Raw genomic sequence first — 54,941 nt, 5'->3', positions numbered from 1 at the left:
AGCTGGTAGAGCGCAACCTTGCCAAGGTTGAGGTCACGAGTTCGAACCTCGTGTGTCGCTCCAAATTTTGTAATGTTGATTGGCATCGACATTAAGATGGTGTTTACGAATCGTAACGGCATCGCAATAAAGAATTGCGTGCCCTGGTGGTGGAATTGGTAGACACAAGGGATTTAAAATCCCTCGGCGTTCGCGCTGTGCCGGTTCAAGTCCGGCCCGGGGCACCATCTATAAAGTCTAAACATTGTTTAGCAAATGCGACACTAGCTCAGCTGGTAGAGCGCAACCTTGCCAAGGTTGAGGTCACGAGTTCGAACCTCGTGTGTCGCTCCAAATTGAAAAAGGCTCACTGGAAACGGTGAGCCTTTTTTGCATCTGGGAGATCTTAAAGTTATTTAGCCATTAGGTCACGAGTTGACCTCGTGTCCTAGCCGGCCGCGTCGCTCCAAATTGAAAAGCCCGAACATTACTGTTCGGGCTTTTCACATTCTGATGTTTGGAATCCGCGCACTGTTGGAGATTCCCTATGAACTCGTTCCTCGCTCTAGGGAATGACGGGTTATTGGGAGTTCACACCGTCATCCTCGGTCGTGAGGAACGAACGAGCCGGGGATCTCTTCAAATGGATGGTGACCCTTTCTAAGCCTCGTATTTATAGTCCTAAAATTAAAAACTATTGATAGTGTATTAAAAATTATGTTACCTTCCCGCCCAATCTCGGAATGGACAACGATTGCTTCTGGGGGATACGCGCAGTGACCATTCAGGCTGATTGTGACACTGCGTAGGGTAGGTATCAGTTAGTTCTTTAACTGATAGACGGGATACTTATGGCGCTAGATGCCATGTTAATGGGAAACCCAACATTGAACTCACTTAACACAACACTGCGAATCAGCTTTTCACATCCAATTGGGCCGGTACTCCACCTTTGCCCGATCCTTCAAAACAGTAGCATTACTGAACCTTGATTTTACGCTAGTTAAATTTTGCTGTCTTTAGACGGCGTTTTGTCGTGTTTGTCATTTGACTTACGCGGGCGTACAGCTATACCTCACTTCTAACAATGTGCTGTTAGGAGGGAGTATGAATACATTCAAGGGAAATTTTATGACTACCGCCTTTGAAGTCGATACCAATACTATCGCACACTCGTTTTCAACTTCAGTTCCAGTTGTTGAAGGCACTTATGATCTTACTCCAGACGCTATTTTGCTTGAACAAGAGCAAAACGAATCGGCAGTTCGCTCTTACCCAAGACGTCTACCGATTGCAATAAAATGTGCATATGGCGCACTGGTTGAAGATACACGCGGACAAATCTTTCTGGATTGTTTAGCGGGCGCAGGTACACTTGCACTCGGCTACAACCATCCAGAAATCAATCAAGCCCTAAAAGCTCAGCTTGATTCTGGTCTGCCTTATCAAACGCTGGATATTACGACTCAAGCCAAAGAGACGTTTATTAACCGCGTTAAAGCATTTTTACCACAGGATTTTGCTGAGAATTCAGTGATTCAATTCTGTGGACCTTCTGGTGCCGATGCGGTTGAAGCCGCGATTAAATTAGCGAAGCAGACGACAGGTCGTAACACCATGTTTGCGTTCCGTGGTGCTTACCATGGTATGACTAACGGCACTATGGGCATGATGGGTAACTTGGGCACAAAAGCGCGTCGTAGCGGCTTGATGTCTGATGTTCACTTTATGCCGTTCCCATACAACCTGCGCTGCCCATTCGGTCTTGGCGGTGAGCAAGGTGCTCAGGCAAGCCTTCGATACATCGAACGTCTACTTGCTGACGATGAAGCGGGCATCATGAAGCCTGCTGCCATGATTGTTGAGCCTGTCCAAGGCGAGGGCGGTGTTATTCCTGCTCCGGCATCTTGGCTACGTGGTTTAAGACGCATCTGTGATGAGCATGGCATCCTTCTTATCTTTGATGAAATCCAGTGTGGTGTGGGTAAAACTGGTCATCGATTCGCATTTGAAGAGTCAGGTATCAACCCAGATATCCTATGTCTGTCGAAAGCGATTGGCGGTGGTTTACCAATGTCTTTGCTTGTATTCGATAAGAGCATTGATACTTGGAAAGCGGGTGAACACACCGGTACTTTCCGTGGTAACCAACTGGCGATGGTGTCGGGTGCAAAAGCACTAGAAATTATCGAGAGAGACAACCTGGTTGAACATGCCAATATCGCTGGTCAATATCTTCGTCACGGCCTAGAGAAGTTACAACAACGCGTTAACTGTATCGCTGAGGTTCGTGGCAAAGGCTTGATGCTTGGTGTTGAAATTCAAAACCCGAACGGTGAGAAAAACAGCTTTGGGGAACCCGTTGCTGACGGCGACCTAACCCTTAAAATCCAACGTGCAGCACTTGAACGTGGCCTAATGGTCGAAAAGGGCGGGCGTGAAGGCTCGGTTATTCGTTTCCTTCCTCCAATGATCATCTCTTTCGAACAGATTGATTTTGCACTACGCGTGATGGAAGAAGCGATTCTTGCAGCTGGTGGTAGCTATGTTGAAAGCGGCAGTGCCAACGGTGAATGGAAGAAACACTTCATTCATACCGGTGCAGGTGGCAGCGACGAGTTTGAAAAGGTTCTAAACCAAACCACGCAAGCAATGAAGTCTGTGTTCGAACAAGTGGACGCACCATACTCTGGACTAGAGCCTAAGCTACTAGAAGCTGCAATTAATGCAGTAGACCTTGATAACGTTCAAGGTTCATTAGTGGATGTGGTGGAAGACACCGCAGACCTAGTCGCAAAGAACTCCATCTTTGTCCAACACCCTGATTGCATTGCACACCTTCATACTCCTCCCTTGATGGCGTCTGTTGCTGCTGAATCAATGATTGCTGCACTAAACCAATCTATGGACTCGTGGGACCAAGCATCCGCTGCTACCTATGTTGAGCAGAAGGTGATTGACTGGATGTGTGGCAAGTATGAGTTAGGTTCAGAGAGTGATGGTATTTTCACCAGCGGTGGCACTCAAAGTAACCTAATGGGCCTGCTGCTAGCACGCGACTGGATCGCTGATAAAGTCGATAATCATTCAATTCAAAAACTTGGCCTACCAGAGTACGCGAAAAAATTACGTATTCTATGCTCTAAAAAGTCTCACTTCACTGTCCAAAAATCCGCTTCTTTGTTAGGATTGGGCGAAAATGCAGTACGCTGTGTTGATACTAACGATAACGGTACCATAAAAACGGAACTGCTTGAGCAAGCAATCGCTGAGCTGAAACAAGAAGGTTTGATTCCGTTTGCGGTTGTGGGCACGGCTGGAACGACCGATCACGGCGCAATTGACGATTTGGAATCAATTGCTCAGATCGCTCAGCAGCAAGAGTTGTGGTTCCATGTTGACAGTGCTTACGGTGGTGCTTTGATTCTGAGCAGTCATAAATCACGTCTGAAAGGGATTGAGAAAGCGGACTCGGTGAGTGTTGATTTCCACAAACTCTTCTATCAAACAATCAGTTGTGGTGCATTGCTGCTTAAAGATAAGCAAAACTTCAAGTTTTTACTGCATCATGCTGACTACTTGAACCGTGAGCATGATGAACTGCCAAATTTGGTTGATAAATCGATCGCGACGACCAAACGATTTGACGCACTAAAAGTCTTTATGACGATGCAGAGTGTAGGGCAGTCGCAATTAGGTGAAATGTATGATCACCTTTTGGCACAAACACTTCAGGTCTCCGACCTTATTCAAAACCACGAAGGTTTTGAGCTATTAGCTGAGCCAGCATTGTCGACAGTGCTGTTTAGAGCCGTTAATAGCCATGTCATGGATTTAGACACGTTTAATCAAACATTAAGATTAGAGGCATTAACTCGCGGTGTCGCTGTACTTGGTGAAACCATGGTTGATGGTAAGAGCGCGTTGAAATTTACCATTTTGAATCCGTGTTTAGACATGGCGGATTTCGAGTCTCTAATTGCAAAAATTCATAATCTAGCGGCTGAGCTAGCAGAACAACAAGGGTAATAAATATTATGGCAATTCTACAAATTGGTGCAGGTGGCGTAGGTTGGGTTGTTGCACACAAAGCAGCACAGAACAACGACGTACTGGGTGATATCACTATCGCATCTCGCACTATCGCGAAGTGTGAGAAGATCATCGAATCGATCAAGGGTAAAAACAACCTGAAAGATTCAACTAAGAAACTAGAAGCGCGCGCTGTAAACGCGGATGACGTTGATGCGCTTGTTGCTCTAATCAAAGAAGTTCAGCCTGACCTAGTAATCAACGCGGGTCCTCCATGGGTAAACATGGCGATCATGGAAGCGTGTTACCAAGCGAAAGTATCTTACCTAGATACGTCAGTAGCGGTTGACCTATGTTCTGAAGGTCAGCAGGTACCACAAGCTTATGATTGGCAGTGGGGTTACCGTGAGAAGTTTGCTGAAGCAGGCATCACGGGTATCCTTGGCGCTGGTTTCGATCCAGGTGTGGTTTCAGTATTTGCTGCTTACGCGGTTAAGCACCTGTTCGATGAAATTGACACGATTGACGTGATGGACGTTAACGCTGGCGACCACGGTAAGAAGTTTGCAACTAACTTCGATCCAGAAACGAACATGCTTGAGATTCAAGGCGATTCTTTCTACTGGGAAAACGAAGAGTGGAAACAGGTTCCATGTCACTCTCGTATGCTTGAGTTTGATTTCCCGAACTGTGGTTCTCATAAAGTTTACTCAATGGCGCACGATGAAGTTCGTTCAATGAAAGAGTTCATCCCAGCAAAACGTATTGAGTTCTGGATGGGCTTTGGTGACAAGTACCTAAACTACTTCAACTGCATGCGCGACATCGGTCTTCTTAGCCCAGATCCGCTAACGCTGCACGATGGTACTGTAGTTCAGCCTCTTCACGTTCTTAAAGCACTACTGCCTGATCCAACATCACTCGCACCGGGCTACACAGGTCTAACGTGTATCGGTACATGGGTACAAGGTAAGAAAGATGGTAAAGAGCGTAGCGTATTCATCTACAACAACGCTGACCATGAAGTGGCATACGAAGACGTAGAGCACCAAGCGATCTCTTACACTACGGGTGTTCCTGCAATCACAGCTGCACTTCAGTTCTTCCGTGGTGAGTGGGCAGACAAAGGTGTGTTCAACATGGAACAGCTAAACCCAGACCCGTTCCTAGAAACTATGCCGGGTATCGGTCTAGATTGGCATGTTCAAGAGCTTGAAGCAGGCCAAGGTCTTCCTGTGATTCATGAGCTGAAAAAATAAGAACTGATTTCTTGTTTTGATTGCTAACTAAAAGGGGACATGGATTGTTCCCTTTTCGATGATGATAGCCTTGAAGCTTTGGTATCATTTATTTTGATTTTGTAACTCACTGCGTTCGAACAGGACAAAATCAAAATAAATCACACCAAACTTGTTTAATTTACCCTTCCACCTATGGATGCGGCTTGAGTGTTTACAAAAATGACGTTTAAGAAAGAAGAACTAAAAACCCCATACTTCATGATCAGCGAAGATAAGTTGATCGCCAATCTGGAGAAAGCAAAACAGCTTAAAGAGATCTCTGGCGTTAAGTTGGTATTGGCATTGAAGTGTTTCTCTACTTGGGGTGTATTTGACATCATCAAACCTTATTTAGATGGCACGACAAGCTCTGGCCCGTTTGAAGTAAAATTAGGTCATGAAACCTTTGGCGGTGAAACTCATGCATACAGTGTTGGCTACAGCGAAGATGACGTCCGTGAAGTGTCGGACATTTGTGACAAAATGATCTTTAACTCACAAAGCCAACTTGCGGCTTATCGACATATTGTTGAAGGCAAGGCGTCGATTGGCCTTCGCTTAAATCCGGGCGTTAGCTACGCAGGTCAAGACTTGGCGAACCCTGCTCGTCAGTTCTCTCGTCTAGGCGTGCAAGCTGACCACATCAAACCAGAAATCTTTGAAGATATCGATGGTGTAATGTTCCACATGAACTGTGAAAATAAAGATGTGGATGCGTTTATTGGGCTGCTTGATTCAATCTCTGAGCAGTTTGGTGAATACCTCGATAAGTTAGACTGGGTGAGCATGGGCGGTGGTGTGTTCTTCACATGGCCAGGCTACGACATCGAAAAGCTAGGTTTGGCGTTAAAAGCCTTCTCGGAAAAGCACGGTGTTCAAATGTACTTAGAGCCGGGTGAAGCGATCATCACCAAGACGACGGATTTGGTCGTAACTGTGGTTGATATCGTCGAGAACGTGAAGAAGACAGCGATTGTTGATTCAGCAACTGAAGCGCACCGCTTAGATACGCTTATTTATGATGAGCCGGCGTCGATTCTGGAAGCGTCCGAAAATGGTGAACATGATTACGTGATTGGCTCCTGTTCTTGTCTAGCAGGCGATCAGTTCTGCGAAGCAAGCTTTGAACAGCCATTAGAGATCGGTCAGCGCCTTCATATTCTAGATAGTGCAGGCTACACAATGGTTAAGCTCAACTGGTTTAACGGTTTACGTATGCCTTCTGTCTACTGTGAACGTTCAAGTGGCGAAGTACAGAAGCTAAATGAATTCGATTATTCAGACTTTAAGCGCTCTCTATCGCAATGGTCGGTAAAGTAAATTGAAATGAAAAGAGCAACCGATGAGTTGCTCTTTTTGTATAAGGGTTAATTGGTGGTTTGGTTGAAGTCTTTCACCAATCGTAAAAGCATAATTCCGCTAGAATTTGCTGTAACCTCTTGCCCTTCAGTAAAATCAATGATTAAGCCGGAGTAGCCACTATTCAAGCCTTGTGCATCCGGTGTACTGGTCCAATACGGTACATTTATAGTGCTTGGAAAAAACGCTAAGTCGATGGCTGGTTTAGCACATTGATAATTGACAATAGACCCGAGTTCTTTGATGTTGGGTAGTCTGAAACCATCAACTCCAACGTTCTCATTCGTCAAAGCTGAAGTCCAATTGATAGCGCTTGTCGGAGAGCCGCTGCAAGTATTACTGTCTGTATTATATGTTTCGCCAACATTACACTTTTGCCATAGCAAGTTGGTTGAAACGTCCAAAATTGTTCCATCTTTACGATCAATAAATTGACCGGCTTCTTGTGATAGGGGTTGGTTTTCTACGCAATCTTGAGCAAAGCTAGAACTCGAAGCTATTAGCGAAAGGACAAACATGTATTTTAGTTTCATTATTCTACGCCTCCACTTACAGCGATGATCCCTTGATATGTACCCTTGTTACATAATTTTACTTGGCCTGTTTGAGTATCCATGCACCAAGCACTACCAGTACCAGCTACAGAGCTAGAATGCGTATAAATAGTGGTAGCTGAGTCACCTACATTTGCACCTTTCATATATGGGAAGTAGTTTTCGGTAGTAGGGGCTTCGGTCCCTACACTGTAGTTAACAATTGATCGAACCTCGACCGGAGATGGCAATCTCCATGTATTGATTCCGCAGACAGAAAAGCTGTTTAGGTTGGCTAAGTACCCTTCTGCGTCACAGCGTCGGTTACCGCTTGATACTGTCGAGTAAGCACACATCGATGATATAGGTCCATCTGCTAATAGCTCATCATTTTTATGACCTGGTGCGTTAGCATTTGATGTCGAGCTTGAGTCATACCAAGTATACCTATATGCAGAGCTTCGCCATGTTCCTGACTCGCTAGTCCAAGGATAAGCGTTATTATCTGGGTCATCAGCATAAGCCTCTAACCAAGTATCTATATCAGCTTGAGAAGGCAAATCGATAGGGTTCTGTTTGGCTTCTATATAAACCCCTGTGCGCTCATCACGAACACATGCCCAGTCTGCAGCATCGTTTGCAAGTATATTGCCACTATAGTCAAGCTTAGTGAACTTAAACCCATGTTCCCCATCGGAGTGATCATTTCCATCGGTTGTATCTAGCCCGTAATCAGCATCTTGGTTTGTGAATCCATCAGGTGCTGAGGCGAGAGTGTGATCTGAGCCATTTGAATAAGTAGCGAATCCAGTATCGTTAATTTGCTTATCGCCAGGGATATAGAACGATAGAGTATTGTTGGAACTATCAATTGTAGTGTTCCCACTGTTCATCATTGTATAGGTAACAGATTCTCCCCCTTCGCTTAAGCCATCTTGTACAGCGTCGACTTGCACTAGGTGACTTAATTCTTCAGCAGATATTGTCACGGTTAGAGTACTTAGATTACTCGTAAAATCATTTTCTGAAGCAATGCCGGTTTGTTCCAGTGTAACTGTTACGTCTTCGTAAGAATAATTGCTCAGATCTATGTAGCTTTGGGCATTATCTCCTTCCAGCACGGTTTTACTTGCATCTCGAAAACTGATGGTTGGTTCTGTATCACTGTCTGAGATTGTTACCGAAGCTTGAGCATTACCAATTTGATAGCTATCGCTTGAATCGGCTGAAATCGTATACGTTAAAATCTTATTACTTTCGTACAGGTTGTTATGGGTGATATCTAGTGGCAAAGATGCCTGTGTTATGCCTGCAGTGATTACAAAAGTTTGCGCCGACAGTGGCTCGTAATTCTTGAATGTGCCCGTTGAACGGGTCGTCAGATCGCTCGTGTTAAGGGATAGGGTCAAGTCGTTGGCTAGGGCACTTGTGAGAGTAACGGTAATGTACTCAGTGTTTGAACCTGAACTTGGTTCTGAAAAAGTTACTGAAGTTGGAATATCTATTTCTACGACTTGAGGTTCAGTCGGGTCGGTTGGGGTTGTCGAATCACCGCTATCTTCATGGCCACTTTGGCAGCCTGTAAAAAGTGAAGCTAGAAGAATGACAGAGACGGCATTGAGAGGCCAGCTCGGTTTGTATCTATCCATTTATGAACCTAAGTGACTAAGTTGATGAAAGTGACCGTATGGTAACAAAAAACACAACTAAGTAGTCCTGTTTCACTATCTAAAATTATGATTTAAGTAGAATTTATACATGAATTTTGTAAGTAACGTAAGAGTTGAAAGGGATTTATAGGGTGGGTTAAAGGGAAGGTGGGTTATGGCTTACTCCTCCGGCAATGTGTCACCGGAGGAGAAAGTGGATTAATTCTCAATCATAACGCGAGTATCTTCGCTTAGGGTCTCGAGTTCGTTAACGACATCTTGGATGGGTAATTCAAGTGGGAGTTTTACGGCAATTTTTGCGGTAAACAGACTTGAGCTCACACCACCACCACCGGCGATAAACACTCGATGACAATCCATATCAAGAATCGTAATACCTTGACCATCTAATACATGGGTGACCTCGTTGACGATACCCGCGCGATCGTTGGAATCCAAACGTAAGTGATGAACGGTATCTTGTACTTGAGTTGAATGGTCTGCATCAACGAACTGAACGGTTAGGTCGATATTGGCGCTGAAGGCTTCTTTTACCGTAGATTCATTGTTTGCCGGAAGCTCAATTTTGATCACACCAGCGACTTGGTCTTCAATAAAGTTAACTTTACTGATGAGCCATTTGCCTCCATTTTCATGGGTGACTGCCGCGAGTTGTTTGATGGTTGCAGGTGATGCCTTACCAATAAAGTTAACGATAAATGTACTATTCATATCAGCCCCCAAAGATTCAATTAAACGCATTTAATAAGCGTTTGAAATAACGAGATAATCTGTATTACTAACAGTGTAGAAGCTGGTGGTGAACAATATTTGACCTGTGTCAATTTTTGAAACTAAGCTGTAGCGCAAAACAAGTTAATGAAGAGTGGGGCACAAAAAAAGCGACTCGAGAGCCGCTTTTAGGAAAGAATGATATTTATTGATTGGTTTAGAACGTGACTTTGAAGTTCATACCAACAAATTGTGAATCGTACGGCGCGCCTGCGTCATAAGCAAACTTCGCGGCGTCTTGGTTATTCCACCAAGGGTTAGTGTTCAGGTTCACTTCTGCATCACCACCCCAAGCATCGCTCACCCAGTAGTGGATATGGCCAACAGGGTTCAAGAAGAACAGAGAAACATCACCCATGGTTTGTGAACCCATCACTTCACCACCAGACATTAGGATGTCTTGTTCAGCTTCTAGCATCATTTCACCGACAACCGCACCGAAGAATGGTGTGATGAATAAGTCTTGCCAAGACGGTACTTCAGCAAATGCTTCAACGCCGTATTCCCAGAAGAAGGTCGACATGGTCCAAGAATACACGAAAGATTCAAATTCGTTGTAACCCGCGTGGCGAGCTGCAGTGTAGTAAACACCGCCAAAGTAAGGGTGCATCACATAGTTTAGGAAGTGCTCATCTCGGTCCCATACAGGGCCTTCAGAGACATTGTCTTTCCACTTTTGACCAAGCTTACTCAAGTCGCGTTGGTCGTCATCCCATTTGGTGATGGATTCAGGAAGGAATGTCATCAAACCAACAGTCGCAACACTAAGACCCAGAATGGTATAAGTTTGACCCATTAGGTAATCCCAGTCTTTCTCTTCGCTTACCAAGAAGTGCTTTGGTTGTTGGATGGAGAAATCGTACTCTTCACTTGATTCGCTCAGTGCGTAATTGGTACTAGGCTTGTAAGTGTACAAGTTTTCGTTTACGCAGTACTCTTGAGTACAATCATCCGAATATGAAAGGTTGAATGGTTGGTCGAAATCGTATTGGCTTGCAACCGAGTTAGCTGACATTAGTATTGAAAATGCAGCAGTAACCTTTGCTAATAACGGGGATTTGGCCACAAGGGTCTCCATGAAAAATGATAAGTTGAGCGAAGTCACAATTATCTATTAATTGCCTGATTTTTGGAACTAATAATTGCGTGCTTTCTCAAAGATAATCTTAAATTTCACATCATTAATACTTGTGAAATGACTTAAACGCCTAAACATTGAAGATAGACCACTTTAAAAATAATGCAGCGTCTTAATATGACAGCAAGGGATAAAAATATGACCAAAATCGCAATGTTAAGTACAGGTGAAGAAGTTCTTCACGGAGACATTGTAGACACGAATGCCGCTTGGATGTCCGCTGAGTTCTATCAACATGGCTTTGCATTGGCAAAACGTTCCACTGTCGGTGACCAAATGGGTGCGCTGGTGGAAGAGCTTTTGATGTTGAGTTTTAACTACGATGTGGTCATCGTTAATGGTGGATTAGGGCCAACGACGGACGATATGAGTGCCGCTGCTGCAGCAAGTGCGGCTGATCAAAAACTGGTTCTTTTTCCTGATTGGCTGCAGCGTATGGAGAGTATGTTTGCAGCGCGTGGCGCTAAAATGCCAGACAGTAACCTGAAACAAGCTATGCTGCCTGAAAGCTCACAGATCGTCGATAACCCCGTCGGCACGGCTTGTGGTTTCAAACTTAAAATTAATGACGCGACCTTCTACTTCACTCCCGGTGTCCCGAGTGAGTTTAAAAAGATGGTGAAAGATCAAATTCTACCGGATCTATCGCGAAGCTACCCAGAAATCAGTGCTTTTGAATGTAGCAGGCTCTACACCTTCGGTCTCTCTGAATCCGGTATCTCAGATATTCTAGACCAGCTTAAGTTACCTGAAGGGTACGAATTAGGTTACCGTTCTTACTTACCCTTTATCGAAGTGAAGCTATTTGGGCCTAAATCGGGCCTTGAGGTTCGTGTAAAACTGCTTCAGATGGTTCATAAGCTGCTGGAAGGCAATGTCGTGAGTGTCGATGAACCAATGGTTGAGCATTTAGGTCATCTGTTGAGTGAAAAACACAAAACCTTATCTGTGTCAGAAGTCTCGACCAAGGGAGCTCTATCTGCTTGGTTACAGTCTGACGAAAACCTTGAAAACTGTTTTGGCCACTCTTGGGTAATGGCGGAGAGCAAAGGCAGCGAGATTGATAAAAGCGATCCTTTGGCTGCAACATTGGCCTTAGCTGGAGCGACAAGAGAGAAGTGTGCCACGGAGCTCGCTCTTGTGACTGGCAAACTTGAAGATAAGACCTTCAGTGTAGCGTTATCGACGCCAGCAGGTGAGTGGGGGCAAGTATTTGAGTTTCACCGCTCATACAATCGAGAAGACTCTAGAACGGTAATCAAAACGGTTGCTGCAGACATGTTGCGTAGACACTTAGAAAATAAACCTATGTTTGGTCAGTTCACTTCGCTTAAACGTTTGAAAGAGCTGTTTATTCCAGCGTCCATCATTAAGTAACGATGCAAGTTGACTCGCCAAGTTTGTACTAAAAAAGCGAGAAAAACGAAATAAAAAGGCCCAACATCTAAATATGTGTTGGGCCTTTAGTTTATCTAGCCTTCTATATAACCAAATAACGAGTCTGTGATTACAAACCGCTTGTCATATGTAGGCTGTAGAACAAACCACGGCCGATTAACTCTGACGCTAAGAACAATACCAATGCTAGGCCTAGATTTACTGGATTCACTTTTGCTTTGTTGAGCATAGGTAGAATCCAAATCAGTAAGGTTGCCATTAGCAATGCAACTTGAAGAATCACATAGCTGCCTAAACCATCAACCAACTCTGAAGCTTTCGCTACTGAAGTTTGGATGTCACCGATTAGGTTCAGTTTACCGACTGTCACAAGCAAGCTGATCGCGACCGCAATTACAGCCAGCATCGTAATGTTACGGTCAACCGTAAAACGACTGTCGTTTGCGAACACAATCACGAGCTGAGACAGCAGCAAGCCACCCACAACCATTGTCATGATGAAGCTCAATGGTGTGTAGATGTTGTCCCATGTAGGTACTGTGTTGATCATGTATACGTTGATCATCGCGTACATAAAGATAACACCCAGCACCATAGCGCCAACCATCAGTGCTTTTTGGATAGCTAGGCCACCTTTCTTGACCACTGACAGTAGCCATTGCAGGCCGCCAACGGCGAAGAATGCTGCACCGAAGAACACTTCGTTAGACAACCAAGCTGAACCTAGTTGGTTAAAGGCATTAAACGCGCGCAGTGGAGAGCCTAGGTGCGTTGTCGAGAACATAAAACCAAGACCCATTAATGCCCACAGAATGAACATTGGAACTTTGTAGCTGTTTAGTTTCTCTTCGTCATGACCTAGTACCAGTGCACGTGCACCAATCAGTAAGTAACCACCAACCGCAGTTTGCGCTAGCACCGTAAAGAAGATTAAAGACCACTCATGAAAAATCATCTTACACCTCCTTAGGGTTTGCTAGGTGACCACTGGTATCGCCAGTCGGCTTCGCATTTTTGTTCAGCTTAATCACGATGTTTGGCAAAGTTTCGGTTGAAGATGGCAGCGGCGCAACATCCGCACCAGATCCGTACTTCTCGCGAAGTGTATTGATTTCACCAAACTCCAATGCACGAAGTGGGCAAGACTCAACACAGATAGGTTGTTTGCCTTCAGAAACACGTTGGTAGCAGCCATCGCATTTGGTCATGTGACCTTTCTTAGCATTGTATTGTGGTGCACCGTAAGGACACGCATTGCTACAGTGCTGACAACCGATACACACACTTTCATCAACCACAACCAAACCGTCTTCATCGCGTTTATGCATTGCGCCTGAAGGGCACACTTTTACACATGCAGGGTTAGTACAGTGGTTACAAGCAATAGACAGGTAGTAAGAAAAGACATCTTTCTGAACCCAGGTATCGCCATCTTGAGTGAAGCCACCACCCGCGTATTCATAGACGCGGCGGTAGTTCGTTTTGATGTCGAGATCGTTATAATCTTTACAAGCAAGCTGACAGGTTTTACAACCCGTGCATTTACTTGAATCAATGTAAAAGCCGTATTGTTTCATTCCAACCTACCTTATGCTTTCTTTATCGCTTTGATTTGAACTAGGTTTGTATGCTGAGGGTTACCCTTAGCAAGTGGGCTCGGGCGCTGAGTAGTCAGCACGTTGATAGAGCCTGCATGGTCGATCTTCTGACCATCGGGTGCGTACCATGCACCTTCGCCTAGCGCGACAACTCGAGGAAGAATCCTTGGTGTCACTTTCGCTGGAATATGAACTTCACCACGGTCGTTAAAAATGCTGACCATGTCGCCGTTCTCAATACCGCGCTCTTTTGCATCGATTGGGTTGATCCACAACTCTTGTGGCGCAGCAGCTTTGATCTCTGCAACGTTGCCGTAAGTTGAGTGGGTACGAGCCTTGTAGTGGAAGCCTGTTAGCTGAAGTGGGTACTTCTCTGCTAGCGGATCGTTATGGCCTTCGAAAGAGTCCGCATAAATTGGAAGTGGGTGAATCACTTCGTCTTCTTTTAGTTTCCAAGTCTTAGCAATCTCAGCCAGTTGCTCTGAGTAGATCTCGATCTTGCCACTTGGTGTGGTCAGTGGGTTCGCTTCAGGGTCTTTACGGAAATCTTCGTAAGCGATGTAGTGGTGGTCGTAGCTACGCTTGTAGATACCCAGCTCTTTCATCTCTTCGAAGGTTGGCAGTGTTGGATCGTTCTTACGAGTTTCGGCGTAAAGGTGCTCAATCCATTGCTCCTGAGTACGGCCTTCCGTGAACTCTTTTTCTACGCCCATGCGCTTAGCAAGCTGTGTACACATCTCGTAGATAGATTTCGCTTCGAACTGAGGTTCAATCGCTTTCTGCGCGTAGATGAAGTAAGGCATGTTCGATGCTTTACCGTCCATACACCAGTCGTCTTGCTCTGATGTGGTTAAGTCAGGCAGGATGATGTCAGCGTATTTCGCCGAAGAGGTCATGTGGTTATCGATGACGACAATCATTTCACATGCGCTTTCATCTTGAAGAATCGCGTGCGTTTTGTTGATGTCTGAGTGTTGGTTGATGATGCAGTTACCTGCGTAGTTCCAGATCATCTTGATTGGGTTCTTAAGGCGCTCAGCTCCGCGAACACCGTCAGTGACGTCTGTCATCTCGTGGTGACGGTGAATCGCGTCTGTCCACATGAACATTGAAATTGATGTTTCAACTGGGTTTGGCACCGTCGGGAAGCGAACAAACGGAATGTTGATGTCACTTTCACGTGCACCTGTTGAACCGCCAGACACACCGACAGAACCTGTGAGTAGCGACAGCATTGCGATTGCACGACAAGCTAGCTCACCGTTCGCAGTACGTTGTAGACCCCAACCTTGGTGGATAGCACACGGTTTCGCTGTGCCCATTTCACGGCCAAGCTTAACGATTGTATCAACTGGAATGCCTGTGATCTTCGAAGCCCACTCTGGTGTCTTTTCTACGCCATCTTCGCCTAAACCTAGGATGTAAGATTTGTAGTCACTGTTTTTAGGCGCTGATGCCGGAAGGGTCTTCTCATCGTAACCGACACAGTATTTGTCTAGGAACGGTTGGTCGACAAGGTCTTCAGTGATCATCACGTGTGCAAGACCCGCTACCAATGCAGCATCCGTAGAAGGACGAATTGGGATCCACTGATCTTCACGACCACCGGCAGTATCGGTGTAACGTGGATCGATGATGATCGTTCTAGCGTTTGATTTGTTCTTGCTTTCTACGTAGTGGTGGATCAGACCGCCACCAGACATACGAGTCTCGGCAGGGTTGTTACCAAATTGGATGTTAAGCTTAGTGTTCTCTAAGTCAGAGAAAGAGTTGTTGTTTGCCCAACCACCGTAGGTGTAGCTCAAGCCTTTCGCGATTTGTGCTGTTGAGTAGTCACCGTAATGGTTTAGGTAACCACCACTTAGGTTCATTAGACGGGCAATCAGCGTCTGTGCTGGTGGCCAAGACTTAGTGACTGTACCACCAAGCGTTCCTGTACCGTAGTTTAGGTAGATGGTGTCGTTACCGTAGTCTTTGATAAGACGTTGCATGGTGCCCGCGACTTCATCAAAAGCCTCTTCCCAGCTAATACGTTTAAACTTGCCTTCACCACGTTTACCCACACGTTTCATCGGATACTTCAGGCGATCTGGGTTGTAAACTCGGCGACGCATAGAGCGACCACGTAGACATGCACGTACTTGGTGATGACCGTATTCGTCAGTACCTGTGTTGTCTGTTTCTACGTATTTGATTTCACCGTTTTGTACATGCATGCGTAACGGGCAGCGTGAGCCACAGTTTACTGTACATGCACTCCATACGATTTTCTCATCCACATTCTCAGCAACCGCAGCTGCTACTGGTTTGGATTTGAAAGGTAAAGCGATACCGCCTGCGAGTGCAGCTGCACTACCTACCGCCGAAGAAGCCTTAATGAAGCCTCTTCGAGTAAGATTCATTACCCCAGATTCTTTCTTATTCGTCATTCTAAGATGCCTATTGTTTTTGATGGCTAGTACTTTATAGGTACTTTGTCTTTTGTGTTTTTATTTCTAAATATTGATTGATTGGCATCAAATAAGGGCTAAATTTAAATATTATGAATCGAATGTATAAAATAGATCAAAGATTCTAATCGTCATATTTATATCATTGTCGTTAAACCAATTACGGCATAAATAAGAATGATTATTGATACGCATAAATTGCTAGGTTCATTATTTTATCAAGCAACAAATAAAGAACAGTTATTAGATATTGTTCAGGCATTAGTAGAAAGCCAAGTCCTATCAGAAGGTTGCTTACTGGCACTTCAAAACGAACAGGAAGATGCCCTAGCAGCAGAGTTTAGCCGTCTGTTTGAGGGGGTTGGAGACATGCCAGCTCCGCCGTGGGGCTCGGTTTACCTAGATAAAGACCGCGTTGTGTTTGGCGAGTCAACGGTAGCGTATCGACAGTTTTTAGAATTAAATCAAATTGAATTGGATACCGGTTTAAGGGAGCCAGAAGATCAATTTGGTTTAATGTTATTCGCTCACTCATATTTGTTAGAAAATAATAATGTAAATTCAGCTCGTGAATTGCTTGAGTGTCATTTATTAACTTGGTCTTCTACTTATTTGTACAAATTAAATTCAGCATCAGAGTTATCATTCTATAAGAAGTTATCAATCGATGTTATTAATTGGGTTAATTACCTAACATCTGAATATAATTTAAACGTTGCTACTAAAAAGTTATATATTGATTAATGTCTGAGCAAATAAATTCAAATAGACGTGGTTTCTTAACTCGACTCTCTAAACCAGTGAAAGCTGCGGTAAGCTATGAAGAGAAATCACAGCGCTTACAAGCCAGGCCACCACGAGCTGTCGACGAGGTGTTGTTCGAGCGCCTTTGTGACGGTTGTGGTTTGTGTGAGCAAGCATGCCCAAATAGTGTTATTGAGATACAAGAGGGCAGTGCAGAGCTCAATTTGGACTACAACAGCTGTTCAATGTGTAATAAGTGCTGTGAGGTGTGTCCAACCGGTGCGCTTCACCAAACGGTAACGCCTTACATTGATTTAAAACCTAACTTTGCTGATAGCTGCAATAACTACATGCAAATGAATTGTCATGCCTGCGAAACTGCGTGTTCAGCTGGCGCAATAAAGATTGAATCTGGTGAATTGCCAAGTGTTGTTCAAGATAAGTGCAATGGATGTGGAGAGTGCAGAAGTGCTTGCTACATTGGGTCGGTTACGTTGAGCCTCGTTCGTTAACAAAGGCCTTTGCTTGCTTTGTAGATATACGCAAGAAGCCTCGGTGACAAGTCGTTGAATAATGTTTAGTCAGTGATAGCTGCAGATAGAAAAAGGGTTCGCATTCCAAGAGGAGGCGAACCCTTTTTTAGTCTGTACTTTTTAAGCTTTCGAATTGCCGTGGTATTTACATGATTCGAAACAGATCGAACGAACTAAGCTCGCTTCTGCTTATTACGGTGAATCACGTTGCTCAATGACAACTCTGTTTTGGCTTTACAAATACAAGGCAAAATCTCGTTGCTTTGTGTGTAAGCCATAGCAAAACCAACGTACTCGACTTCACCTGAGTCCAACGTGCAGCGACAAGCGCCACAGTGACCATCTCGGCAGTTGTACTCAGGCTCAAGTCCTGCCTGCTCCATGGTCTCTAACAGAGTGTTAGATGGGTTAGATTCAATCGTGATGAGTTTGTTGATCTTCAGTGTTGGCATTACAGTTCGAAACCTTCGAAGTCATCTGCACTTACTTCGTTGTCGATTTGACCAACTAGGTAAGATGAAATTTCTGCTTCCTGTGGTGCTACTTGAACGTTATCAGAAGATAACCAAGCGTTGATCCACGGGATAGGGTTAGACGTTGCTTCTGGGTAAGCTGTACCTAGACCAACCGCCTGCATACGAATGTTCGTAATGTACTCAACGTATTGGCAAAGGATGTCTTTGTTTAGACCTATCATTGAGCCATCTTTGAATAGGTATTCTGCCCACTCTTTCTCTTGCTCTGCTGCATCTTTAAACAGGTCGAAACACTCTTGCTTACACTCTTCAGCGATCTGCATGAATGAGAAGTCATCTTGACCGTTACGTAGCAGGTTAATCATGTGCTGAGTACCTGTTAGGTGAAGCGCTTCATCACGAGCGATTAGCTTGATGATTTTCGCATTACCTTCCATTAGCTCACGTTCTGCAAACGCAAATGAACACGCAAAGCTTACGTAGAAACGGATAGCTTCAAGTGCGTTAACCGACATCAGACATAGGTACAGTTTCTTCTTCAGCTCATACAGAGAGATTTTAACCTCTTCGCCGTTGATGTTGTGCGTACCTTCACCGTAGCGGTGGTAGTCAGACGTTAGCTTGATTAGCTCATCGTAGTAGTGCGCGATGTCTTTAGCACGCGCCAAGATGTGCTCGTTCTCTACGATGTCGTCAAATACAACGCCTGGATCATTCACAATGTTACGGATGATGTGCGTGTAAGAGCGAGAGTGAATTGTCTCAGAGAAAGACCAAGTCTCAATCCAAGTTTCTACTTCTGGTAGTGATACTAGTGGAAGTAGAGCAACGTTCGGGCTACGGCCTTGAATTGAATCAAGAAGCGTTTGGTACTTCAGGTTTGAGATGAAGATGTGCTTCTCGTGCTCTGGTAGCTTGTTGTAGTCGATACGGTCGCTAGATACGTCAACTTCTTCTGGACGCCAGAAGAAAGACAGCTGCTTTTCGATAAGCTTTTCGAAGATTTCAAATTTCTGTTGGTCGTAACGCGCTACGTTTACAGATTGACCAAGGAACATAGGTTCTTTTAGTTGGTCATTTTTTGTTTGAGTAAAAGTACTGTAAGCCATGAATGCCTCAAATCCTTTCCAGACCTATATAACAGGCCTCGTTAATGCTTTAGACCCAGAGAAGAAGGCTTCTCTGGGTTCTTATGTTTGTTACTTATGCTTAGATCTTACAACCGCCGCCTGCACAATCGTCTTCTTGTGCCACAGCGCCTTGTTCATCTTTCGCACCATCACGAGTGTTATGGTAGTAAAGCGTCTTCACACCGTACTTGTACGCAGTCAGTAGGTCTTGAAGAAGTTTCTTCATTGGTACTTTACCGCTTTCGTACACGTTTGGATCATAGTTAGTGTTTGCTGAAATCGCTTGGTCTACAAACTTCTGCATGATACCTACTAGGTGTAGGTAACCGTCATTAGAACCGATGTTCCAAAGCAGTTCGTAGTTATCTTTTAGGTTTAGGAAGTCAGGCACAACCTGCTTCAAAATACCGTCTTTCGATGCTTTTACAGAAACAAAACCACGTGGTGGCTCAATACCGTTAGTCGCGTTTGAGATCTGAGAAGATGTCTCAGATGGCATTAGCGCCGTTAGTGTTGAGTTACGCAGACCGTGCTCAACGATTTCAGCACGTAGTGCATCCCAGTCGTAGTGCAGAGGTTCTTCACATACTAGATCAATGTCTTTCTTGTATGTGTCGATAGGCAGTAGGCCTTTCGCGTAGTTTGTCTCATGGAACGAAGGACACTTACCTTGTTCTTTCGCAAGCTCTACAGATGCTTTCAATAGGTGGTATTGAATCGCTTCGAATGTACGGTGAGTTAGACCGTTCGCGCTGCCGTCTGAGTACTTAACGCCGTTCTTAGCTAGGTAGTATGCGAAGTTAATTACACCCACACCTAGAGTACGACGGTTCATTGTTGACTTGTATGCAGCTGGAAGCGGGTAGTCTTGGTAATCAAGAAGTGCATCTAGAGCACGAACAACCAGGTCAGAAAGCTCTGCTAGGTCATCTAGGTCGTTGATTGCACCTAGGTTGAATGCAGACAGCGTACATAGCGCGATTTCACCTTCGTCATCTTCTACGTTTGCTAGCGGCTTCGTTGGAAGTGCGATTTCAAGACATAGGTTCGATTGGCGAACAGGTGCAACTTCTGAGTCAAACGGGCTGTGAGTGTTACAGTGGTCTACGTTCTGAATGTAGATACGGCCAGTAGACGCACGCTCTTGCATTAGTAGAGAGAACAGCTCAACAGCTTTTACTGTTTCACGCTTGATTGACGGATCGTTCTCGTACTTAACGTACAGCTCTTCAAAACGCTCTTGGTTTTCGAAGAACGCGTCGTATAGGCCAGGTACGTCAGATGGTGAAAATAGGCTGATGTTGCCGCCTTGAACTAGGCGAGAGTACATAAGCTTGTTCAGCTGTACGCCGTAATCCATGTGACGAACACGGTTCTCTTCAACACCACGGTTGTTTTTCAGTACAAGTAGAGACTGAACTTCACCGTGCCATAGTGGGTAGAATACGGTTGCTGCACCACCACGCACACCACCTTGAGAACAACATTTCACTGCTGTTTGAAAGTATTTGTAGAATGGGATACAACCCGTGTGGAATGCTTCACCACCACGAATCTCAGAACCAAGCGCACGGATACGACCAGCGTTGATACCGATACCAGCACGTTGAGATACGTAACGTACGATTGAGCTCGCCGTTGCGTTGATAGAATCTAGGCTGTCACCACACTCAATCAGTACACAAGAGCTGAATTGACGTGTAGGCGTACGTACACCAGACATGATCGGTGTAGGCAGAGAAATCTTAAATGTCGACGCAGCATCGTAGAAGCGCTTGATGTAATCAAGACGCGTGTCTTTTGGATACTTAGCGAATAGACAAGCAGCAACCAAGATGTATAGGAACTGTGCACTTTCGTAGATCTCTTTCGTTACACGGTTCTGCACGAAGTATTTACCTTCAAGCTGCTTAACCGCTGCGTATGAGAAATCAAGGTCACGTTTGTGATCGATGTACTGATCCAGCTCAGCGAATTCCGCTTGAGAGTAGTCTTCCAGTAGATGACTGTCGTACTTACCCATATCAACCAGTTTTGCAACGTGGTTATAAAGTGCTGGTGGCTCGTATTGACCGTACGCTTTTTTACGTAGGTGGAATACGGCTAGACGCGCAGCAAGATATTGGTAATCCGGCGTCTCTTCTGAGATCAGATCCGCAGCTGACTTGATGATAGTCTCATGGATGTCAGTTGTGGTGATGCCATCGTAAAACTGAATGTGAGCTTTCAATTCTACTTGTGATACTGAAACATTGTGCAAACCTTCGGCTGCCCATGTGATCACTCGGTGGATCTTTTCTAGATCAATCGTTTCTTTGCGACCGTTACGCTTAGTAACAGTAAGTTGTTGGTTCATTCTGCTTAATTTCCCTAACAAAACTGATTAAAGCCGTGTTTTTGTCTATTTCTGTGTAATTTTTGTAAATTACATGTCGGCTTTGTGATCTTGGTCTACCCATATATTGTAGTTCAAACACAACATATAGGGGTCATTTGTTTGTTGGGTTACAAGATAGTGCGAGGCAGGAGATTTTTCAAGGTAAAGAAATGGGAGTTCTTGTGGATAACTATGTAAATGAAAAAAAACTGTAAGTGACCACTAACTGATGAGGTTAGCTATCACTTGATTGTAGAAAATTAGCCTTTTGCTTATGGTTTAATTTTGTGCGCTCATAAAAAAAAATTCCTTGATCTTTGGTCAAAACAGGAGGCGGATTTTCAAAGGTCAAAATTGAATCTGAATGGTCAAAATGGAATCGTGAGCACGAAATTTAGACTGAAAAAAGTCGCAAAGTTATGGTAATTGCAACCTTTTTCATTAGTCTAAATTAAATTATTTTTTGTGGGGTTATCGACGCGTTTTAGGCGAAATTCTTCGTGTGAACAATGTAGTTAACATCTACGTTACTTCCTAAACGGTAAGTGTCCGTTAACGGGTTGTAATGTAAGCCTGTAATGCCTAATTCTTGCAGAGGTGTGTTGTCGATCATTTTGATGAGTTCGGCAGGGCGAATGAACTTTTCGTGCTCGTGTGTGCCCTCTGGAACGATTTTCAATAGCTTCTCAGCACCAACAATCGCGAACAAGTACGACTTAAAATTACGGTTTAGCGTTGAGAAGAACACATGCCCGTTAGGTTTTACTAACTTTGAGCAAGCCGTAATCACAGATTGTGGGTCTGGTACGTGCTCTAGCATCTCCATACACGTCACGACATCGTAAGTTTGTGGGTTTTGTTCAGCGTGATCTTCAATCGTGCTCTGAATGTACTCAAGCTTAGTGCCTGTCTCTAAGGCGTGCAAGCGAGCGACTTCTAGCGGCTCTTTACCCATATCCAAACCTGTCACCACAGCACCTTCTTTTGCCATGCTTTCAGCAAGAATGCCGCCACCACAACCGACATCAAGAACCTTCTTGCCAAACAGGCCTTCAGTTTTCTCTAGCACGTAGTTAAGACGTAAAGGGTTAATTTGGTGGAGAGGTTTAAACTCGCCCTCTAAATCCCACCAGCGTGACGCCATGTCTTCGAATTTTTTGATTTCTGCTGGGTCGACGTTCTGTGATTTGGTCATAATCGGCATTTCCAAGTTAAATAATGCATCCATGAAGTTGTGAGCATTATAACTTGGCTTTTGTCTCTGACCAGAAGATCTACAATTTTGCGAATTTGTTGGATGTAAAATAACCATCTTTCAGCAAGATATGATGATGACGTGCAATTTCTCATCAATTGATTGGCTACAAGGCTCACAAGATGATAAAAGGATAGGGAAAGTGATGCCTCACAAGGTAAATTTGTGTTATATTTTTCGGTCTTATACGTATTCAAAAATACGATCTGACTATAGAGGGAAAATGGCTCTATGAGCGATCTAGCGAAAGAGATCACGCCCGTAAATATTGAAGATGAGCTTAGAGGTTCATACCTAGACTACGCGATGTCCGTCATCGTTGGTCGTGCCCTTCCTGATGTGCGTGATGGCCTAAAGCCAGTACACCGCCGCGTTCTATTCGCGATGAATGTACTAGGTAATGATTGGAACAAACCATATAAAAAATCTGCTCGTGTAGTAGGTGATGTAATCGGTAAATATCACCCGCACGGTGATAGCGCTGTATACGACACTATTGTTCGTATGGCTCAGCCGTTCTCACTGCGTTACATGCTAGTTGATGGCCAAGGTAACTTTGGTTCTATCGATGGCGACTCCGCGGCTGCAATGCGTTATACCGAAGTTCGTATGGCGAAAATTGCCCACGAGCTTTTGGCTGACCTTGATAAAGAAACGGTGGACTACGTACCAAACTACGACGGTACAGAACAGATCCCAGCGGTTCTACCAACGAAAATTCCTAACCTATTGGTAAACGGTGCTTCTGGTATCGCGGTAGGTATGGCGACCAACATCCCACCTCATAACCTAGGTGAAGTTGTTGATGGCTGTTTGGCTTACATCAATAATGAAGAGATCACGATTGATGAGCTAATGGACTACATTCCTGGTCCTGATTTCCCAACAGCAGCGCTGATCAGCGGTCGTAAAGGCATTGTCGATGCTTATAAGACAGGTCGCGGCAAGATTTACATGCGTTCAAAAGCGGATATCGAAGTAGAGAAGAATGGCAAAGAGACCATTATCGTTACTGAGATCCCTTACCAAGTAAACAAAGCACGTCTGATCGAGAAGATTGCTGAACTGGTTAAAGATAAGAAAGTAGAAGGCATCAGTGCACTGCGTGACGAGTCTGATAAAGACGGTATGCGTATTGTTATTGAATGTAAGCGTGATGCAGTCGGCGAAGTGGTTCTAAACAACCTTTACGCACAAACTCAACTGCAAACGACTTTCGGTATCAACATGGTTGCCCTAAACAACGGCCAGCCACAGTTGTTCAACCTGAAAGACATGCTTAAGTGCTTCGTAGACCACCGCCGTGAGGTTGTGACTCGTCGTACTATCTACGAACTAAGAAAAGCACGTGATCGTGCACACATCTTAGAAGCGTTATCTCTGGCTCTAGCGAACATTGATGAAGTTATTGAACTTATCAAGAACGCTCCAACGCCAGCAGAAGCAAAAGTTGGCCTAGTTTCACGTGGTTGGGACTTAGGTAATGTTGCTTCAATGCTTGAGCGCGCAGGCACTGATGCGGCTCGTCCAGATTGGTTAGAAGACCAATACGGCATCCGTGACGGTCAGTACTTCCTAACGGAAACTCAAGCGCAAGCAATCCTAGAACTTCGTCTACACCGTCTAACCGGTCTAGAGCACGAGAAGATTCTAGACGAATACAAAGCACTTCTTGATGAGATCGCTGAGCTAATGCACATCCTTGCAAGCACTGAGCGCCTAATGGAAGTGATCCGTGAAGAATTAGAAGCAGTTCGCGATATCTACGGTGACGCACGTCGCACTGAGATCACCGCAGCTAGCCACGATATCGACATGGAAGAGCTGATTGCTCAAGAAGACGTAGTGGTGACGCTGTCACACGAAGGTTACGTTAAGTACCAAATCCTAAGCGACTACGAAGCACAGCGTCGTGGTGGTAAAGGTAAGAGCGCAACCAAGATGAAAGATGAGGATTACATTGAGCGTCTGCTTGTTGCTAATACTCACGATAACATCCTATGTTTCTCTACTCGTGGTAAGACGTACCGTCTGAAAGTTTACCAACTACCATTAGCAAGTCGTACTGCTCGTGGTAAGCCAATCGTGAACATTCTTCCTCTAGAAGAAGGTGAGCGAATTACAGCGATTCTACCTGTTTCTGAGTTCTCTGAAGATAAGTTCATCTTCATGGCGACTGGCGACGGTACTGTTAAGAAGACATCTCTGGATCAGTTCGCAAACGTACGTGCTAACGGCCTAATCGCGGTTAACCTACGTGACGACGATTCATTGATTGGCGTAGACATCACAAACGGCGATAGCGACATCATGCTGTTCTCGAAGTCGGGCAAAGTTGTTCGCTTCAACGAAGATAAGGTTCGCCCAATGGGTCGTACTGCTTCTGGTGTTCGCGGTATGAAGCTTCCAGAAGATGACCAAGTTGTATCTCTGATTGTTCCTTCTAATGAAGGCGACATTCTAACAGTGACTCAAAACGGTTACGGTAAGCGTACTGAGCTTGCAGAGTACCCAACTAAGGGTCGTGCAACGCAAGGTGTAGTATCTATCAAAGTCTCTGAACGTAATGGCCCAGTTGTTGGCGCTGTTCAAGTTGAAGAAGGCGATGAGATGATGATGATCACCGATGCAGGTACACTAGTACGTACTCGCGTAGCGGAAGTAAGCCAAGTTGGCCGAAATACGCAGGGTGTGACGCTAATCCGTACTGCTGAAGACGAGAATGTTGTTGGTCTACAGCGCATCGACGAAGTTGAAGAAGCTGAAATCGTTGACGGTGAAGTTGCAGAAGGCGAAGCGCCAGAAGCAAGCACTGAACAGCCAGCTGCTGATACTTCTTCTGACGAGACAGACGCAGAATAAAATCTATCGTTAAATATGATTTTATGAATAAAAACCGAGCCTTAGCGCTCGGTTTTTTTATATTCTAAATTCAGTACCAAAGTCAGGTAGGTTCGTAAACTCGATCAAAGTATATTTTTGAAGAAAGGGGTAAAGTAAGGTTTCACTCTAGGAGATATGCATGGAAAACTGGTTGTTGATCTCGATCCTAATCACAAGTCTCTTTGTCGTTTCGATGATCTTTATGAGTAGTCGCAGCACAAAGACACGTCGCCTTAATCTAAGCTTGGCAGTGTTCGCTGTTCTTGGGACTGGTGTTTTATGGTATCTGATGAAGCAAGATCTGCCACAGCCTGCGCCTTCTGAATCACAACCCGTTACCTTCGCCAATTATCAAAGTGAACTACAGAGCAAGCTAGAACAAGATCCAAACCAAGCAGAGTTGTGGTTTAAGCTTGGCAGTGTCTATCTTGAGCAAGGGGAGTTTGCGGCAGCTGTTACAAGCTATGACTACGCTATCCGACTAGAGAACACCCCGGTAGCACGCCTGTTTGCTGCAAAAGCAACGGCGTTATACTACGCGAATAATCAGTCGATGGGGGAAGAGGTTAACACACTTCTGAAACGATCGTTGGGGCTTGATCCTAACGATCGTACAGCCTTGATGCTCATTGCGAGCGATCACTTCATTAGCATGCGATATGAGCAAGCGATCGAGGTTTGGACTCAGCTGTTAGACTCTAACCAGCAAGGGCTTGATAGGGTTTCAATCATCCACTCGATCAATCAAGCTAAGCAGATGCTGTAATAAAATGCCTTATACTGATTAGCTTGCTAGGATCAACCTGCGATCTTGCTTAAAGCTCTGTTTTCCTATTAAGACGAATAAAGTTCAGAGCTTATTTACTTTGCTGCATCTCTACCAATCCACCAGCGTTGTGTAAATTGGTGAAGCCTTGCTTCTCTAGCCATTGATAGGCTTGACCTGAGCGATTTCCACTACGACAGTAAAGAACGATTTGAGTGTTCTTGTCGAGTTTCGCGAAATGCTGCTCTATCTCAGAGAGAGGATAGTTAATCGCATTGTCTAAATGACCATCTGCGAATTCTTGAGGCGTTCTTACATCAACGATCAAAGCGCCTTGTTCAATCCATTCCCATCCCGTTTCTGCACGCTCAGAGGCTTGAGCGATGCCACAGGTTAAACCTACACACAATGCGGTGATGACTAATTTTGTTTTCATCGGTTCTCCATTGGCTCTCAAGTGGTTGAATAAGATAAAAGAAAGCCACACATAGAGTGTGGCTTGATTTATTGACGACGTCTATTTCAGAGCGTTAAAAAGCAGCTTTTGATCATAGAGAGTATGGAAACTCTCGATTTGAACTGAAATCACCGCCTTTGGTAGTTATCGGCTAATAGTCGTAATTCGCTTCACGTTTCTCTGCGGCTTCATCCCATTTTGGAACGACAGTTTCTAAGAAGTGTTTCTTGTCGGCGTTCATTTTCTCCATATCCATTCCTAGCGCTTTCTGTGCAGCCGCTTTGGTTGAGATATCTGGGATCTCGATAGGATCAGTGATTCCTTTTTTCGCCAGCAGGCGAACCAACTTAGTACGTGCATCTGCGGCTTTATCAACCGCTGTGCCTAGCACTTCAAGTGCAACCTCAGGTGCGTGCATATGTACACCATGAGAGGCGATAGCGTAATCCCAACGCCATTGCGCATGACGAATGTCCTGTAGGATAGGCTGCATTTCATCTTCAGTCGCACCCGCATCCCAAGCTGCGCCAGCTTCAAAGTGCGCTGCCACAATTTGCTTCTCTGCGGTTAGCTTCATGTTAAGCACTTGAACTTTACGGCTAGAAACGATGTTTTGCATGGTCTCTTTGCTTTGTGTATGGCAGTTTGCACACGTGTCTTCAAAGCGGTCGAATGGGTTTCCGACTTTATGGTCGGTATATACCGTACCATCTTCCTTAGTCACTTTAGGCATGTGGCAGTCAACACAAACCACTTTGTTCTTTCCATGGATACCTTCACGCCATGTTTCATAGCCAGGGTGCTGTGCTTTCAACATTGGTGCCTTAGAAACTTTATGCGTCCAGTCTTTGAAGTTAAGTGCGTCGTAGTAACGCTCCATGTCACCCACAGTTGTGCCTTGATCCCATGGGAACTTAACGGCTTTGGTCGGGCCGGTGAAGTAGTATTCGACATGACATTGAGCACAAACCGAGGCTTGTTGATCCAAACGACTCTGCTCATCAAACTTTTTACCGATGGCGTCAAACGCGCGCTCAACATAAGGTCGAGTCACTTTAAGTGCAGGCTCGCCGTTTTTAAAGCCGTCGCTTTGCGTATCATGACAGTCCGAGCAACCAATTGGGTTGACGATCTCTTCACCAAGGCGCGCCCATTTGCCTTCGAAGTAGCCATCTTCACCGCGCTCTTCGATCACACGAGCCACATCTGGACTTTTACAGCTCCAACACGCCATTGGCATAGGACCTGATCCTCCATCCATTGGCGCGCCAGTACGTAGGGTTTGTCTCACATCATCGAGAGCGTAGAAGTGTCCTCTGGCCTTGTTGTAGTCTTTAGCAAAGCCATAACCTGCCCACATGATCACCATATTAGGGTCTTCATGCAGCGCATCTTCTATGTGTTCACTCTCAGAGGTCTGTTTCCATGAATGATATTGGTCGGGGTGGTTTTGCTCGAATTGATCATTACGAGGGTCGCCAATTGCTTTTTGTTCAGACGCAGCAAAGCTGGTAACACTTACAAACGAAGCGCTAACCATCAATAATGCTGTGACGGAATTACGTATCCAATGCTTTTTCACAGTGATATCTCCAATATACTGATTTTTATACCAAGCGTTGTGAGTTTGCTATTTCAAATTAAGAATTGGAGAATTCCTATTTATATTAATTCATAACTAAACACATTTTGTTACGTGTTGAGCCATTATTGTTTTAGATCAATTATCACTAGTGATATAAATCACGCTAACAAAAGTATACCTCAAAAGGGGTAGGTGGTGGTGTGGGAGCTTTCAGTTTTTAAGAATAATTATCATTAAGTAACAATGAGTTACGTCATTAACCATTTTTAAAATGTGGTGATTTTGCTCACATAATCACCAGTGAGAATTTTACTTAACCCATTAGAGGTATATCCTTATTTATAGAAAGCGTTGTGGCTTTTCCAAAATAAGAATTGATATCATTTAGACAGTAATACGACTGTTTATGGATACTTTTGTTTAATCGGTTATTTATTTAGTTGAGAGCTAAATAAGTCCGATATAAGGAAAGGATAAAATGGGCAATATAAAATTGGCCATAGTCATAATGCTTAAATCCCTTCTAGCATTCTGCCTCTATGGTTATTCTATCCATGCTGTTGCCGATTCTTCTGAAATAACATCAACGGAATCTACTAGGCATGAAGTCGAATTAATTCGAGATAAAGATTATAAATGTGTCCAATGCCATAAAAATGCCAAAGAGACATTATTTGGTTCGCATGGTACCGACGCACATAATATTGTTGGACGAGAAATTAACTGTACAGATTGTCACAGTAATATAAGTCCAGATCACCGAGAAGGTGCACCAGAGGTGATCAAATATCGATCCGCACAATCACAAAAAGGGACAAATAAAGTATTTTTGGATCCTCAAATGATCCTTAAGGCAAATAGTGGATGCATCGATTGTCATAAACCAGAATATTTACAAGAAGATAGCTGGACACACGATGTTCACGCTAAAAATCTGACTTGTTCTAATTGTCACGATGTTCACGCCAATAAGTCTAAGGTTTTGAGTCTAGATAAGAAACAGACCATCAAACTGTGCGTCGACTGCCACTCAGACTTTAACCAGAAGAAAGAGGAGGAGTGATCGATGAGTTGCTCTAGAAGAAACTTTTTAGCTGGTGCGGGTGCTGTGATTGTCACGACCGGGATAGCGGGTACGTCAGTCGTAACCAGCAGAAAAACCCTCGCGAATGTGCAAAACGACGGCAATAAACGCTACGGAATGATCCACGATGAAACAGCCTGTATCGGTTGTACCGCCTGTACTGAAGCGTGTCGTGAGGTGAATAAAGTCCCTGAAGGTGTCTCGCGCTTAGAGATCGTGCGTAGTGAGCCACAAGGTGAGTTTCCTGACGTTGACTACCGCTTTACTCGAAACTCCTGCCAACATTGCGACAACGCACCATGTGTCATGGTTTGCCCAACGGGTGCGGCTTATAAAGATGAAAAGACGGGCATTGTTGATGTACATAAAGAGAAGTGCGTTGGCTGTGGCTACTGTCTGCTGGCTTGTCCTTATCAAGTACGCTTTTTCAATCCAGAAGATGGCTCTGCGGATAAGTGTAATTTCTGCCGAGATACCAATTTAGCACAAGGGAAACTGCCGGCTTGCGTGGAATCTTGTCCGACAACAGCGCTGATATTTGGGGATCTCAATGATCCAAATAGCAAGATCAACCAAGTGCTTCAGTCCGAAGTGGTCTACCGAGATAAAGTGCATTTAGGTACTCAACCTAAGCTTTACAAAGTGCCACATCAGAAAGGGGAGATTTGATTATGAGTGCATGGGATACAGCTTTCCAATCTGGAACCGTGGTATGGGATTGGATCATCGCTATCTACCTGTTTTTAGCGGGTATGTCAGCAGGCGCAGTGATGATCTCCATCTATCTGAAAAGAAAAGTCATTGAGGGTGATGCCGCTAAAAATGGGGTACTAAAAGCGACCGCATTTCTGGCACCATTTGGCATTATTTCGGGACTGCTCATTCTGGTATTTCACCTAACTAAGCCACTCTCTTTCTGGAAGATTATGATCTTCTACAACCCAACGTCTGTGATGTCCATGGGTGTGATCCTATTCCAAGTCTACATGGTGATCTTGTTTGTGTGGATAGGGATAATCTTTAGAGATCAGATCACCGTGTTCTTGAACGATCAGGTATGGTTGAAAGGGCGTTTAGATTTCGTTGGAAAACTCATTGGTAAATTGGAACCTCTTGAAAATGCGACAGAAATCTTTTTGGCTTTGCTAGCTCTTTTGCTGGCGGCATATACAGGTTTCCTACTATCAGCGCTGAACACATTCCCAATGTTGAACAACCCAGTATTACCAATACTGTTCTTGTTCTCGAGCTTATCCTCGGGTGCTGCTGCTTGTATCTTGTTTGGGGTTCTGGTGTTTAGAGAGTCTCCTCAAGGTCCTAGCATCTCTTGGATTCATGGCTTCGAGCGTCCAGTGGCGATGTTTGAATTGTTCGTCCTCGTGACGTTCTTCACTGGTTTGATCTTCGCTGGTGGCCAAAGTGAGCAAGCTGCGTGGAATGCCATCGGCAGTGGGTTCTGGGCGAATTGGTTCTGGTATGGCGTGATTGGCATCGGCATGGTTTTACCTTTGCTGCTCAATGCGTTCACCCCGAAATCGGTTCGTCATACTGGAGTCTACATTTTCGCTGTGACTTGCTTGAGTTTGGCGGGCGTTTTAATGCTGCGTACTTTCGTACTTTATGCTGGTCAATTAACCTTGGCATAAATGACGGCTATGTATGTTCTATCCGGCCCCTTCGTTGGGGCCATATCGAGGTGATATGCTAGGTTCTCTAGGGCTGTTTAATCTCATTGGTGTCGCAATTCTCAGCAGTCTGGTGAGTATGGTTTACTTGGCTGGCAGGTATACTCAGTCAAAGCGCTATTCAGCCTTCATTGGCAGTGCGACTCAAACGGCTTCTTTGCTATCGATTGCTGCTGTGAGCATTCTCGCTGTGGCTTTCTATCAAGACGACTTTTCGATTCTCTACGTCGCCGAGCATTCGAACACCCAACTACCTAGTGCCTTTAAAATCGCCGCCGTCTGGGCAGGGCATGAAGGCTCGTTGCTGTTCTGGGTGCTTACCTTAAGCTGCTGGTCAGGGCTCATCGCCAGACAAAAACACTGCCGAGCAGACTATCACGATGCAGTCATTTGGGTAATGAACCTGCTTCTCATGGTGTTCGCTTGGTTTACCTTATTCGCATCCAATCCATTCGAACTTAATCCAATGTTTGTCACTGAAGGACGCGATCTCAACCCCATGCTACAAGATGTCGGGCTGATCTTTCACCCTCCATTGCTCTACCTAGGATATGTCGGATTTTCAGTGGTGTTGGCCTTTTCAGTGGCCGCATTAATGATTAAACCTATCGAGTTTAAATGGGTAGAGCACTGTCGGATCTGGTGTTTAGTGGCTTGGTGCTTTTTGACGGCAGGCATAGCGCTGGGTTCTTGGTGGGCTTATTACGAACTCGGCTGGGGTGGCTGGTGGTTTTGGGACCCGGTCGAAAATGCCAGTTTACTTCCTTGGTTAACTGCGACCGCTTTGCTTCATACTCTAGGCGTCGCTAAAGGCAAACAACAGCTATTAAAGTGGTCGTTTAGTTTGGCCTTTGTCACCTTCAGTTTGAGTATTTTGGGTACCTTTATCGTTCGCTCTGGTGTCTTAACCTCGGTGCATGCCTTTGCGGTAGACCCGACCAAAGGGATGTCGTTATTGCTCATCTTAATCTTGGTATTGTTGAGTTCTTTTTCCTTGCTAATTGTACAAGGGGAGCGTTTTGAATCTCAGGGGATTGTTGGCTTCAAGAGTAAAGGCTTTGTGGTTTTAATTGCGGTGCTCATGTTGGTACTCGCCATGTCAATTGTGCTCTTTGGTACCTTCTATCCAATGGTGTTTGAGCTGCTTGGGTTGGGGACTATCTCGGTAGGCGCGCCTTACTTTAATCTGTTGATTGCACCATTAGGGCTATTGGCTCTTGTGATGATGGGTATCGCACCACTAATGGTGTGTAAACCACAGTGCTCGCTCAAGTTATCGATGCTGTTGGCGGTGGTTTCCATGGTAAGTGGCTCGCTTCTATACGTACCACAAGTGTTAATTAGTGACTTGTACTCAATCTCATGGATGGTATTGGTTACTTGGTGCTTAGCGTGTTGGGTCGTTTTTACCCATGGCTATGGCCTTTGGCGCGCGCGTAACACGTGTTATCAGCGTAAGTTATTTGGGATGTCGATAGCACATCTTGGAGTGGCTGTTCTCGCGGTAGGGGCTGGAATGAACAGTTTTCACTCCTTCGAAGCCAGCTATCGTTTGGCTCCGCAGAGCCAAGTTGAATTTATGGATTGGACGTTGGCCTATCAAGAGACAGAGCTCTATGTAGGAAATAATTACACAGCAGAGATAGGCGTTATTGAGGTCTCAAACGAAGCGCATCGTTTCTTTATCGCACCTGAACGCCGCCATTACCCTGTACGGGTGATGAACATGAGTGAACCTGCAATGAAATGGTTCTGGCATGGTGACGTCTACATTACGATGGGAGAAAAGGTTGATCGTGAAGGTTATGCATTCCGAGTTCAATACAAGGCCTATGTGCGCTGGATTTGGCTAGGCGCATTGTTAATGATTGTCGGTGGTTTTACTTTAGTGTTGCAAAGGTATCAACGACGTACAAAGGAGAAGGGCTATGACTACCGCTGTGCGTAACAAACTAATTCTGCTTTTCACCATCAGTCTCGTGATGGTCGTGGTCTTTGGTTTGGCCATTAATAACAAACAGCGAGTTGCGGTCATTGAAACGCAAGATCGGGCGTTTCCCGAGTTTACACTTCAAGCCTTGTCTCTATCTCAGGAAGGGGGTGAAATTGCTGATGGGCGCAATACGTTGACCAAAGAAGAGATGACGCAGCACCCTTATCAGTTAGTGAATGTATGGGCTTCTTGGTGCGGTGTGTGTAAAAGCGAGCACTCAACCTTAATGCAGCTCGCGAGCAATGGCGTACCCATTATCGGATTGAATTATCGAGATACATCAGCGGCTGCGGCCACAGAGTTGCAAAGTACAGGTAACCCCTATCAAACAGTTATCAGCGATCCAAATGGAGAATTGGCGTTGGACCTAGGTGTTATCGGTACCCCAGAGACCTATTTAGTCGACCAAAAGGGGAGAGTGATAAAGAAGGTCTTAGGGGGAATTACTGCAGAAGTGTGGCAACAAGAGTTTGCGGGCTATTTTATGAATAAGGCAACACTATGAGTCGTTTGATTTATGCGTTCTGTTTAATGTGGATGTTAATTGCCAGTCCAACACTCATGGCAAGTGATATATTTGTCTCTAATAACAAACAGGTAGCGGTTGAGGTTGAATTATTTGAGTTTGATAATTTGGCGCAACAGCAACAAGCTATCGAATTAGCAAAAACACTGCGTTGCCCTCAATGCCAGAATCAAAACTTAATTGAATCGAATTCCCCAATAGCGAAAGATTTACGATTGCATGTATTCCAAATGGTGAAATCAGGACAAACGGATACACAAATCATTGAATATATGACAGAGCGATATGGAGAGTTTGTTCGTTATAAGCCAGCTTTCAATATGACGAATGGATTACTTTGGTTGTTCCCACTGCTTTTATTAGTCTTATTTATATATTTATTAATTAAAAGTGTTAAGGTGAGTCCATAAAAATTTAAATTACTTGTTTACCTGAAGATCGGTATTTTGTAACATAGCCCACTCGTATATGACTTAGCACTTCAATATAAGGACGTATTGGTGGATAACGTAATCTCAAATCTAAAAAAAGAGTTTTATAGCCATGTCCAGTCAGAGCAGTGGGCAGATAAATACAGCGCTAAGTCAACGGTGTCTCTTCTCACGCAGGAAGAGCTAGCTGAACTAGAGAATGCTTGGATTCAACTGGTGATCTGGAAGAAGAAACAGGTCGGCTAAGTCCAGCTAACTGTCTAATTTATAACCCCATGTCAACCATGTTTGACATGGGGTTTTTTAATGCTGTTAAGAAAAAATGTTATATTATAACATTTTGTTGGTTCAGAGCCTTGAAAAAAGTGATCAACAGCGCCATAGTGTCTATCATTAGATTGTTCGCTACAAAATTATTACTTAAATGAATAACGTAGCGCTGTTAAATACATCGAATTGCAAGTGAGTGTAGATATGGCGGAAGTTCGTGCCAGAGTAGATTTTAAAGTAGGAGCCAGCAGCAACATTGATGCGGAGCTTCTTTCATTCCACGGCTTAAAAACAGACAAAGAACACGTTGCTGTCATTTTCAAGTCAGCAGACAAAACGCAAGAAACCCCTCTCGTACGTATGCACTCTGAGTGTCTGACAGGGGATGTATTCCATTCGTCACGTTGTGATTGTGGCGAGCAATTAGACGAAACCATTCGCCGCATGGGTGAGTCGGGTGGCATCATTCTTTACCTTCGTCAGGAAGGTCGTGGTATTGGTCTTTACAATAAGATCGATGCATACCGTCTACAAAGCGAAGGCATGAACACCTACGAAGCGAATAACCATTTAGGTTTTGGTGATGATCTGCGTGACTTCACTGAAGCAGCTGAAATGCTGCGCGCTTTAGATGTAACTAAGATCCGTCTTATTACTAATAACCCTAAGAAAATCAGAGAGCTGAAGTCTTACGGTATTGAGATCGAAGAGGTAGTGAACACTGCCGCTCATATTAAATCGGGTAACGAAAATTACCTTAAAGCAAAAGTGTCACACGGTAAGCATAACCTCACCATCGAGTAGTTTAGCGTACTGCGTGTAACATAAAATGAAGCAAAAACCTCACAAATGTGAGGTTTTTTTGTATTTATCTTGCAAATAAATTGTAACTTTGTATTATCGCAACAGGTAGTGCAAATGATAATGGTTTGCACTATTAATATATATAATAATTCAAGCTCAACAAGGATGCTTCATGACCATTAAATCTTTAGTGACTAAAGCGGTTACCTCGTCACTCATTTTTGCTTCTGCTTCATCTTTTGCAGCAGTGACCCAAGATCAAGTTGTCGAGCACTACGCTGACATCGCACATGCGGTATTTGCTGACTCGGTGATCACGGCGAAAGCTCTGAACTCTTCTATCGACACATTTTTAGCTTCGCCTTCTGCGAATAACTTCGAACAAGTAAAACAAGCTTGGCTTGAGTCTCGCGTACCTTACCAGCAATCAGAAGTGTTCCGTTTTGGTAACGCTGTAGTTGATGACTGGGAAGGTCAGCTGAACGCATGGCCACTAGATGAAGGTCTAATCGATTACGTTTCAACTAACTACCAATACGAGCTAGGTAACGAAGGCGCGAGTGCAAACATCGTAGCAAACGAAACCTTCCAAATTGGTCAAACTAAAGTTGACGCATCAAACATCACACCAGAGCTTATCGCTGACCTAAATGAGATCGGCGGTTCTGAAGCAAACGTTGCATCTGGTTACCACGCGATTGAATTCCTACTTTGGGGTCAAGATATAAACGGTACTAATGCAGGTGCTGGTGCGCGTGCATACACAGATTTTGTTGTTGGTGCTGAATGTACAAACGGCAACTGTGAGCGTCGTGGCGCTTACCTTAAAGCAGCGGCTGAGCTACTTGTTCAAGATCTAGAGTGGATGGAAAAGCAGTGGTCTGCGGATGAGAAAGGCAACTACCGTCAAGAGCTACTTGCAGACTCGAGCGACAATGGTCTTCGTAAGATGCTATTCGGCATGGGTTCACTATCTCTAGGTGAGCTTGCTGGTGAGCGTATGAAGGTGGCTCTAGAAGCGAACTCGACTGAAGATGAGCACGATTGTTTCTCTGATAACACACACAACTCTCACTACTACAACGAGCAAGGCATCTACAACGTTTATACAGGTCTGTACAAGCGTGAAGATGGCACTCTGCTTTCTGGTCCAAGCATCTACGACCTTGTTGAGCAACAAGATAAGCAAGCTGCAAAAGAGATTCAAAAGCAGTTTGACTTAGCTCGCGCACAAGTTGGTCAACTTGTAACGTCTGCAGAGAAGAACAACGAGTACTTCGATCAACTAATCGCAGCGGACAACGCAGCAGGTAACGCACTAGTGAACAAAACTATCGTTGCGCTTGTTTCTCAAACTGCAGCGATTGAGCGTGCAGCAGGCATCATCGGTATCGATAGCCTAAACCCAGACACAGCTGACCACGAGTTTTAATCACTTGTGAAGTCTTTCAATAATGATAAGGGCTCGTTTGAGCCCTTATTTGTTGAAGGCTGATATGTTCTAACACTGAATTAACCTAAGTGCTCACCGTCGAAGTCCGTTCATAGATGTTGTCGAGCCACTCTAATCTGATGAACCCAAGTATTAGCAAATAAAAAGCACAACTAAGCTAATCACTCACTAATTTAGCAAAGGCAATGTATGAAGTCGTATCTATCCGCCTCGTTTTTAACTGCTCTGTTTTTTGTCGCCCCATTACAAGCCCACGATGTTTATTCTGGCGGCAAAACGACCGTCAAGAAAGAGGGACCTAACGCGTTCTCTCTACCGGCAGCTAACCTGCCAATGACCAAGCGCCTCGATTTCAGTGTCGGTAATAGCTTCTTCAGAAATCCTTGGGTTCCAGCACCATCATCAACCGATGCTCGTGATGGCTTAGGGCCCCTGTTTAACACCAATGGTTGCCAAAACTGTCATATTAAAGATGGCCGAGGTCATGCTCCTGAGAAAGGAGATGAAAATGCCGTTTCGATGTTGGTACGACTCAGTATTCCAGCTGAAACACCAGAGCAGAAAACGGCTTTCATCCGTGACGGTGTGATCCCAGAACCAACCTATGGTGGTCAATTGCAAGACTTTGCAATTCAGGGCGTTAAACCTGAAGGTAAAGTGAATATTACTTATACCGATGTACCGGTCACCTTTGCTGATGGCAGCGTTGTGACTCTTCGCAAGCCGACATTGACGATTACGGATTTAGCGTTTGGAGAGATGCACCCGAAAACGCAATTTTCAGCACGTGTTGCACCGCCAATGATTGGTCTTGGCTTACTAGAAAGCATTCCAGAAGAGACCATTTTAGGGTTTGCCGAGCAACAGAAAAAAGAGAACCAAGGGGTATCGGGCAAAGCGAACAAAGTGCTTGATGTTCGCACCAATGAGATGACGCTTGGTCGCTTCGGCTGGAAAGCGGGTCAACCAAACTTAATGCAGCAAAATGCAGCGGCGTTTAATGGTGACTTGGGCTTAACCAGCAACCTATTCCCTAACGAAAACTGCACCTCAAACCAATCAACCTGTTCTGATTTTCCTGATGGTGGCAAACCGGAAGTGAGTGATAATATCCTTGATTTTGTTGAATTTTATTCACAACACTTAGCAGTGCCAATTCGCCGCAATGTGGACGACCCACAAGTGATTAAAGGCCAAGCTTTGTTTGCTCAATCTGGTTGTCAAAGTTGTCACCAGTCGAATATTCGCACGTTAGAGAGAGAAGGGTTACCTGCGTTATCTAAACAGCTGATTAGCCCGTACACAGATATGCTTGTGCATGATATGGGTGAAGGCTTAGCGGATCACCGTCCTGAATATCTAGCAAATGGTCGTGAGTGGAGAACAACGCCACTTTGGGGCTTAGGTTATACCCAAGAAGTTAACGGCCATACGTTCCTATTGCACGATGGTCGAGCTCGTAACGTGATGGAAGCAGTATTGTGGCACGGTGGCGAGGCGGAACAGGCGAAGCAAAACGTACTTAAACTCAACAAATCTGAGCGAGAAGCACTACTCGCATTCCTAAACTCGCTGTAAGTCTCGGTAAGGCTAGCGGTCTTTAACTATATTTGGGACTTTCGTGTGGTGATGCGCGAAAGTCTCATGCTATGCGCTAAGTGAATCTATAATCAAAAGCGCAACAACGCTCAACATTAGGTAACAACATGAAAAATAAACGCTTCATGACACGTAAATTGTGGCTATTGCCGTTATCGGCTCTTGCTGTGACAGGCTGTCAGTCTTCAGGCGAGCCAAATGCTATGTCAGACAAAAACAGCGGATATGTCGCTGATACAACTGAGCACATAAGCTCAAATGTTTATTTGACAGAATTTAACGCGGCGGTCAATTTTGCTACGCAAGCGTCTGAACTAGAAAGTGCGGTTGAATCCTACTGTCAAACAGATGCAATAACCCTTGATCAGCTTAAGTCAGAGTGGCAACAAACGATGACCGCTTGGATGGCCTTGCAAGGGCAGGAGCGTGGTCCTGCTAAGGCGCTTGAAGAGAGTTGGAACGTGCAGTTCTGGCCGGACAAAAAGAACACTACTGGGCTGAAGATGAGTCAGCTTAACCAGCAGAACAAGCGTTGGACGCAGCAAGATATTGCGCTTCAAAGTGTTACAGTTCAAGGTCTAGGTGCACTTGAATGGTCTTTCTACGATAAAGCTTCTCCACTATTAGCTGACAAAGCATCTGGCTGTCAGAGTGTCACAGCGATTGCACAGAACCTAGCGGTGAAATCTTCGACGATTGCTTCGGCTTGGCAAGTTAACCCTTGGACATCACTTGATGAGAAGCAATGGGAATCTGAATACATTGCATTGATGACCAATCAACTTGACTACAGCATGAAAAAGCTGAGTCGCCCGATGGCGAAAATTGGTAAACCGCGTCCGTATTTCTCTGAGTCTTGGCGTGCTCAAACGTCGATGACTCAACTAAAAGCCAATGTCGTTGCTTTAGAAGCACTGTATTTAGCAGATGGTAAAGGCTTAGATGCGATCTTAAGAGAGCAAGGGCATCAAGATCTTGCTGATCGTGTTTTCTCTCAGTTTGAACAGACCATTGAAACATGGCCAGAGCAAGCGAGCTTGTTTGAGCTGCTGCAAACCAAAGAGGGCTACCGCTTAGTGCTTTCTCAATACAACAAGCTAGAGCAGCTGAAGTACTTGATTCATGAAGAAGTTGCAATCGAGCTGGGTGTGGTAATAGGGTTTAATGCAACTGATGGTGACTGATTCTACTCGCAGAAACCTGTTGAAAGCAGCGCTAGGTTGCGCTGCTGTTCCAGTACTGCCTTTTGGCTGCGCTTCGACTGAAAAGCGCACACTGACAGACAGCTCACCTAAGCTGATTGGTTGTGCACTGAATGGTAGAGACCGATTCTCAGCAGTGGTTGCCGATCAATTCGGCCAGCCACTTAGCCAGATGCCAATCCCAGAGCGCGGCCATGGGGTTGCCATAAGTCCAAAACAAAATCATGCCGTGGTGTTTGCACGTCGCCCTGGCAATTTCTTTGTTGTGTTTGACTACGTGACCGGACAGCAAGTTAAGATGATGGTTAAAGGCACGAATCGTCACTTCTACGGGCATGGTGTTTACTCACTCGATGGTCGATATCTTTATGCTACCGAAGGTAAAAGTGATACCAGCGAAGGTGTGATAGGGGTTTATGACGTTGAACAAAGCTACACTAAAGTGGAAGAGTTTAGTGGCTTTGGAATTGGCCCTCATGAAGTCATCATCATGCCAAGCGGTGATCTGGCCATTGGTGTGGGTGGTGTACATACCGATGGGCGCACTCCGAAAAACCTTGATAGCATGATGCCAAGCCTGACTTATCTTTCTCCTACGGGCCAAATTCTCGACCAAGTTGGATTGCCAGATAAGAAGCTGAGTATTCGACATCTAGCGCATGATGGCGCAGAGACGGTTATATGCGGACAGCAATATCGCGGTGAGCCGGACGAGTATCCTTCTTTGCTGGCTATGCACACAAAAGGCGACAAATTTGAGAGCTTGAATGCTGAGCCTGAACAGTGGGCGAGGTTCAATCACTACATTGCCAGCATCGCTGCGTCAGATGAGTGGATATTAGCTACTTCTCCTAGGGGAAATTGCTACGGTATCTGGTCTAAAGAGACGCGTGAATTAGTCGAACTTTCCTATCTTGCTGATGCCTCTGGTGTGGTACTGTTTGCAGATGAATTTCGCTTGAGTTCGGGTGCTGGTGGTGTGATCAGTCAGTCTCAACCTCACGATAAGGCAACACTTCAATCGGGTATTCAATGGGATAACCACTGGAGTGCATCTTGATGCATAAAAATGCTTAAAAAATAACATGCTTGCTCCATTTCTTTGCCATACTTAAAAGATGATTTGGCACAGGAGCATCGCATGTTAGTGAAGTATATTTTCGCCATATTACTGGTGGTCTCCACGCATTCGTGGGGCTCTGCCAGTCATCAGATTCGTCAGGACATAAAGCCGGGATCTGACCTTTCATTTTCGCTCCTATATCCTGAGTTGACTCAACGCATCTATCATGATGCCTCTTACCCTGTGATTTGGGAGTCCTCAGCGGCATTTAACGCCTTTGAATTCCAGTTATCACTCATCGACAAAGCACAGTTTGCGCCTCTATTCAGTGATCAATTTGATCAGATCGAACAATTCAAAGCATCAGGTGAGTGGGACAAGGTTGATATCCTCGCCACTGACGCGCTACTTCATTATCTAAGTTATGTTGAAAATGCACCGATTATCGGTAAAGAGTGGTATTTCTCCGAGAAACTGCAAGACAGACTGCCTGAACCTGCGCCCGAAACTGTCGAGCGTCTTCAAGACAGCATAGATAATGGTTACTTGTTAGAGCTTGTCCTTTCCTATGCACCTCCTGTTGGCAACTTTGATCAATTCAAAGAGTCTTATGCGGTGCTTTCGTTAGCAATGGATGAGACATTCCCTCGTTACGATCAACTTGGCCTTAAGCGTCTAGACGATGAAATAACCCAAAAGCCGATCTTACTAGAAAGAATGGCTCTGGTTGGCGTCGATATCTCTCACGTGGACCCGAATATCCCTATGTTTGATCTCGAGCTGGAGATCGCAGTTAAATCATTCCAGAAGATCCATGGCATAAAAGCGGACGGGATCATCGGTCCTGACACTATGAAGTGGATCAATATGCCATTTGACGATCGCTTACGAGCGATTGCCTTAAATGCTGAACGCGCACGTTTATGGCCGAAAGACAGAGACTCATTAATCGTGGTAAATGTCCCTAGCTTTGAAATGAAGTATTGGGAAGGGGGCAAGGAAGTCTTTGAATCCAAAGTCGTTGTCGGTAGAAAGTCACGCAAGACCCCATTATTAGAGATCAACCTAGATTCTGTGATTCTCAACCCAACCTGGAATGTCCCATGGAAAATCATGGTAAAAGACATCTTGCCGAAAGTACGTGCTGACGAGAGCTACTTAGCCAGTAATAATTTCCGAGTAATTGATGGCTGGAGAACGATGGAAACCATAGATCCTGAGCTCATCGACTGGCAGAGCATTAATTTTAACTCGTTCCCTTATCGCATGAGACAAGAAGCGGGCTCACGTAATGCGCTGGGTTTATACAAATTCAACACACCAAATAATCGCGCCATTTACTTGCATGATACGCCAAGTAAAGGGCTATTCAATGACGACTTTCGTGCCTATAGCTCTGGTTGTATTCGTGTAGAGCATGCAGAAGAGCTGGCTGAGTTGTTGTTTGAGACAAAAGCTCGAAAGGCACCGCGACAAAGTGGCCTGCTTGCGCCAAACACCAAAGTTAGGCTCAAAAAGCGAATCCCGGTGCATATTATTTATCAAACCGTTCTGTTTGAAGAGGAAGGTATCCAATATCGTGGTGACGTCTACCAATACGATAAGGAAGATGGAGAAGGGTGATCTTGACCAAAATTTACAAACAAAACTTTATTGATAAATTTGTAATGCCGATCAATAACTAAGAGTTTTAAGGCATCAAAAATAGCGTTCTTGAGCAAATTTTGTTCATTGACGTCGCAATACCCATTATGTATCGTGCATTTTTTGTTCGATTTAATGGGATTTTTTGCTGTATGTCTCAAAATGTATTCTCTCGCCGTCAGTTCCTGACTATTGCTGGTGGCTCTATGGTTGCTGCGTCGCTCACTCCTTCTCTCGCTTTTGCTTCGTATCCAGACCAACCAAGAGTCATTAGTATGAATAACCTTCATACTGGTGAAAGACTGGAAAGCTGCTACTTCGATGGCAAGAATTACGTGGGTGATGAAATGGCACGCTTGAGCAAGCTGTGTCGCGATTTCCGTCGTAATGAAATTCACCCAATGGACAAGAATCTGTTTGATCAGATCACACAGATCCAAAATATCCTTGGGATTCAAAAAGAAGTACAGATCATCTCTGGCTACCGTTCACCTGCAACCAACGAAGCACTTCGTTCTAATTCGAGTGGTGTAGCGAAGAAAAGCTATCATATGCTAGGAAAAGCGATCGATTTTCGTATCGATGGCGTGGACCTAAAAGAGCTACGTGATGTAGCGAAAAGTCTGAAAGCGGGTGGTGTAGGTTACTACGCTCGTAGTAACTTCATTCATATTGATACAGGTCCTGTTCGTAGCTGGTAATAGGTAGCTTGTGATGAGAATGAGCTTGGTGCGTCTTGGCATACCAAGCTCAAAACTTGTCAAAATAGACATCCAATGTCATAGTTTGCCCCAGATTATGTAATGGAATGCTCTAATACCATTATTACGTTTGCTTTCTAAGGTTTGTATATGTCTCTTAAGTATCAAGTTGTACCGGTCACCTCTTTCTCTCAAAACTGTTCAATTGTGTGGTGTGATGAAACCATGGAAGGCATTGTTGTCGATCCAGGTGGTGACGTAGCACAGCTGGCAGCCATCATTGAAGAGTTGGGTGTGAAGGTTGTTAACTTAGTACTGACACATGGACATTTGGATCACGTTGGGGGCACAGTGCCACTGGCAGAAATCTTAAATGTTGAGATTGTAGGGCCACATAGAGCCGACAACTTTTGGCTTCAAGGCCTAGAAAACCAAAGCCAGATGTTTGGTTTCCCTCTGTGTAAAGCATTTGAGCCTAACACATGGCTAGACGAAGGGGACAAGGTGACGTTTGGTAATCAAGTGATCGACGTTATCCACACGCCAGGTCATACCCCAGGTCACGTTGTGCTATTTAGTGAAGAAGCGCGTATGGCGTTTGTTGGCGATGTGTTGTTCAACGGCGCAATTGGTCGTACCGATTTCCCTCAAGGTGACTTCAATACTCTGATCTCTTCGATCAAGACAAAACTATGGCCTCTAGGTAATGATGTGACGTTTGTACCGGGTCATGGCCCTGAATCAACATTCGGTCGTGAACGTGTCTCAAACCCATTCGTAGCGGACGAAATGCCACTTTACTAAGCAAGCGCTACAACTTTCTTCCTATCTAAATAAACAGCTCGCTTTGAGCTGTTTATTGTTCACGTTCCGCCGCTGCAAGATAACGTCGAGCAAGCCCCACAAATTCTTCCCCACTCATTTTTAAGTCATTGGTTGATATAAAGATATCGTAACCATGATATCCCCTTTGATAGCGCATTCGATTGGCCAACATGGCTTGTAATCCCGAGTAATGCCAACGTTTGTCATCCTTTCCTGTAAGTGCCTGCGCTTTCGAGGCGTTTAATGCGTCTTCATCGATAAAAACTGATGCGTCATCTGCTGCGCGCATTTTTCCGTTGAACTGCGATGAATCGAGCACTATGTCTTCGAATTTAGATTCTTGTCCAGCTTGCTTAGCGCCAAGGTAGAGCAGTGCTCGTTGGTTTAGTAGCAGTTCAGTTGTGATCTTAGGACAGATGGAATCAAGGTAAGGGGCGTAATCTTTAACTTTAATGCCTATCCAAGGAAGAGGTTGATGCCATCCATCTTGTTGGTAGGTACACAAGCCAATCTTCTCGATGTTTGACCATTTAAGAACCCAGCCGCCTTTGTAAAAGTGCTGTTGGAAATGGGTGGGAGTGAGCGTAAATAGCACTCTACTGCGCAGCATCAAATAGTAGCCCGCGATAAGTAAAACGATAACCAGAAAAGCACCAACAAAAAGCAGACGGGGAGCATCATAATAGAGGGCAACCAACAAGCAAACGAAGCCTAAAATCACCGCGACATAACGATATGCGCTTTTGAATTTAGGTAGTGAAAAGTTTGCAATATGACGTGTTTCCATAGGGTTCACCAAGTTTCATATTTTGGGTCTGGATGGATAACCAGTAGATATGACCTCAAATTAATAATGCCCTGTCTAAATAATAGACGTTGATAGACAATATCGTTATTTTTCGTCGACTTTCGACGCTCCACTCTACAAATAGCTCCCGTTTTTTGGTATAAATCGCGCTTCAAATTTTCACCACTGCGAGTTAGAGCAGTGAACTGGAGAAATATTCAATGAGACTTGCTCATAAGCGTAAGGTGCAGGCGAAGCTGCAAAAGCGCATTAAAGCGGCTGTAGCAAATGTTGTAGCAACGCCAAAAACAGCAAAGCCTGTCGCAGAGAAAGTTGTAGCAGAAAAAACTGTAGCAGCAAAACCAGCGGTAGAGAAAACAGTAGCAGCACCAAAAGCGGCGTCTGTATCACTGACTCCTAAACAGCAACAAGTTCTAGACATCGTTGCTAGCAATGCCGACGGCATCAACCCTAAAGGTATCGGTCTAGCGGCTGGTCAAGAAGATGCGAAAGCTGGTTCATGGGCAACAGGCGCATTGAAAAAACTTCTTGAAGAAAACCTAGTAGCGAAAGAACAGCTTGCAGGTAACAAGGTTGTCTACAAAGCTATCTAATTCCTCTGGGAATAACTCGCTTTTCTAAGTTTTAAGCCTCGATCTCATCGAGGCTTTTTTATATCTAGCACCTGTCAAAGTCTCTACTGCTCAGAGCACACCTAACTTACAAAGACTTTTTCAATATTTTATAAGTGCTTTTGTTCATAATCACTTGGCACTCTACACGACGTCTGTCACGTTCTCGTAAAATGTTGTTAACTTTAGCCGTAGATTACTACGTACGAACTTTTCTTTGCGATCTCCCGCTTATCTCTTCTCTATCTCTTTAATTTTCGTTGTTTGGGTGAAAGTCCTACGTACTACTACTTAGTTCTTTGGTCTAATGCTGAATTTATTGGCTGCGTAGCCTGCGTGCTCATTCTCATTTCTTATTAACGGATGTCGATGCATTCTTTTGTTGAATCATAAAAGTACTCACAGAAAGAGTATTGAACCCAACAAAGGACGTGAACATGAGTCTTATTTCTAACTCCCTCACTCGAGTGTTTAAAAATGTAGCTGTTACGGCAGCCGCTTGTTTAGCGATGGTCGCTACTGGCGCAAGTGCTGCTGATAAGGTCTACCGTTTGAAACTGGCGGAAACTTGGGGACCAAACTTCCCAATTTTTGGCGATGCAACGAAGAACATGGCTAAGATGGCAGAGGAGATGTCGAACGGTCGTCTACAAATTCGTATCGACTCTGCGAACAAACATAAGGCACCTCTAGGTGTTTTCGATATGGTGAAATCTGGTCAATACGATATGGGTCACTCTGCATCGTATTACTGGAAGGGTAAGGTGCCAAACACGCTTTACTTCACTTCGATGCCTTTCGGCATGCTGCCAACCGAGCAATACGCGTGGTTCTACTACGGTGGTGGTATGGAGTTGATGGAGAAAGTTTACTCGCCACATAACCTACTGTCTTTCCCGGGTGGTAACACGGATACACAGATGGGTGGTTGGTTCCAGAAAGAGATTAACTCAGTAGATGATCTACAAGGTTTGAAAATGCGTATTCCGGGCTTCGCTGGCGAGATCTTAGCTGAGCTAGGCGCGAAACCAACGAACATCGCACCGGGCGAGCTATACACGTCTCTAGAGCGTCGTACGATTGATGCATTGGAGTGGGTAGGTCCATCTCTAGATTTACGTATGGGCTTCCACAAAATCGCACCTTACTACTACACAGGTTGGCATGAGCCAGGTACAGAGCTTCAGTTCCTAGTGAACAAGCGTACTTGGAACAAGCTACCAGATGACCTGAAAGCGATTTTACAAGTAGCGATGAAGACTGCTGCTTACGACATGTACACGCAATCTAAACATGAAAGTGGTAAGAACTGGGCTTCAATCCAGTCTGAGTACCCGAATGTTCAGGTAAAAGACTTCCCAGTTGAAGTAATGACTGCACTTCGTGAAGCGAATGACCGTCTACTGAAAGAGCATGCTGACAAAGACGCAACAGCGAAAGAGATTCAAGCTTCGCAAGCGGCTTACATCGAGCAAGTTCGTCCATGGTCAAACATCTCACACCGTGCTTACCTAAACAGCCAAGCACAGTAATAGGTTTGCGTATTAAAGCGTAATCCAAAAAATCGGTAGCTTGGGCAAGTCTTAAGCTACCGAGAAGCCCAAGAAAACCTCTTTGCAGTTTCACCTTAAATAATAACGAAACGCCAAGAGCCCCTAATACAGCTCCGCTGTTGCATTGAGCGGAGCCATTTCAAATTCCATGGAGTAGGGAATGAGAAGTCTAATTTATATCGAACGAGCCTTTAATCGTTTTGGTGATTTCCTTGGCTGGTTATCCAGCATCCTGTTCATCTTGTTGCTTGCCAACGTGGTGTATGACGTTGTGATGCGTTATGTATTTAACGACGTGTCGATTGCGTTTCAGGAGATGGAATGGCACCTATTCTCGGCCGTATTCCTACTTGGCGTTCCTTATGCTATCAAAGCGGGTGGCCACGTACGTGTTGACCTGTTCTATGAGCGCCTTTCCAATCGTGCTCAAGCCATCATTGATTTACTAGGGACAATATTCTTCCTGTTCCCGTTCTGTTTGTTGGTAGCTTGGTACGGTATTGATTTTGCCAAAGAGAGTTACTCACTAGGTGAAACATCGGGAGATCCAGGCGGCTTGCCGTATCGCTGGATTATTAAAGCGATGATCCCATTGTCATTCCTATTTATGGCAATCAGTGGTGTTGGCCTGATGCTGCACTCACTGAACAAGATATTTAACCCACACCTGATTCAGTCACACGAGCAAAAGTAAGGAGACAAAAATGATCGGTATTGTAATGTTTTTTGTAGCCTTGTTTGCGTTGCTACTTGGCTTCCCGGTTGCGTTCACCTTTGGTGGTATCGCGTTGATTTTTGGTGTGTGGGCCGAAGGCATGGATATGTTTGCCTTCATGCCTTATCGAATCCAATCCATCATGGAAAACACGGTGTTGATGGCAGTGCCACTGTTCGTATTCATGGGGTTGGTCTTACAGAAGACTCGTCTTGCTGAGCAGTTGCTTGAATCAATGGGTAAGCTGTTTGGTGGTGTACGAGGCGGTATCGCTATCTCGACAGTTTTGGTAGGCGCACTACTTGCTGCCTCGACAGGTGTAGTAGGGGCTTCAGTGGTAGCAATGGGTCTTATTTCACTCCCTGTTATGCTTAAGTACAACTATGACAAAGGGTTAGCGTGTGGCACCATCTGTGCTTCAGGTACTCTAGGGCAGATCATTCCACCTTCTATCGTTCTTATCCTGCTCGGTGATGTGCTTGGTGTACCTGTTGGTGACCTTTTCCAAGCGGCAGTATGGCCGGGTTTGGTATTGGTTGGCGCCTATGTGTTGTACATCCTCATCTACGCAAAAATGAACCCTGAAGCAGCGCAAGCGATCCCAAGTGACGATAACATCAGTCGTAAGCAAGAAGTCATTACCGCGCTAAAAGCTGTGATTCCGCCGCTAGCTCTGATTGTTGTGGTACTCGGTTCAATCTTTGCCGGTGTTGCAACGCCAACGGAATCTGCTGCTCTAGGTGGTGCCGGTGCTATCGTGTTAGCGCTACTTTACCGTCAGTTTAGCTGGACAATGGTATACGAAGCGTCAAAAGAGACAGTGAAAGTGACAGCAATGGTATTTGCTATCCTGCTTGGTGCAACAGCCTTCTCTATGGCGTTTACCTACACTGGTGGTGACTACCTCGTTGAAGAGTGGATGCTACAAATCCCGGGTGAGAAGTGGGGCTTCCTGATTATCACGATGTTGGTTATTTTGATTCTCGGTTTCTTCATCGACTTTGTTGAGATCTGTTTCATCATCGTACCAATCATTGCACCTGTTGCTGAGATCATGGGCATCAACATGACGTGGTTTGCCATCTTGATCGCAATGAACCTACAAACCTCTTTCTTAACACCACCGTTTGGATTTAGCCTGTTCTACCTGAAAGGCGTAGCGCCAAAAGGTGTGACGACGCGCGATATCTATCGAGGCGTGATGCCATTCATCGGAATTCAGATATTGGTGCTTGCGTCACTGTTGGTGTTCCCTGAATTCTACGGAATGTGATCGCCTGATTACATAAAATTAACAAGTCTTGATAAAGTAAAGCTGCTCTTAGGGGCAGCTTTGTTTTTGTCAGAAAGTACAAGGAAACTGGCTGTTTCGGCTAAAGAGCGAAATAATGAAAGCGTATAGAGCTGACGTATCCAAGGAGTGGAAATGCCTCTAAAAGCGAAACTGATTCTATTAAGCCTATTACCACTGTTGTTGGTGATGGCTCTCACCAGTTGGATCTCTGTATTCCAAGCCAAGACCTTGGGTGAGAAAGAAGTCGAGCTGTTCCATTCCAGTTTAATTCAATCTAAAGAGTCGGCACTCAAAGATCTGGTGGATCTGGCATTCGATGCTATCTCTCATATCTACAACGATCCAGACATGGACCAAGCAGAAGCTCAGCACGCCGTAAAAGCGATCATCAGCAAACTGCGTTACGGCACAGATGGCTATTTCTTTGTCTATGATGAATTTGGTACCAATCTGGTTCACCCGATAATGCCTGAATTACAAGGTGAGAACTTACTTCACATCCAAGATGAGAATGGCAACTACCTGATTGAGTCGCTGCTTAATCAAGCGAAGAGTGGCGGTGGTTTTCACCATTATCTCTGGCAAAAGCCCTCGACGGACGAAATCGTACCGAAGCTCAGTTACGCCTCTTGGTTGAGCAAATGGAACTGGATGATTGGCACCGGCTTGTACATTGAAGATGTGTCCGAAGAGGTGGCCAATATGCAGTCAGCGGTGAACAACAATATTGAGACCACATTCTTTACTATGGTGGTGATTGTAACGGTCACCGTGGCTGTGATTGTGGTGCTGACACTTGCTGTGAATCTACACGAACACAGGATTGCTGATAAGAGCTTAAAAGAGTTGGCGCATAAAACGGTGATGTTCCAAGAAGATGAGAAAAAGCACTTGGCTCGCGAACTGCACGATGGGATCAATCAGCTACTGGTGTCGAGTAAATGCCACTTAGAGCTGTTAGGGACTAAACTGGATGATGACACCCAAAGACAACACTTGGAGAAGTGTCAGAACTCGTTAATGACTGCAATTAATGAAGTGAGGCACATTTCTCACAATTTGCGTCCAAGTGCTTTGGATGACCTTGGTCTTGAGGCGGCGCTCAATTCGTTATTGATTGACTTCAAATCCCACTCAGAAATTGAGACGGAGGCCGCGATTAGTTTGAATAACTTGAAGCTTAAGTCAGAGGTCACCACAACGCTTTATCGTGTGGCGCAAGAGTCGTTAACCAACATTGAAAAACATGCCAGTGCCAATAGCGTCAGTGTTGCATTGCAGCCGCTTGGAAACATGTTGCAATTGATCATTCGTGATGATGGTGTCGGTTTTGATGTCAGCGCCACACTGCGCAAGTCTGGTATCGGCCTTCGGAACATGCGTGAACGAGTCGAGTTTATTGGCGGTGAGTTTGAATTAGAGAGTGAGCCGGGCTTCGGGACAGAAGTCACCGTATTGTTGAGATTAGATGGATTAGTTTATGGATAAACCAATTAAAGTGGTGATAGTTGATGATCACCAAGTGGTATTAGATGGATTTATCGCGCGCTTGCATTTAGAGCCCAAGATAGAAGTGATTGGCTCGGCAAGTAATGGCTTAGAAGCGGTTGAAGTAGTGAAAGGCCTACAGCCCGATGTGGTCTTGATGGACGTTAGTATGCCGATAATGAACGGCATTGACGCCACTCGCCTAATCAAAGAGGAAGCGCCAGACATCAAAGTGCTGATGCTAACCATGCATGACAACCGCGAATACATCATGAAGGTGATGCAGTCTGGGGCTGTGGGTTACATGCTCAAAGAGATCTCAGCAGAGAAAATGGTGCAGGCGATTAAGACGGTTAATCAAGGCTCAACCTACTTCTGTGAGAAGGTAACACAGACGCTGTTTACACAGCCGATAACGCCCACTCAAACTGCGAAGAATCCATTGAGCCGACGTGAAGAAGCGGTATTGAAATTGGTAGCAAAAGGGGAGAGCAGTAAAGCGATCGCTAAGACGTTGGATATTAGCTACCGAACGGTAGAAACGCACAGGCAAAATATAAAGCACAAATTGGACATTCATTCGACCGCTGAGCTGGCTAAATTTGCGGTTAACTCCGGTCTTGTTGAATGATTGTTCCCTTATTATTGCTCTGAGAAAGTGCTTTCGAAGCATAAAAATACTTTGACCTGAAAGTATTTCAAATCAATAGACCGACGTGTTCGGTCTTTTTTTAGTCATAAATTCGAGTAAATTGATTACATTTGAGTGAAAACTCAGCGAACTGCCTATGGTTTACTGAAAACAACAGCTTAACCTGCTAAACTTCAGTCATCCAAGTATTTGAATTGCTGTGACAACGAACTTGTTCTGCTTGGATTGTATGTTCCGGTTTGTTTTATTTAGTCACAATATGATTAGGGATATTACTAAATTAGTAGTACCCCGTAGAGAGGGATAATGACTAAAGGTATAGATAAATACAGTATCGACAGTACCGACTACACGGTTGGTCAAGATAATGTACAGAAATGGGGCTTCGATGTTCACAACCCTGTTTTTGGTATCAGCGCAGGCCTTATTGCGCTGTTTTTAATTGGAGTATTGGTTACTGATACTGCATCGGCTAAAGCGGCACTGGACGGTGTCAAAGGCCAAATCATTAATTCATTCGATTGGCTATTCATCTGGTCAGGCAACATTTTTGTTATTTTCTGCCTGGGCTTGATTGTTTCTCCTTTCGGTAAAATTCGTCTAGGTGGTAACGACGCTACTGCCGATTACTCATTTATGTCTTGGTTAGCAATGCTGTTTGCCGCGGGTATGGGTATCGGTCTGATGTTCTGGAGTGTGGCGGAACCTGCAGCGTATTTCACTGGTTGGTTTGAGACGCCACTGGGTGTTGAACCCAATACACCAGAAGCGGCTCGTATTGCATTGGGTGCAACCATGTATCACTGGGGTCTTCACCCTTGGGCGATCTATGGCGTTGTAGCGCTTTCATTGGCGTTCTTCACATACAATAAAGGTCTACCGCTTTCTATCCGTTCGATCTTCTACCCAATCTTGGGTGACAGAGCGTGGGGTTGGGCAGGTCACGTTGTTGATATCCTAGCGGTACTGGCAACTCTGTTCGGTCTTGCAACATCTCTGGGTTTAGGTGCGCAACAAGCGGCGAGTGGTATTCAACACGTATTCGGTATTGAAGCGGGTCTATCACTGCAAGTGATCGTAATCAGTGTCGTGACTCTGCTGGCTGTTGTTTCGGTTCTGCGCGGTATCGACGGTGGTGTAAAGGTCATCAGTAACATCAATATGCTAGTCGCGTTCCTACTGCTTATTCTTGTTGGTTTGATTGGCTACGCGGTAACACTAGGTTCAATCCCGACAACATTGATGGCTTACATCGAGAATATCATTCCATTGAGTAACCCACATGGTCGTGAAGACCAAGCTTGGCTGCATGGTTGGACTGTATTCTACTGGGCTTGGTGGATCTCTTGGTCACCATTCGTAGGTATGTTCATCGCTCGTGTTTCTAAAGGCCGTACGGTTCGTGAATTCATTACTGCGGTACTGATCGTTCCGACAACAGTAACCATTATCTGGATGTCAGTATTTGGTGGACTTGCGATTGACCAAATCGTAAACGGTGTTGGTCAACTAGGCTCTGATGGTCTAACGGACATTTCACTGGCGATGTTCCAAATGTTTGATGCACTGCCGTTTGGCACGCTGCTTTCAATCATTGCTGTGATTCTAGTATTGGTGTTCTTTATTACATCATCGGATTCAGGTTCATTGGTTATCGATAGTATTACCGCAGGTGGTAAAGTTGATACACCAGTACCACAGCGTGTTTTCTGGGCATTCCTTGAGGGTGCAATTGCGGTTGCTCTACTTTGGGTTGGCGGCACAGAAGCAGTACAAGCGCTTCAAGCGGGTGCAATTTCAACGGCATTACCGTTTACGATCATCCTACTATTGATGTGCTTAAGCTTGCTGATGGGTATGCGCACTGAAAAGCGTTAATCATCCAGTAAATCTATTTTAATAATAGAATTATTAGGCTGAATGTAAGGCGAAAGAGGCTTCTCTTTCGCCTTTTTTTATACATAAAAATCAGGGTCTTTTTGAACAATAAATAGCCTAAAATAGCGTTGTAATTTTGGCGGAATGACAAGCTTTTGTCATAAAATAAAGTTATAAAATTCGCGAGCTTATATTGCGCATTTATTTGTTAAAACCGCTCGAATTTGGTTATTAATTTGGTTAGTATGCGCGGGTTTTCCAACCACTTGTGTACTAAGAATGAAACTAACATTAAAGCAAAAGTTGATAGGCGCTAGCTTATCGGCAGTGGTAGTTATGGCAACGGCGTTGACATGGCTCTCTGCAAACCAACTATTTGAACAAACTCGCAGCGGTATTTACATGCGAGCAGAAAGCGTATCGGAAGCGGCTTCTGAAGGTATTAAAAATTGGATTGATATTCGTAGAGACATTGCATCTGCATTTAATGATTTTTCGCAAGAGAGCGATGTAGTTCCATATCTAAAACAAGCTCGCATCGCGGGTGGTTTTGACGATATTTTCCTAGGTACGCCAGAAGGTGGTATGTACCGCTCTCACCCAGAGCGCAACCGCGCAGGTTATGACCCGCGTCAGCGTCCTTGGTATCAAGAAGCCAATGCGGCAGGTAAGCAGATCATCACAACGGCTTACACTGACGCGATCACTAAAGCGCTTCTAGTAACGATTGCTGAGCCTGTACGTAAGAATGGTCAATTTGTTGGTGTTGTTGGAGCCGACGTACTTATTGACCAACTGGTTAGCGATGTAATCAGCCTAGATGTGGGTGACAACGCTTACGCAATGCTGATTGATGCGACTGACGGTACGTTCTTAGCGCACCCAGATTCTGCACTGAGCTTGAAGCCAGTGAGCCAGCTGTCTAACGATATCTCAATGCCGATCATCGAAAATGCAGTTCGCACAGGCAGCATCGAGATCATCAAAGAGCGCGGTAAAGAGAAGCTGCTTTACTTCACTAAGGTACCAGATACGAACTGGATCTTCGCAGTTCAAATGGACCGTGCAACAGAAGAAGCGAGCCACTCAACACTGCTTGCTCAGCTGATCACGACTGCGGTTGTTATTACACTTGTTGTTATCGCTTTGGTTTCTTGGTTGGTGAGCTTCCTATTCCGCGACCTAAATCGTGTATCTGTTGCTCTTGAAGAGATTGCATCTGGTGAAGGTGACTTAACACAACGTCTTGAGCCTAAGAGCGATGATGAGATTGGCCAACTGGCTGAAAACTTCAACCGCTTTGTGGGCAACATGCATACTATGGTGCTTAAACTAAGTGAAGTGTCTGCTTCTCTAGCGAACCAAGCTCGTCAAACGGCTTCTCAAGCAGAAGAGCGTAGTGCGCGCATTCAAATGCAGCAAGACGAGATAAACATGGTTGCGACTGCTGTAAACGAGATGGCTGCTGCAACTCAAGAGATTGCGGGCAACGCAGACCACACTGCACAAAACTCATCTGAAGCAGTAGGTGCGTGTGAGCACGGTACTGGCCAAGTGACACAAACTCAAAGCTCGATTCAAAACCTTGCTCAAGAAGTTCAAGTAGCGACTAACGTTATTCTTGAGCTGGAAGAGCACGGTAATAGCATCAACGCGATTCTTTCAAACATCCAAGGTATCGCTGAGCAAACAAACCTTCTAGCATTGAACGCAGCTATCGAAGCAGCACGTGCTGGTGAACAAGGTCGTGGTTTTGCGGTAGTAGCAGACGAAGTACGTGTTCTTAGCCAACGTACACACGGGTCTACACAAGAGATTCAACAAACGATTGAGCTGCTTCAAGGCACAACCGGTAAAGCGGTAAGCATCATGAACGATAGCCGTTCTCTTGCTGAAACCAGTGTTGATGACGCGAACTCTGCAGCAGCGAGCCTAACGCAGATTCACGCAGCGGTAGAGCGCATCAGTGATATGGCGACACAGATTGCTTCGGCAGCGGAAGAGCAAGCATCAGTAACCTCTGAGATCACACGTAACACGGAAGGCATCCGTGACGTGTCTAACGAGCTTGCAGATGAAGCACACCAAGCGGCAGAGCAAGCAGCACAGCTGTCTGAACTTTCTCATGAACTAGAGAACGAAATCAGCCGCTTTAAGCTGTAATCGAGACCAATACAACAAAGCCCCAACCTAGGTTGGGGCTTTTTTATGTTTGGTACTTTTTAGAGCTTAGAGCTTAGAGCTTAGA

Annotated in this window: 45 protein-coding genes and 2 tRNA genes; 33 read left to right on the top strand and 14 right to left on the bottom strand. The window is 44.9% G+C overall.

Features of this window, described 5'->3' with window-relative positions; genetic code table 11:
- Window positions 1–140: 140 nt before the first annotated feature.
- The 5 genes from KI655_RS22970 to nspC all read left to right on the top strand — a co-directional run bounded on the left by KI655_RS22970 (window position 141) and on the right by nspC (window position 6,611).
- Window positions 141–227, top strand: a tRNA-Leu gene (locus KI655_RS22970).
- 30 nt (window positions 228–257) lie between these two features.
- A tRNA-Gly gene (locus KI655_RS22965) sits at window positions 258–333 on the top strand.
- A gap of 753 nt (window positions 334–1,086) precedes the next feature.
- Window positions 1,087–4,008 carry a pyridoxal phosphate-dependent class III aminotransferase gene (locus tag KI655_RS22960; protein ID WP_285408984.1) on the top strand — a complete coding sequence of 974 codons (2,922 nt, stop codon included), beginning with the start codon at window positions 1,087–1,089 and terminating at the stop codon, window positions 4,006–4,008.
- Between the two features lie 8 nt (window positions 4,009–4,016).
- The gene (locus KI655_RS22955; protein WP_032549298.1) at window positions 4,017–5,270 is read left to right on the top strand and encodes a carboxynorspermidine synthase; all 1,254 of its coding nucleotides are present in this window, start codon (window positions 4,017–4,019) and stop codon (window positions 5,268–5,270) included.
- A 201-nt stretch (window positions 5,271–5,471) separates the two neighbouring features.
- Window positions 5,472–6,611, top strand: a complete 1,140-nt coding sequence (nspC, locus tag KI655_RS22950) for a carboxynorspermidine decarboxylase (RefSeq protein WP_285408982.1) — start codon at window positions 5,472–5,474, stop codon at window positions 6,609–6,611.
- Between the two features lie 47 nt (window positions 6,612–6,658).
- Here nspC and KI655_RS22945 read toward each other — a convergent pair whose 3' ends face one another.
- The 4 genes from KI655_RS22945 to KI655_RS22930 all read right to left on the bottom strand — a co-directional run bounded on the left by KI655_RS22945 (window position 6,659) and on the right by KI655_RS22930 (window position 10,690).
- Window positions 6,659–7,183, bottom strand: a complete 525-nt coding sequence (locus KI655_RS22945; protein WP_285408981.1) for a DUF1566 domain-containing protein — start codon at window positions 7,181–7,183, stop codon at window positions 6,659–6,661.
- Entirely contained in the window at window positions 7,183–8,832 is a 1,650-nt protein-coding gene (locus tag KI655_RS22940) for a DUF1566 domain-containing protein (protein ID WP_285408979.1), read from the bottom strand. The genes KI655_RS22945 and KI655_RS22940 overlap by 1 nt, the downstream gene beginning before the upstream one ends.
- A 219-nt stretch (window positions 8,833–9,051) precedes the next feature.
- The gene (locus KI655_RS22935) at window positions 9,052–9,564 is read right to left on the bottom strand and encodes a glycine cleavage system protein R (RefSeq protein WP_285408977.1); all 513 of its coding nucleotides are present in this window, start codon (window positions 9,562–9,564) and stop codon (window positions 9,052–9,054) included.
- Between the two features lie 217 nt (window positions 9,565–9,781).
- Window positions 9,782–10,690 carry a DUF3943 domain-containing protein gene (locus tag KI655_RS22930; RefSeq protein WP_285408976.1) on the bottom strand — a complete coding sequence of 303 codons (909 nt, stop codon included), beginning with the start codon at window positions 10,688–10,690 and terminating at the stop codon, window positions 9,782–9,784.
- Between the two features lie 210 nt (window positions 10,691–10,900).
- Between KI655_RS22930 and KI655_RS22925 the strand changes: the two genes are divergently transcribed.
- Window positions 10,901–12,139, top strand: coding sequence for a CinA family nicotinamide mononucleotide deamidase-related protein (locus tag KI655_RS22925; RefSeq protein ID WP_285408974.1), 1,239 nt, complete (start codon window positions 10,901–10,903; stop codon window positions 12,137–12,139).
- Between the two features lie 130 nt (window positions 12,140–12,269).
- Here the strand turns inward: KI655_RS22925 and KI655_RS22920 are convergent, their stop codons facing one another.
- From KI655_RS22920 to KI655_RS22910, 3 genes are read right to left on the bottom strand one after another with little or no spacing between them, the layout of a single operon-like run.
- Complete coding sequence (locus tag KI655_RS22920) at window positions 12,270–13,115, bottom strand: DmsC/YnfH family molybdoenzyme membrane anchor subunit (RefSeq protein WP_285408972.1); 846 nt, start codon at window positions 13,113–13,115, stop codon at window positions 12,270–12,272.
- Window position 13,116: 1 nt separating this feature from the next.
- Window positions 13,117–13,737 carry a DMSO/selenate family reductase complex B subunit gene (locus tag KI655_RS22915; RefSeq protein ID WP_004733360.1) on the bottom strand — a complete coding sequence of 207 codons (621 nt, stop codon included), beginning with the start codon at window positions 13,735–13,737 and terminating at the stop codon, window positions 13,117–13,119.
- 11 nt (window positions 13,738–13,748) lie between these two features.
- A complete protein-coding gene (locus KI655_RS22910; protein WP_285408954.1) occupies window positions 13,749–16,187 on the bottom strand; it encodes a DmsA/YnfE/YnfF family dimethyl sulfoxide reductase in 2,439 nt (812 codons plus the stop codon).
- Between the two features lie 198 nt (window positions 16,188–16,385).
- Here KI655_RS22910 and KI655_RS22905 point away from each other — a divergent pair, with 198 nt between their 5' ends.
- Window positions 16,386–16,952, top strand: a complete 567-nt coding sequence (locus KI655_RS22905; protein WP_285408952.1) for a molecular chaperone TorD family protein — start codon at window positions 16,386–16,388, stop codon at window positions 16,950–16,952.
- Window positions 16,952–17,464, top strand: coding sequence for a ferredoxin-type protein NapF (gene napF, locus KI655_RS22900; protein ID WP_285408951.1), 513 nt, complete (start codon window positions 16,952–16,954; stop codon window positions 17,462–17,464). Before KI655_RS22905 ends, napF begins: the two co-directional genes overlap by 1 nt.
- A 194-nt stretch (window positions 17,465–17,658) precedes the next feature.
- On the opposite strand, the gene yfaE is transcribed toward napF, so the two are convergent.
- The 4 genes from yfaE to ubiG all read right to left on the bottom strand — a co-directional run bounded on the left by yfaE (window position 17,659) and on the right by ubiG (window position 22,696).
- The gene (gene yfaE / locus KI655_RS22895) at window positions 17,659–17,937 is read right to left on the bottom strand and encodes a class I ribonucleotide reductase maintenance protein YfaE (RefSeq protein WP_150872047.1); all 279 of its coding nucleotides are present in this window, start codon (window positions 17,935–17,937) and stop codon (window positions 17,659–17,661) included.
- Complete coding sequence (gene nrdB, locus KI655_RS22890) at window positions 17,937–19,070, bottom strand: class Ia ribonucleoside-diphosphate reductase subunit beta (protein ID WP_285408950.1); 1,134 nt, start codon at window positions 19,068–19,070, stop codon at window positions 17,937–17,939. Before nrdB ends, yfaE begins: the two co-directional genes overlap by 1 nt.
- Before the next feature lie 100 nt (window positions 19,071–19,170).
- Window positions 19,171–21,447: a class 1a ribonucleoside-diphosphate reductase subunit alpha gene (nrdA, locus tag KI655_RS22885; protein WP_285408949.1), complete on the bottom strand. Its 2,277-nt coding sequence runs from the start codon at window positions 21,445–21,447 to the stop codon at window positions 19,171–19,173.
- 505 nt (window positions 21,448–21,952) lie between these two features.
- Window positions 21,953–22,696: a bifunctional 2-polyprenyl-6-hydroxyphenol methylase/3-demethylubiquinol 3-O-methyltransferase UbiG gene (ubiG, locus tag KI655_RS22880; RefSeq protein ID WP_032549285.1), complete on the bottom strand. Its 744-nt coding sequence runs from the start codon at window positions 22,694–22,696 to the stop codon at window positions 21,953–21,955.
- Between the two features lie 258 nt (window positions 22,697–22,954).
- On the opposite strand from ubiG, the gene gyrA reads away from it, so the two are divergent.
- Window positions 22,955–25,585, top strand: a complete 2,631-nt coding sequence (gyrA, locus tag KI655_RS22875; RefSeq protein WP_285408948.1) for a DNA topoisomerase (ATP-hydrolyzing) subunit A — start codon at window positions 22,955–22,957, stop codon at window positions 25,583–25,585.
- A gap of 160 nt (window positions 25,586–25,745) precedes the next feature.
- Window positions 25,746–26,372: a tetratricopeptide repeat protein gene (locus tag KI655_RS22870; protein ID WP_285408947.1), complete on the top strand. Its 627-nt coding sequence runs from the start codon at window positions 25,746–25,748 to the stop codon at window positions 26,370–26,372.
- A 91-nt stretch (window positions 26,373–26,463) separates the two neighbouring features.
- Here the strand turns inward: KI655_RS22870 and KI655_RS22865 are convergent, their stop codons facing one another.
- Window positions 26,464–26,808: a rhodanese-like domain-containing protein gene (locus KI655_RS22865; protein ID WP_285408946.1), complete on the bottom strand. Its 345-nt coding sequence runs from the start codon at window positions 26,806–26,808 to the stop codon at window positions 26,464–26,466.
- Window positions 26,809–26,980: 172 nt separating this feature from the next.
- Entirely contained in the window at window positions 26,981–28,411 is a 1,431-nt protein-coding gene (nrfA, locus tag KI655_RS22860; RefSeq protein WP_285408945.1) for an ammonia-forming nitrite reductase cytochrome c552 subunit, read from the bottom strand.
- A gap of 481 nt (window positions 28,412–28,892) precedes the next feature.
- Between nrfA and nrfB the strand changes: the two genes are divergently transcribed.
- From nrfB to KI655_RS22785, 15 genes are all read left to right on the top strand, one after another.
- Window positions 28,893–29,477: a cytochrome c nitrite reductase pentaheme subunit gene (gene nrfB, locus KI655_RS22855; RefSeq protein ID WP_285408944.1), complete on the top strand. Its 585-nt coding sequence runs from the start codon at window positions 28,893–28,895 to the stop codon at window positions 29,475–29,477.
- Window positions 29,478–29,480: 3 nt separating this feature from the next.
- Window positions 29,481–30,167 (top strand): cytochrome c nitrite reductase Fe-S protein, encoded by a 687-nt coding sequence (gene nrfC, locus KI655_RS22850; RefSeq protein ID WP_285408942.1) that lies wholly within the window; start codon window positions 29,481–29,483, stop codon window positions 30,165–30,167.
- 2 nt (window positions 30,168–30,169) lie between these two features.
- Window positions 30,170–31,144: a cytochrome c nitrite reductase subunit NrfD gene (nrfD, locus tag KI655_RS22845; protein WP_285408940.1), complete on the top strand. Its 975-nt coding sequence runs from the start codon at window positions 30,170–30,172 to the stop codon at window positions 31,142–31,144.
- A gap of 55 nt (window positions 31,145–31,199) precedes the next feature.
- A complete protein-coding gene (locus KI655_RS22840; RefSeq protein ID WP_285408939.1) occupies window positions 31,200–33,131 on the top strand; it encodes a heme lyase CcmF/NrfE family subunit in 1,932 nt (643 codons plus the stop codon).
- Window positions 33,112–33,681 (top strand): DsbE family thiol:disulfide interchange protein, encoded by a 570-nt coding sequence (locus tag KI655_RS22835; RefSeq protein ID WP_285408938.1) that lies wholly within the window; start codon window positions 33,112–33,114, stop codon window positions 33,679–33,681. The genes KI655_RS22840 and KI655_RS22835 overlap by 20 nt, the downstream gene beginning before the upstream one ends.
- Entirely contained in the window at window positions 33,678–34,112 is a 435-nt protein-coding gene (gene nrfF, locus KI655_RS22830) for a heme lyase NrfEFG subunit NrfF (RefSeq protein ID WP_285408937.1), read from the top strand. Before KI655_RS22835 ends, nrfF begins: the two co-directional genes overlap by 4 nt.
- Before the next feature lie 90 nt (window positions 34,113–34,202).
- Complete coding sequence (locus KI655_RS22825) at window positions 34,203–34,379, top strand: hypothetical protein (RefSeq protein WP_285408935.1); 177 nt, start codon at window positions 34,203–34,205, stop codon at window positions 34,377–34,379.
- A gap of 228 nt (window positions 34,380–34,607) precedes the next feature.
- A complete protein-coding gene (ribA, locus tag KI655_RS22820) occupies window positions 34,608–35,207 on the top strand; it encodes a GTP cyclohydrolase II (protein ID WP_285408933.1) in 600 nt (199 codons plus the stop codon).
- A 172-nt stretch (window positions 35,208–35,379) separates the two neighbouring features.
- Window positions 35,380–36,639, top strand: a complete 1,260-nt coding sequence (locus tag KI655_RS22815; RefSeq protein ID WP_285408932.1) for an imelysin family protein — start codon at window positions 35,380–35,382, stop codon at window positions 36,637–36,639.
- Between the two features lie 210 nt (window positions 36,640–36,849).
- On the top strand, window positions 36,850–38,238 hold the full coding sequence (locus KI655_RS22810; protein ID WP_285408931.1) for a di-heme oxidoredictase family protein: 1,389 nt from the start codon (window positions 36,850–36,852) through the stop codon (window positions 38,236–38,238).
- Window positions 38,239–38,384: 146 nt separating this feature from the next.
- Complete coding sequence (locus KI655_RS22805; RefSeq protein ID WP_285408991.1) at window positions 38,385–39,443, top strand: imelysin family protein; 1,059 nt, start codon at window positions 38,385–38,387, stop codon at window positions 39,441–39,443.
- Window positions 39,433–40,521: a DUF1513 domain-containing protein gene (locus KI655_RS22800; protein ID WP_285408990.1), complete on the top strand. Its 1,089-nt coding sequence runs from the start codon at window positions 39,433–39,435 to the stop codon at window positions 40,519–40,521. Before KI655_RS22805 ends, KI655_RS22800 begins: the two co-directional genes overlap by 11 nt.
- Before the next feature lie 81 nt (window positions 40,522–40,602).
- Window positions 40,603–42,147 (top strand): murein L,D-transpeptidase, encoded by a 1,545-nt coding sequence (locus KI655_RS22795; RefSeq protein ID WP_285408929.1) that lies wholly within the window; start codon window positions 40,603–40,605, stop codon window positions 42,145–42,147.
- A gap of 173 nt (window positions 42,148–42,320) precedes the next feature.
- On the top strand, window positions 42,321–42,869 hold the full coding sequence (locus KI655_RS22790) for a YcbK family protein (protein ID WP_285408928.1): 549 nt from the start codon (window positions 42,321–42,323) through the stop codon (window positions 42,867–42,869).
- A gap of 150 nt (window positions 42,870–43,019) precedes the next feature.
- On the top strand, window positions 43,020–43,673 hold the full coding sequence (locus KI655_RS22785; RefSeq protein ID WP_285408927.1) for an MBL fold metallo-hydrolase: 654 nt from the start codon (window positions 43,020–43,022) through the stop codon (window positions 43,671–43,673).
- A 52-nt stretch (window positions 43,674–43,725) separates the two neighbouring features.
- Here KI655_RS22785 and KI655_RS22780 read toward each other — a convergent pair whose 3' ends face one another.
- On the bottom strand, window positions 43,726–44,304 hold the full coding sequence (locus KI655_RS22780; RefSeq protein ID WP_373417591.1) for a DUF2982 domain-containing protein: 579 nt from the start codon (window positions 44,302–44,304) through the stop codon (window positions 43,726–43,728).
- 398 nt (window positions 44,305–44,702) lie between these two features.
- On the opposite strand from KI655_RS22780, the gene KI655_RS22775 reads away from it, so the two are divergent.
- The 8 genes from KI655_RS22775 to KI655_RS22740 all read left to right on the top strand — a co-directional run bounded on the left by KI655_RS22775 (window position 44,703) and on the right by KI655_RS22740 (window position 54,856).
- Window positions 44,703–45,095: a MarR family transcriptional regulator gene (locus tag KI655_RS22775; protein ID WP_285408925.1), complete on the top strand. Its 393-nt coding sequence runs from the start codon at window positions 44,703–44,705 to the stop codon at window positions 45,093–45,095.
- 455 nt (window positions 45,096–45,550) lie between these two features.
- Window positions 45,551–46,645, top strand: coding sequence for a TRAP transporter substrate-binding protein (locus tag KI655_RS22770; protein ID WP_285408924.1), 1,095 nt, complete (start codon window positions 45,551–45,553; stop codon window positions 46,643–46,645).
- A 181-nt stretch (window positions 46,646–46,826) separates the two neighbouring features.
- Entirely contained in the window at window positions 46,827–47,360 is a 534-nt protein-coding gene (locus KI655_RS22765; RefSeq protein WP_032549261.1) for a TRAP transporter small permease subunit, read from the top strand.
- A gap of 10 nt (window positions 47,361–47,370) precedes the next feature.
- Complete coding sequence (locus KI655_RS22760) at window positions 47,371–48,654, top strand: TRAP transporter large permease subunit (RefSeq protein ID WP_032549260.1); 1,284 nt, start codon at window positions 47,371–47,373, stop codon at window positions 48,652–48,654.
- A 153-nt stretch (window positions 48,655–48,807) separates the two neighbouring features.
- Window positions 48,808–50,163 carry a cache domain-containing protein gene (locus KI655_RS22755; RefSeq protein ID WP_285408922.1) on the top strand — a complete coding sequence of 452 codons (1,356 nt, stop codon included), beginning with the start codon at window positions 48,808–48,810 and terminating at the stop codon, window positions 50,161–50,163.
- The gene (locus tag KI655_RS22750) at window positions 50,156–50,794 is read left to right on the top strand and encodes a response regulator transcription factor (protein WP_285408921.1); all 639 of its coding nucleotides are present in this window, start codon (window positions 50,156–50,158) and stop codon (window positions 50,792–50,794) included. The genes KI655_RS22755 and KI655_RS22750 overlap by 8 nt, the downstream gene beginning before the upstream one ends.
- Before the next feature lie 327 nt (window positions 50,795–51,121).
- Window positions 51,122–52,693, top strand: coding sequence for a BCCT family transporter (locus KI655_RS22745; RefSeq protein WP_285408920.1), 1,572 nt, complete (start codon window positions 51,122–51,124; stop codon window positions 52,691–52,693).
- A 279-nt stretch (window positions 52,694–52,972) separates the two neighbouring features.
- Window positions 52,973–54,856: a methyl-accepting chemotaxis protein gene (locus KI655_RS22740; RefSeq protein WP_285408918.1), complete on the top strand. Its 1,884-nt coding sequence runs from the start codon at window positions 52,973–52,975 to the stop codon at window positions 54,854–54,856.
- Window positions 54,857–54,941: the final 85 nt, after the last annotated feature.

Source organism: Vibrio sp. D404a, assembly GCF_030248535.1.
Classification (GTDB): Bacteria; Pseudomonadota; Gammaproteobacteria; order Enterobacterales; family Vibrionaceae; genus Vibrio.
Note: the sequence above shows the minus strand (reverse complement) of the source record. Positions and strands in the feature narration are given on the sequence as shown.

Coding starts and splice junctions, on each gene's coding strand:
- KI655_RS22960 (WP_285408984.1), top strand. CDS start 1,087: ATGAATACATTCAAGGGAAATTTTATGACTACCGCCTTTGAAGTCGAT.
- KI655_RS22955 (WP_032549298.1), top strand. CDS start 4,017: ATGGCAATTCTACAAATTGGTGCAGGTGGCGTAGGTTGGGTTGTTGCA.
- nspC (WP_285408982.1), top strand. CDS start 5,472: ATGACGTTTAAGAAAGAAGAACTAAAAACCCCATACTTCATGATCAGC.
- KI655_RS22945 (WP_285408981.1), bottom strand. CDS start 7,183: ATGAAACTAAAATACATGTTTGTCCTTTCGCTAATAGCTTCGAGTTCT.
- KI655_RS22940 (WP_285408979.1), bottom strand. CDS start 8,832: ATGGATAGATACAAACCGAGCTGGCCTCTCAATGCCGTCTCTGTCATT.
- KI655_RS22935 (WP_285408977.1), bottom strand. CDS start 9,564: ATGAATAGTACATTTATCGTTAACTTTATTGGTAAGGCATCACCTGCA.
- KI655_RS22925 (WP_285408974.1), top strand. CDS start 10,901: ATGACCAAAATCGCAATGTTAAGTACAGGTGAAGAAGTTCTTCACGGA.
- KI655_RS22920 (WP_285408972.1), bottom strand. CDS start 13,115: ATGATTTTTCATGAGTGGTCTTTAATCTTCTTTACGGTGCTAGCGCAA.
- KI655_RS22915 (WP_004733360.1), bottom strand. CDS start 13,737: ATGAAACAATACGGCTTTTACATTGATTCAAGTAAATGCACGGGTTGT.
- KI655_RS22910 (WP_285408954.1), bottom strand. CDS start 16,187: ATGACGAATAAGAAAGAATCTGGGGTAATGAATCTTACTCGAAGAGGC.
- KI655_RS22905 (WP_285408952.1), top strand. CDS start 16,386: ATGATTATTGATACGCATAAATTGCTAGGTTCATTATTTTATCAAGCA.
- napF (WP_285408951.1), top strand. CDS start 16,952: ATGTCTGAGCAAATAAATTCAAATAGACGTGGTTTCTTAACTCGACTC.
- yfaE (WP_150872047.1), bottom strand. CDS start 17,937: ATGCCAACACTGAAGATCAACAAACTCATCACGATTGAATCTAACCCA.
- nrdB (WP_285408950.1), bottom strand. CDS start 19,070: ATGGCTTACAGTACTTTTACTCAAACAAAAAATGACCAACTAAAAGAA.
- nrdA (WP_285408949.1), bottom strand. CDS start 21,447: ATGAACCAACAACTTACTGTTACTAAGCGTAACGGTCGCAAAGAAACG.
- ubiG (WP_032549285.1), bottom strand. CDS start 22,696: ATGGATGCATTATTTAACTTGGAAATGCCGATTATGACCAAATCACAG.
- gyrA (WP_285408948.1), top strand. CDS start 22,955: ATGAGCGATCTAGCGAAAGAGATCACGCCCGTAAATATTGAAGATGAG.
- KI655_RS22870 (WP_285408947.1), top strand. CDS start 25,746: ATGGAAAACTGGTTGTTGATCTCGATCCTAATCACAAGTCTCTTTGTC.
- KI655_RS22865 (WP_285408946.1), bottom strand. CDS start 26,808: ATGAAAACAAAATTAGTCATCACCGCATTGTGTGTAGGTTTAACCTGT.
- nrfB (WP_285408944.1), top strand. CDS start 28,893: ATGGGCAATATAAAATTGGCCATAGTCATAATGCTTAAATCCCTTCTA.
- nrfC (WP_285408942.1), top strand. CDS start 29,481: ATGAGTTGCTCTAGAAGAAACTTTTTAGCTGGTGCGGGTGCTGTGATT.
- nrfD (WP_285408940.1), top strand. CDS start 30,170: ATGAGTGCATGGGATACAGCTTTCCAATCTGGAACCGTGGTATGGGAT.
- KI655_RS22840 (WP_285408939.1), top strand. CDS start 31,200: ATGCTAGGTTCTCTAGGGCTGTTTAATCTCATTGGTGTCGCAATTCTC.
- KI655_RS22835 (WP_285408938.1), top strand. CDS start 33,112: ATGACTACCGCTGTGCGTAACAAACTAATTCTGCTTTTCACCATCAGT.
- nrfF (WP_285408937.1), top strand. CDS start 33,678: ATGAGTCGTTTGATTTATGCGTTCTGTTTAATGTGGATGTTAATTGCC.
- ribA (WP_285408933.1), top strand. CDS start 34,608: ATGGCGGAAGTTCGTGCCAGAGTAGATTTTAAAGTAGGAGCCAGCAGC.
- KI655_RS22815 (WP_285408932.1), top strand. CDS start 35,380: ATGACCATTAAATCTTTAGTGACTAAAGCGGTTACCTCGTCACTCATT.
- KI655_RS22810 (WP_285408931.1), top strand. CDS start 36,850: ATGAAGTCGTATCTATCCGCCTCGTTTTTAACTGCTCTGTTTTTTGTC.
- KI655_RS22805 (WP_285408991.1), top strand. CDS start 38,385: ATGACACGTAAATTGTGGCTATTGCCGTTATCGGCTCTTGCTGTGACA.
- KI655_RS22800 (WP_285408990.1), top strand. CDS start 39,433: ATGGTGACTGATTCTACTCGCAGAAACCTGTTGAAAGCAGCGCTAGGT.
- KI655_RS22795 (WP_285408929.1), top strand. CDS start 40,603: ATGTTAGTGAAGTATATTTTCGCCATATTACTGGTGGTCTCCACGCAT.
- KI655_RS22790 (WP_285408928.1), top strand. CDS start 42,321: ATGTCTCAAAATGTATTCTCTCGCCGTCAGTTCCTGACTATTGCTGGT.
- KI655_RS22785 (WP_285408927.1), top strand. CDS start 43,020: ATGTCTCTTAAGTATCAAGTTGTACCGGTCACCTCTTTCTCTCAAAAC.
- KI655_RS22780 (WP_373417591.1), bottom strand. CDS start 44,304: ATGCTGCGCAGTAGAGTGCTATTTACGCTCACTCCCACCCATTTCCAA.
- KI655_RS22775 (WP_285408925.1), top strand. CDS start 44,703: ATGAGACTTGCTCATAAGCGTAAGGTGCAGGCGAAGCTGCAAAAGCGC.
- KI655_RS22770 (WP_285408924.1), top strand. CDS start 45,551: ATGAGTCTTATTTCTAACTCCCTCACTCGAGTGTTTAAAAATGTAGCT.
- KI655_RS22765 (WP_032549261.1), top strand. CDS start 46,827: ATGAGAAGTCTAATTTATATCGAACGAGCCTTTAATCGTTTTGGTGAT.
- KI655_RS22760 (WP_032549260.1), top strand. CDS start 47,371: ATGATCGGTATTGTAATGTTTTTTGTAGCCTTGTTTGCGTTGCTACTT.
- KI655_RS22755 (WP_285408922.1), top strand. CDS start 48,808: ATGCCTCTAAAAGCGAAACTGATTCTATTAAGCCTATTACCACTGTTG.
- KI655_RS22750 (WP_285408921.1), top strand. CDS start 50,156: ATGGATAAACCAATTAAAGTGGTGATAGTTGATGATCACCAAGTGGTA.
- KI655_RS22745 (WP_285408920.1), top strand. CDS start 51,122: ATGACTAAAGGTATAGATAAATACAGTATCGACAGTACCGACTACACG.
- KI655_RS22740 (WP_285408918.1), top strand. CDS start 52,973: ATGAAACTAACATTAAAGCAAAAGTTGATAGGCGCTAGCTTATCGGCA.